This window comes from Sporolactobacillus sp. KGMB 08714 (genome assembly GCF_036598985.1).
In the GTDB taxonomy this organism is placed as follows: domain Bacteria; phylum Bacillota; class Bacilli; order Bacillales; family Sporolactobacillaceae; genus Sporolactobacillus.
This window is the reverse complement of record NZ_JAUUBW010000006.1, coordinates 1-57,671: the sequence shown is the minus strand read 5'-3', so window position 1 is coordinate 57,671 and position 57,671 is coordinate 1. Positions and strand designations below refer to the sequence as shown.

Annotated in this window: 42 protein-coding genes (1 of these 42 running past the window's edge); 11 read left to right on the top strand and 31 right to left on the bottom strand. The window is 49.1% G+C overall.

The window, feature by feature from the left end; genetic code table 11:
• The 3 genes from Q6A92_RS03760 to Q6A92_RS03750 form a co-directional block, all read left to right on the top strand.
• A protein-coding gene (locus Q6A92_RS03760; protein ID WP_332237089.1) for a CDP-glycerol glycerophosphotransferase family protein crosses the window boundary here: on the top strand, positions 1 to 773 show its 3' portion. The gene continues 3,994 nt to the left of window position 1, outside the view; the window shows 773 of its 4,767 coding nt (coding positions 3,995-4,767); its start codon lies beyond the left edge, outside the window; its stop codon occupies positions 771 to 773.
• A gap of 358 nt (positions 774 to 1,131) precedes the next feature.
• Positions 1,132 to 2,118, top strand: a complete 987-nt coding sequence (locus Q6A92_RS03755) for a glycoside hydrolase domain-containing protein (protein ID WP_332237088.1) — start codon at positions 1,132 to 1,134, stop codon at positions 2,116 to 2,118.
• 387 nt (positions 2,119 to 2,505) lie between these two features.
• Positions 2,506 to 3,513 (top strand): LCP family protein, encoded by a 1,008-nt coding sequence (locus tag Q6A92_RS03750; protein ID WP_274399949.1) that lies wholly within the window; start codon positions 2,506 to 2,508, stop codon positions 3,511 to 3,513.
• A 742-nt stretch (positions 3,514 to 4,255) separates the two neighbouring features.
• On the opposite strand, the gene Q6A92_RS03745 is transcribed toward Q6A92_RS03750, so the two are convergent.
• From Q6A92_RS03745 to Q6A92_RS03730, 4 genes are all read right to left on the bottom strand, one after another.
• The gene (locus Q6A92_RS03745; protein ID WP_274399948.1) at positions 4,256 to 5,683 is read right to left on the bottom strand and encodes an APC family permease; all 1,428 of its coding nucleotides are present in this window, start codon (positions 5,681 to 5,683) and stop codon (positions 4,256 to 4,258) included.
• Between the two features lie 247 nt (positions 5,684 to 5,930).
• The gene (locus Q6A92_RS03740) at positions 5,931 to 7,403 is read right to left on the bottom strand and encodes an aldehyde dehydrogenase family protein (protein WP_332237117.1); all 1,473 of its coding nucleotides are present in this window, start codon (positions 7,401 to 7,403) and stop codon (positions 5,931 to 5,933) included.
• Positions 7,404 to 7,555: 152 nt separating this feature from the next.
• Positions 7,556 to 8,920: a putrescine aminotransferase gene (locus tag Q6A92_RS03735; protein ID WP_332237087.1), complete on the bottom strand. Its 1,365-nt coding sequence runs from the start codon at positions 8,918 to 8,920 to the stop codon at positions 7,556 to 7,558.
• A gap of 431 nt (positions 8,921 to 9,351) precedes the next feature.
• The gene (locus Q6A92_RS03730; RefSeq protein ID WP_332237086.1) at positions 9,352 to 11,436 is read right to left on the bottom strand and encodes a sigma 54-interacting transcriptional regulator; all 2,085 of its coding nucleotides are present in this window, start codon (positions 11,434 to 11,436) and stop codon (positions 9,352 to 9,354) included.
• 409 nt (positions 11,437 to 11,845) lie between these two features.
• Between Q6A92_RS03730 and Q6A92_RS03725 the strand changes: the two genes are divergently transcribed.
• From Q6A92_RS03725 to Q6A92_RS03700, 6 genes are all read left to right on the top strand, one after another.
• The gene (locus tag Q6A92_RS03725; protein ID WP_274399944.1) at positions 11,846 to 12,592 is read left to right on the top strand and encodes a sensor histidine kinase; all 747 of its coding nucleotides are present in this window, start codon (positions 11,846 to 11,848) and stop codon (positions 12,590 to 12,592) included.
• Positions 12,589 to 13,302: a response regulator transcription factor gene (locus Q6A92_RS03720; protein ID WP_274399943.1), complete on the top strand. Its 714-nt coding sequence runs from the start codon at positions 12,589 to 12,591 to the stop codon at positions 13,300 to 13,302. Before Q6A92_RS03725 ends, Q6A92_RS03720 begins: the two co-directional genes overlap by 4 nt.
• A complete protein-coding gene (locus Q6A92_RS03715) occupies positions 13,295 to 14,674 on the top strand; it encodes a hypothetical protein (protein WP_332237085.1) in 1,380 nt (459 codons plus the stop codon). The genes Q6A92_RS03720 and Q6A92_RS03715 overlap by 8 nt, the downstream gene beginning before the upstream one ends.
• A gap of 88 nt (positions 14,675 to 14,762) precedes the next feature.
• Positions 14,763 to 15,665: an acetamidase/formamidase family protein gene (locus Q6A92_RS03710; protein WP_274399940.1), complete on the top strand. Its 903-nt coding sequence runs from the start codon at positions 14,763 to 14,765 to the stop codon at positions 15,663 to 15,665.
• Positions 15,666 to 15,683: 18 nt separating this feature from the next.
• Entirely contained in the window at positions 15,684 to 17,048 is a 1,365-nt protein-coding gene (locus Q6A92_RS03705) for an APC family permease (RefSeq protein ID WP_332237084.1), read from the top strand.
• A gap of 432 nt (positions 17,049 to 17,480) precedes the next feature.
• Positions 17,481 to 19,049: an amidase gene (locus Q6A92_RS03700; protein ID WP_332237083.1), complete on the top strand. Its 1,569-nt coding sequence runs from the start codon at positions 17,481 to 17,483 to the stop codon at positions 19,047 to 19,049.
• Between the two features lie 309 nt (positions 19,050 to 19,358).
• Here Q6A92_RS03700 and Q6A92_RS03695 read toward each other — a convergent pair whose 3' ends face one another.
• The 11 genes from Q6A92_RS03695 to Q6A92_RS03645 form a co-directional block, all read right to left on the bottom strand.
• The gene (locus tag Q6A92_RS03695; protein WP_443029678.1) at positions 19,359 to 19,976 is read right to left on the bottom strand and encodes a DMT family transporter; all 618 of its coding nucleotides are present in this window, start codon (positions 19,974 to 19,976) and stop codon (positions 19,359 to 19,361) included.
• Positions 19,977 to 20,362: 386 nt separating this feature from the next.
• Entirely contained in the window at positions 20,363 to 22,129 is a 1,767-nt protein-coding gene (locus Q6A92_RS03690; RefSeq protein WP_332237081.1) for a hydantoinase B/oxoprolinase family protein, read from the bottom strand.
• Positions 22,129 to 24,216: a hydantoinase/oxoprolinase family protein gene (locus Q6A92_RS03685; protein WP_274399931.1), complete on the bottom strand. Its 2,088-nt coding sequence runs from the start codon at positions 24,214 to 24,216 to the stop codon at positions 22,129 to 22,131. The genes Q6A92_RS03690 and Q6A92_RS03685 overlap by 1 nt, the downstream gene beginning before the upstream one ends.
• 99 nt (positions 24,217 to 24,315) lie before the next feature.
• On the bottom strand, positions 24,316 to 24,543 hold the full coding sequence (locus Q6A92_RS03680) for a hypothetical protein (RefSeq protein ID WP_332237080.1): 228 nt from the start codon (positions 24,541 to 24,543) through the stop codon (positions 24,316 to 24,318).
• 71 nt (positions 24,544 to 24,614) lie between these two features.
• Positions 24,615 to 25,871, bottom strand: coding sequence for an NAD-dependent dihydropyrimidine dehydrogenase subunit PreA (gene preA, locus Q6A92_RS03675; protein ID WP_332237079.1), 1,257 nt, complete (start codon positions 25,869 to 25,871; stop codon positions 24,615 to 24,617).
• Between the two features lie 16 nt (positions 25,872 to 25,887).
• A complete protein-coding gene (locus Q6A92_RS03670) occupies positions 25,888 to 27,216 on the bottom strand; it encodes an NAD(P)-dependent oxidoreductase (RefSeq protein WP_332237078.1) in 1,329 nt (442 codons plus the stop codon).
• A 52-nt stretch (positions 27,217 to 27,268) separates the two neighbouring features.
• Positions 27,269 to 28,810, bottom strand: a complete 1,542-nt coding sequence (locus Q6A92_RS03665) for an NCS1 family nucleobase:cation symporter-1 (protein WP_332237116.1) — start codon at positions 28,808 to 28,810, stop codon at positions 27,269 to 27,271.
• Positions 28,811 to 28,966: 156 nt separating this feature from the next.
• Positions 28,967 to 30,196, bottom strand: coding sequence for a Zn-dependent hydrolase (locus tag Q6A92_RS03660; protein WP_332237077.1), 1,230 nt, complete (start codon positions 30,194 to 30,196; stop codon positions 28,967 to 28,969).
• Positions 30,197 to 30,237: 41 nt separating this feature from the next.
• Complete coding sequence (locus Q6A92_RS03655) at positions 30,238 to 31,389, bottom strand: iron-containing alcohol dehydrogenase family protein (RefSeq protein ID WP_332237076.1); 1,152 nt, start codon at positions 31,387 to 31,389, stop codon at positions 30,238 to 30,240.
• Positions 31,390 to 31,408: 19 nt separating this feature from the next.
• On the bottom strand, positions 31,409 to 32,776 hold the full coding sequence (locus tag Q6A92_RS03650) for an aminotransferase class III-fold pyridoxal phosphate-dependent enzyme (protein ID WP_274399919.1): 1,368 nt from the start codon (positions 32,774 to 32,776) through the stop codon (positions 31,409 to 31,411).
• Positions 32,777 to 32,898: 122 nt separating this feature from the next.
• Positions 32,899 to 34,059, bottom strand: a complete 1,161-nt coding sequence (locus Q6A92_RS03645) for a PucR family transcriptional regulator (RefSeq protein ID WP_332237075.1) — start codon at positions 34,057 to 34,059, stop codon at positions 32,899 to 32,901.
• Between the two features lie 297 nt (positions 34,060 to 34,356).
• Between Q6A92_RS03645 and Q6A92_RS03640 the strand changes: the two genes are divergently transcribed.
• On the top strand, positions 34,357 to 35,166 hold the full coding sequence (locus Q6A92_RS03640; protein ID WP_332237074.1) for a uroporphyrinogen-III synthase: 810 nt from the start codon (positions 34,357 to 34,359) through the stop codon (positions 35,164 to 35,166).
• Between the two features lie 1,965 nt (positions 35,167 to 37,131).
• On the opposite strand, the gene Q6A92_RS03635 is transcribed toward Q6A92_RS03640, so the two are convergent.
• The 16 genes from Q6A92_RS03635 to Q6A92_RS03560 all read right to left on the bottom strand — a co-directional run bounded on the left by Q6A92_RS03635 (position 37,132) and on the right by Q6A92_RS03560 (position 54,962).
• Positions 37,132 to 38,172, bottom strand: coding sequence for a dipeptidase (locus Q6A92_RS03635; RefSeq protein ID WP_274399912.1), 1,041 nt, complete (start codon positions 38,170 to 38,172; stop codon positions 37,132 to 37,134).
• A gap of 98 nt (positions 38,173 to 38,270) precedes the next feature.
• Complete coding sequence (locus tag Q6A92_RS03630) at positions 38,271 to 39,248, bottom strand: phosphoglycerate dehydrogenase (RefSeq protein WP_274399911.1); 978 nt, start codon at positions 39,246 to 39,248, stop codon at positions 38,271 to 38,273.
• Positions 39,249 to 39,762: 514 nt separating this feature from the next.
• The gene (locus Q6A92_RS03625; RefSeq protein ID WP_332237115.1) at positions 39,763 to 40,836 is read right to left on the bottom strand and encodes a BtaManbiosPhlase; all 1,074 of its coding nucleotides are present in this window, start codon (positions 40,834 to 40,836) and stop codon (positions 39,763 to 39,765) included.
• 22 nt (positions 40,837 to 40,858) lie between these two features.
• On the bottom strand, positions 40,859 to 41,785 hold the full coding sequence (locus tag Q6A92_RS03620) for a DUF1861 family protein (protein WP_274399909.1): 927 nt from the start codon (positions 41,783 to 41,785) through the stop codon (positions 40,859 to 40,861).
• A gap of 234 nt (positions 41,786 to 42,019) precedes the next feature.
• Positions 42,020 to 42,943 (bottom strand): DUF1861 family protein, encoded by a 924-nt coding sequence (locus tag Q6A92_RS03615; RefSeq protein ID WP_274399907.1) that lies wholly within the window; start codon positions 42,941 to 42,943, stop codon positions 42,020 to 42,022.
• A gap of 215 nt (positions 42,944 to 43,158) precedes the next feature.
• Positions 43,159 to 44,259, bottom strand: a complete 1,101-nt coding sequence (locus Q6A92_RS03610) for a glycosyl hydrolase family 28-related protein (RefSeq protein WP_332237073.1) — start codon at positions 44,257 to 44,259, stop codon at positions 43,159 to 43,161.
• A gap of 58 nt (positions 44,260 to 44,317) precedes the next feature.
• Complete coding sequence (locus Q6A92_RS03605) at positions 44,318 to 45,766, bottom strand: flippase (protein WP_332237072.1); 1,449 nt, start codon at positions 45,764 to 45,766, stop codon at positions 44,318 to 44,320.
• 46 nt (positions 45,767 to 45,812) lie between these two features.
• Positions 45,813 to 46,877, bottom strand: a complete 1,065-nt coding sequence (locus tag Q6A92_RS03600; protein ID WP_274399903.1) for a glycosyltransferase family 2 protein — start codon at positions 46,875 to 46,877, stop codon at positions 45,813 to 45,815.
• 5 nt (positions 46,878 to 46,882) lie between these two features.
• Entirely contained in the window at positions 46,883 to 48,298 is a 1,416-nt protein-coding gene (locus Q6A92_RS03595; protein ID WP_332237071.1) for an O-antigen ligase family protein, read from the bottom strand.
• A 46-nt stretch (positions 48,299 to 48,344) separates the two neighbouring features.
• The gene (locus Q6A92_RS03590; RefSeq protein ID WP_274399900.1) at positions 48,345 to 49,583 is read right to left on the bottom strand and encodes a glycosyltransferase family 4 protein; all 1,239 of its coding nucleotides are present in this window, start codon (positions 49,581 to 49,583) and stop codon (positions 48,345 to 48,347) included.
• Entirely contained in the window at positions 49,540 to 50,700 is a 1,161-nt protein-coding gene (locus Q6A92_RS03585) for a glycosyltransferase family 4 protein (RefSeq protein WP_332237070.1), read from the bottom strand. The genes Q6A92_RS03590 and Q6A92_RS03585 overlap by 44 nt, the downstream gene beginning before the upstream one ends.
• Entirely contained in the window at positions 50,697 to 51,695 is a 999-nt protein-coding gene (gene gmd, locus Q6A92_RS03580) for a GDP-mannose 4,6-dehydratase (RefSeq protein ID WP_274399897.1), read from the bottom strand. The genes Q6A92_RS03585 and gmd overlap by 4 nt, the downstream gene beginning before the upstream one ends.
• A 58-nt stretch (positions 51,696 to 51,753) precedes the next feature.
• Positions 51,754 to 52,695: a GDP-L-fucose synthase family protein gene (locus tag Q6A92_RS03575; protein WP_332237069.1), complete on the bottom strand. Its 942-nt coding sequence runs from the start codon at positions 52,693 to 52,695 to the stop codon at positions 51,754 to 51,756.
• A gap of 19 nt (positions 52,696 to 52,714) precedes the next feature.
• The gene (locus tag Q6A92_RS03570) at positions 52,715 to 53,416 is read right to left on the bottom strand and encodes a sugar transferase (protein ID WP_332237068.1); all 702 of its coding nucleotides are present in this window, start codon (positions 53,414 to 53,416) and stop codon (positions 52,715 to 52,717) included.
• 102 nt (positions 53,417 to 53,518) lie between these two features.
• On the bottom strand, positions 53,519 to 54,214 hold the full coding sequence (locus tag Q6A92_RS03565) for a CpsD/CapB family tyrosine-protein kinase (RefSeq protein ID WP_332237067.1): 696 nt from the start codon (positions 54,212 to 54,214) through the stop codon (positions 53,519 to 53,521).
• On the bottom strand, positions 54,201 to 54,962 hold the full coding sequence (locus tag Q6A92_RS03560; protein ID WP_332237066.1) for a YveK family protein: 762 nt from the start codon (positions 54,960 to 54,962) through the stop codon (positions 54,201 to 54,203). The genes Q6A92_RS03565 and Q6A92_RS03560 overlap by 14 nt, the downstream gene beginning before the upstream one ends.
• 324 nt (positions 54,963 to 55,286) lie before the next feature.
• Between Q6A92_RS03560 and Q6A92_RS03555 the strand changes: the two genes are divergently transcribed.
• A complete protein-coding gene (locus tag Q6A92_RS03555) occupies positions 55,287 to 56,756 on the top strand; it encodes a right-handed parallel beta-helix repeat-containing protein (protein ID WP_332237065.1) in 1,470 nt (489 codons plus the stop codon).
• Positions 56,757 to 57,671 lie beyond the last annotated feature (915 nt).

The following is a 57,671-nucleotide window of genomic DNA, read 5'->3' as shown; positions in this document are numbered from 1 at the left end:
CCGAAGAAACAAGGAGATGGGACTACTGCATTGCCCCGAACGCCTATTCATCGAAGATTTTCAAAAGAGCCTTTGAGCTGCAGGGCGAGATGATCCAGTCAGGTTATCCGCGAAACGATTGGCTCTATCGGAAGAACGATGCATCGGAAATGATGAGAATCAAGGAAAAGCTGGGCATCCCGCGGAATCAAAAAGTCATTCTGTACGCTCCGACCTGGCGCGACAACGAATACAGCAAAATCGATCATTATACATTCGATCTGAAGCTGGACCTGCAGCGGATGAAGGAGAAATTCGGCGGAAGCGCCGTTCTGCTCATGCGCATGCATTATCTGATTGCCGAGAAAATGAACCTGAGCGGCTATGAAGACTTTGCGAAAGATGTTTCCTTCTATGAAGATATCAGAGAATTATTGCTGATCGCCGACTGCCTGATCACCGACTATTCATCGGTCTTCTTTGATTACGCAAACTTGAAACGGCCGATTGTCTTTTTCGCCTATGACCTGGATGACTATGCCAATAAAATCCGCGGTTTCTATTTCGATCTTGCGAAAGAGGCGCCCGGACCGATCGTTCGGGATATGGACCATCTGCCCCCCGCCGTTAGCCGCGCGCTGAGCCATCCGCCGCTTAATCCTTATCCGGAATTCTATCATAAGTTCTGCGGATGGGAGGACGGATACGCATCGGAAAGAGCCGTCCGGGCATTCCTGAAAGATAAAAAAACAGGAGCAGACGGACGATTCGGGCCGGCGCTGCAAAAGCGCTGAGGAAGAAACACGCGGGACCGTTCTAACACGTACAATCTTTGCCCGGACAACTCAGCCGCTTTCATTTTGCTATATTAAAAAGAATTCCCGAAGTTTCTCAGACTTTGAGAATTCTTTTAGTATGAGCCGATTGGTTTTCTGAAACCGGCATTTCTCTGGTAAAAGTCCGGCTCTCGGATTCTAAAGGACTCGCCGCGCTCACCGGTTGATCGCGGTTCTTTCTATTTATACAGTGAACGCTGCAGCCGTTTTCTTTTCTTTCAGTTCTTTCAATTTTCTTCTCTAAAAGAGCCTGATTCTCATAAAAAATTTTTCTCCGTTTTCACAGCAACAAACATTTCAAGGGAGTGTCTGTCGAATGAAAGTGATTGATTGTGCCGCAAAGCTTAATGAACGCATGATTGAGAATTTAAAACAGGCCGGAATCGGGGCGGTGGGCCGCTATCTCGGCGACGCCGGGTCGTGGAAATCCATGGGTCCGTCCGAAGCGGAGAGCATCCTTAAAGCCGGACTGTCCATTTTCAGCATTTGGGAAACCGCCCCGACAGAACGCGCCTATTTTTCCGCCCGGCAGGGAATGCGCGATGCCGAAGCGGCGTGCCGTTATGCACGTTCAATCGGACAGCCGCAGGGAACGCCCATTTATTTTACCGTCGACTACAATGCCGGCACAGGTGACCTGGAAGCAATTATGGCCTACTTCCGCGCCGTAAAAGATGCAGAGAAAGGCTATTCCGCCGGCGTCTACGGATCCTTCCGGGTCGTCGAAGCGCTCGGGCGGACAGGTCTGGCTGACTTTTTCTTTCAGACATATGCATGGTCCGACGGCAACCTATCGGCCTACGCCCATCTTTATCAATTTCAGAATGACCGGCCGGTCGCCGGCATCCGTGTCGATTTCGACAAGATAATCAAATCCGGCGGAACATGGAAAAGAGCGGCACAGCCGGCAGGCGCCAAAGCTGTTTCGCCGCGCCTTCCAAAATCTGCCGGCTATACCGTCAAATCCGGGGACACATTGAGCGCAATCGGCGTCCGCTCCGGCCTTGATTACCGGCTGATCAAAAAGTGGAACGGACTGACGTCGGACACCATTTACCCGGGACAGAAACTGAAGCTGTATCGGCCGGCCGGATCCTCGATGAATACGTTTCCCTATCCGGGCCGGCCGCTCCGCCGGGGCAGTACGGGCCAAGATGTCGTACTCGTTCAGAAAGCCGTCGGAGCCCGGAGCGACGGAATCTTCGGCCCGCGGACGGAAGCAGCAGTGAAGGCGTTTCAACTCGGCCGCGCTCTGGTGCTCGATGGCATTGTCGGACCCAGGACTTGGAACCTCCTGTTCTAACTGAAGGTGAGATGAATCATGCGGATTGTGAAGCCGGGATAATTATCCGGCTTTTTTTCGTGATTCGCCCTATCTTTAAGGCAAAAGGTATTGCCCGTACAACTTTAGACGGATATAATTACCATGAGTTATAAAACATTTTTGTGAGGCTACCTCTCATCCAGCGGCAGACACGGCGAATATTTACTGTCGGATAGGTCTATATTCCCGGTTTATCAAAAACCGTTTCTGAAAATGGAAGTTCGCCGCGGCATCCTTAATTGAGGGATCGGCCTGAATTTTCCATGACGGAAAATTGATCTAGCATATGTGCTTTCTCCGAATCAATTAGAATTTTATAAACTCATAAAAATACTTCCCTCGGAAAATGAGACAAAGGAGCAGAACATGGCACACAGAATCCCGGATCAAGAATCCCGAACGACATATAGAAAGACAAGGAAACGCCACCGCGGCCTGCGCATTGCGTTACTGGTGCTGATCCTCCTGCTTGTCGCAGCGGCCGCTTTCGGTGCTTATGAATATAACAAACTGAATCCGCAGAATCATTTCAGCAATCTGAAATCAATCGGCGGATCGGACAGCAATCTGAAAGCCGGAGTATTCAATATGCTGCTGATCGGCACCGATGCCCGGAAAGGAGACCCGGCCGGCCATACGGATTCGATGGTGCTTATTCACGCCGATCTGAACAATCATACTTACGACATGCTGAGCATTCCGCGTGACACGCGTGTTTACATGCAGGGCTACGGTTATACCAAACTGACAAGCGTTCAATATGTTTCCCAGGTCAAAAACGGGGCGCAGCAAGGCATTACCGACGCTGTAAAAACCGTATCCAACCTGACGGGCGTCCCGATTAACTATTACGCGGAAACAAACTATTGGGGCCTTCAGTACATGGTCGATGCAATCGGCGGAATCAATATGACTCTTCCGTTTAACGTCACCCTGACTCACCCTTGGTATTCGGAAGATCAGGGATTAAGTTTCACGGCGGGGACGCACGCGCTGAGCGGAAAAATGGTGACGGAAATCGTTCATGAACGTTATTCTCTCCCGGGGACCGATTACGGCCGCCAGCAGCTTCAGGAAGCCGCGCTGATCGGCATCGCCCAGAAAGTGATGCAGCCGGCAAATATCACCAAGCTGCCTGCTTTGGCCGGTTCGCTTTCTAAATTTTTCGTCGCAACCAATTTGAGCCAGGAGGATATGATCAGTGTCGGCCTCAGCGCTAAAAGCGATTTCCATCCGCAGCAGCAGATTCATTATCGCCAGGTCAAAGGCACAAACGCAGTGATGTATGACGACGTCCTTCAGGCCAACAACGACCAGGTGATCCTTGATCCGACCGAACTGAAAGATGTCATTAAAACTTATTTCGCCAATTAAAACGTGAATAACTGAACAAACAAAGAAGTAAAAGGCGCACCCGTTATTTTAGCGGCTGCGCCTTTTTTAATCCGTCTATTTCCCGGACAGTATACTTACTTGCAACAAAATCAGAGGCCGGTTTCCATAATCGCTTCAACCGCAAACCCGATCTGCCGGATGTCCGCCTTTTACATATGATCCCGGCCCCCCCTTCTCAGACCGGTCAAAGGCATCCTTAATTTTTGAAACAAATCAACGTCTGAAGAACATCGTTCCGTTCCGCCGAAATCGGTCGTCATGCCTGCAAAACATTGCGAATATGGTTCTGATTATTCCCACTTATTGATTTAGTCATTGTTGATTCTCAGCCATTTACCGATGATTGGTAACCGGTTACCGATAGTGCTCTGCATTTTACTGCCGATTGTCCGGCTTGCTGTATGCCTGCGGGCACCCGGAAGTGAGCTTTCTCAATCCTTTTTTCACCATCCGCTGAAAAAAGAGCTTGTGCCGCCGGGATACCGTGCGAACCGGGTCCGACAGCCGCCCCATTTTCTCCGGTTACGAATGAGAAGTCGGACACGGACCGACCCGCCAATCAGCAGGCCGCCTTTTCCATCACGATGAATGGAATGCGGCTTATTGACTGTCCCGGACGGTCTCGGGCCTCAATGGATCGGCCGTTTTGCTGAGAGATCGCTTATCCTGGCACCGTTCAGAAATCTGATAATCTCAAAGTCCTGCAGGTCCGGCTTCCTTATCAGAATTTTGTAGGCGCCGCTGCTTCGACGGCCGTCTCCAGGTCAGCGGCCTTCTCACGTCCCGAGAGGTAGAAAAGGCTTTTGAGTTTAAACCGGTAGTAAACGAGCGGGATGACACCGATGAACAGCGTCCCCAGGCCGATCAGATCCGTCCGCCAGCCCAGCTGCGGGATATCATAGATGGCGATGGCCCAAAGGAACAGCGATGAACAGACGGGCCAGAGGCCGCGCATGAAAAATGTCCTGAAATCATGGGTGAGTCCGTGCCGGTAATACCACGCACAGGCAAATCCGGTCAGCCCGTAGTAGAAGGCGATCTGCAGGCCGATCGCCGTAATCGCGTCGGTCATGATCGCATTGATCCCCGAGCTGAAACTGGAAACGACAAAGAGCAGCAGAGAAACAATGCCCATGACCATTCCGGCAAGCCACGGCGTCTGAAAACGGGGATGAAGCCGTCCGAATCCGGCGCCGAGCACGTTGTCGCGTCCCATTGAAAATAAAGTACGGCTTGCCTGCAGCAGCGAGGTTTCCAGTGTCGCGACGGTACTGATCATCACGGCCAGTATGGCAATATTCCCCCACGGCCGCGGAAAGATCATATTGCCGACGGCCGGCAGCAGATTAGTTCCGGCATTGGCAATCTGTTTCGAAGTCAGTCCCATCTGAAACACGATCTGCAGTAATTCAAACAGGACGAAGATGCCGATCATGCCGAAAACGCCGCCGTATCCGGGTGCTTTATTCCTGTCTTTCGTTTCCTCGGTAAGATTCGCCGTGACGTCCCAGCCCCAATAATAGAATATCGCGACAAGAGAACCGGACATGAACATATTGAGATTGAATCCGCCCGGTGAAAACCAGGACCATGAAAAAGGATGAACGGGATGTACGCCGAATTTGGCAAAAGCTCCGATGGCAATCACAATCAAGATCAGCACTTCGATAATCGTCATAAACTTCTGGAATTTGGCCGTTATCTGAATGCCTATCATAATCAGGATGTTCATTGAGAGGAACCATAACGCTCCGGCAACGGTAACGGCAACCACATTGCCGCTCAGCGAAGGAGCGATCAGATCGAGCGTTGCCGTCCCGACCGGAAGCGATCCGGCAACCATGAACAGACACGTGGCAACGATCAACGCCCAGCCGCTCATGAACCCGAGTGCCGGATGAATCGCCCGGCCCACCCAGGCATAACTGGCCCCGGCATCTGAACGCCAGCGATTCAGGTACATGAAGGCAAAGGCGATGCCGAACATAACAATTGCCGCATACAGAATCGAACCGGGCCCCATGATTCCGACCGTGGCAACCAGAGTCGCCGAACTGGCCGAAATCGTGTATGCCGGGGCGGTGCCGGCAATGCCCATGATGATGGAATCAAACTTTGTCAATTCGTTTTTCTTGAGTTCATCGGACATGTCACATATCCCCTCGCCATTTATTATTTTGATTATTTTGATAAAAATTGATAAAGATGGGCCGGTAAACCTGCCGACCGGCACTAATCCCGATCCAAAACGGAATGACCCACAATTTCTTTATTTCACCGCGTTAAAAACATCAGAATTCTTTTCTGAAGTGAACCGCCTTCCCTCTCAGGTCCGGAACGGCGCCTTATAAAATCCACTATTTATGCAATTCTGAAAATGCAGGCCGGAAATAATCTTAACCGGAAAACCAGCCGCTCGGTCCCCCATCAAGGTTAAAATTAATCTGCTTCGTCTCTAAAAATTCGTCCAGGCCGTATGTACCCAGACTTGAACCGATCCCGCTCTGTTTATAGCCGTGCCATGGCGCTTCGTTGTACGTGCCATGATACGTATTGACCCATGTGATACCGGCGCGCACTTTTTTAATGACGCGCATCGCCCTGGCTGCATCCTTGGTAAAGACGGCGCCGGCCAATCCGTATTTTGTCTCATTAGCCAGTCTGACAGCTTCCGTTTCATCTCTGAACGTCTGAAAGACGGCAACCGGTCCGAAGATTTCTTCCTGAACAATACGCATACCGGGCTCTGTATCAATAAAAGCGGTGGGAGCGACAAAGAATCCATTGTCATAATCACGGCCCGTCAGGCGAAAGCCGCCGCAGGCAATTTCAGCTCCCTCCGCTTTGCCGATCTCGATATATCGGAGTACTTTGTCCAGTTGTTCCTGACTGACAAGCGGCCCCATTTCCGTTTCCGGATCGCCGCCCGCCCCCACTCTGATTTTATTAGCCCGTTCCGTAAAGCGGGCAACGAACGCATCTTTGATGCTTTCCTCAACCAGAATTCGCGATCCCGCCGAACAAATCTGACCCGCACCGGCATAAATCCCGAATAAGGCATAATCCACGGCGCTTTCAAAATCGGCGTCGGCAAAGATGATGTTGGGCGATTTGCCGCCCAGTTCCAGCGATATTTTTTTCATATTGCCGCTCGCAGCCTTCATGATCCGACGGCCGGTATCCGTTCCGCCGGTGAAGGAAATCATATCGACGCCATGGCTGACGGCAATCTCGTTTCCGACCGTTTCTCCGGCACCCATCACCATATTGGCCACCCCTTTCGGCAGACCGGTTTCTTCTAATATTTCGAACAGCTTCGTCGCAGTGACCGGCGTCAGTTCTGACGGTTTATAAACGATGGCATTGCCGGCGGCAAGTGCCGGGGCGATCTTCCAGACACTCATCAGCAGCGGATAATTCCAGGGAACAATCAGTCCGCAGACGCCGATCGGTTCGCGGATCACCATGGCCTGCATATTATCCGGAACCGTATAGGTTTCGCCGTGAGGCGCCGGAATTAATCCGGCGTAATAGCGGAAACAGGCCGCAGCATCGCTCACATCATAGCCGGCTTCTCTGAGCGGTTTGCCATTATCGAGGGTCTCCAGCGCCGCCAGCTCGTCATGCCGTTCATCGATCTTAGCGGCAGCCTTAAGCAGATAACCGGCGCGCTCTTCAGCGCTCAGTCCCGGCCACGGCCCGCGATCAAAAGCCTCCCTTGCCGCCTGCACGGCAGCCCGGACATCGGACACATTGCCTTCCGCCGCCTGCGCAATCACTTCACCATTGGCGGGATTGATAATTTCCCGCTTTCCGTTTCCCGAACCCTGCCGCCATTCGCCGTCAATATACATGCTCAGTTCCAGGATTTTCCGGCTGGTTTTCGTTGCCATCCCTGATTTCCCCCCTATAAAAAAATTGTCGGACGGACGCCGCCTCTCGATCGGCGCCGACTTGGCAGACGGGTTGCCTGCGGCCGCCCGTTTCAGCCGATACTCATGTTCATTCCGGACTCCCGCCTTTATTTCAATGCGTCGGCCACCGTCTGCACAACCCGGTCGATGTCTTCCTTTTTGATCGTCAGCGGCGGTTCAATGCGGATCGTTTTGGCATTTACCAAGGTCCCGGCCACAAGCACGCCCTTATCAAACAATTTTTGGGAAAACTCGTACCCGATCTTATCTTTCTGAAATTCGATACCGATCATCAGACCTTTGCCGCGGATTTCCATGACTTTATCTTCATGGCCCCTCGCCGCTTCCTTCAGGCCCCGAAGCATATAAGCGCCCATCTTCGCCGCCCGTTCCGGAAGATTTTCCTCAATCAGCACGTTTATCGTTGCAATCGCCGCCGCACAGGCAAGCGGATTTCCACCGAAAGTCGTTGTGTGAATGAACGGATTCGGGAAAAAGTTTTTAAAAACCTTCTCATTGGCAACGACGGCGCCCGCAGGGACAATCCCGCCGCCGAAAGCCTTAGCCAGGCAGAGAATATCCGGAACCACGCCGTAATGTTCGCAGCAGAACATCCTGCCGGTACGGCCCATCCCGGTCTGCACTTCGTCGAGGATGAGCAGGGCTCCGTATTTATCGCAAAGCGCTCTGACCTTCGGCAAATAATCGTCCGGCGGCACAATGACGCCGCCTTCGCCCTGGATCGGTTCAAGCAGAACGGCAGCGGCGTCTTCACCGACCAGCGCGCAGGCTTCCATTGTTTTCTCCATCATTTCGATATCTCCGTATTGAACATGACGGAATCCGGAAACGAGCGGGAAAAACGGCCGGCGAAAAGCGCCTTTGGCCGTCGCAGTCAGCGAGCCGAGGCTCTTGCCGTGAAAAGCGCGCGTAGCGGCTATAATTGTTGACCGATCGCTGTAAAGCTTTGCCAGTTTCAGGGCCCCTTCAACGCTTTCCGTTCCGCTGTTTGTAAAGAAGGAATATTGCAGGTCGCCGGGCGTGATTTGGGCGACCAGCTTGGCCAGAAAAGCACGCAGCGGATCAAGCAGATCCTGACTGTGGAGCGCCTGGCGGTTCATCTGACTTTCCACGGCGCGAACGACCCTGGGATTTCGGTGGCCGACATTGTAGATGCCGAATCCGCCCAGACAGTCGATATATTTTTTCCCGTTCACATCTTTGAAACTTTCTCCTTCATCGGACCATTCAACGGCGGCAAATTGTTTATCTTTCGTGACCGTTTTCCGATAGTCCAAAAATCCCGGATTCACATAATCGCGGAAATTATCTACCGTTTCCTCAGTAATCCATGAAGCATCTTCTTCCGTGATCGCGTCATTTTCTTTATTGATCAGGTTCAGCACTTTTTTAGCATAATTGTTTGCTTCCGTATATTTTTCATTGGACTGCTCTTTTATATCGATACTCAACATTAAACACTCCCAATAAATTTTTTTCTTTTCTTCCGGCGAACAGCGGCTTCAATTCGTTTTCATCTTAAAAATGATCACCTCTTTACGGTTCAAATCGTCAGGCGCAGTTGAGAAATGCGAGGGCTTCATTTATTCACTGTTCAGCAAGCAATTTATGTGCCATTTTCATCGGCATGTGATTCGCATGTAAGAAATTGTTACAAAAATTTGATAATAAATTGAACAGAGGCAAGAGATAAATAAAAATCCGGTTCATCTTTTGACCGGATCCTGCTTGATCACTATTGTGTAAAATCGACTGTTTATTTATGCAAGAATGGATAGCCTATGATTTTTTTCATAGAGCAAGTCTGCGGGCCCCGGAATAAAAGAGCAAAAGACGGGAATCCGCGCCTATCCGCCGTGATATCCCGCCTTTTTCGAACAGATTAATGCCCTTCGCCGAGAATCTTATTATATTTCCTGCTGACCGAAGATTGACTGATACCAAGCGCCTCTGCTGCACGCGTTGTGGTTTTGAATTTTTTCATCGCCATCACGACCAGTTCTCTCTCCAGTTTTTCTTTGGCCTGCTTCATCGGAATGATCCGGTTGGTAAAAGAATGCGAATCCGGAACCCGCTGATCGAATCTGATCAAATTGCCGACGAGATCGGCATGAATCGTCTCACTATCGGAAACGACAATCAGCCGTTCCACGACATTCTGCAGCTCGCGGATGTTCCCCGGCCAGTGATAAAGTTCAAGCAGATTTAGAGCATCCGGCATGAAGACATAATGCTTCTTATACTTTTGGTTAAGCTGCTTAAGAAAATGAACCGCAAGAACGGCGATATCCTCAGGACGCTCGCGCAGGGGCGGCACATGGATCGGAATGACATTCAGGCGATAATACAGATCTTCTCGGAAGGCGCCGGCCTTAACCATTTCTTTCAAATTTCGGTTGGTCGCCGCTACGATCTGAACATTAACCGGAATCGGCCGCGTGCTGCCGAGCGGAATGACTTCGCCTTCCTGAAGGACTCTCAGCAGCTTTACCTGCAGCTGAAGCGGAAGCTCGCCGATTTCATCCATGAACAGCACCCCGCCGTCGGCCTGCTCGAAATAACCTTTTTTACCGGCTGTGCTCGCGCCGGTAAATGCACCTTTCACGTACCCGAACAATTCGCTTTCCAGGAGATTTCCGGGAATGGCCCCGCAATTCAGTTTTAAAAAAGGCCGGCTGCTTCGAGTGCCCATTTGATGAATCGCCTGAGCAACGACTTCTTTTCCGACACCCGACTCGCCGTCGATCAGTACCGTTGAGGAAAACTCGGCGACCTTTTTTACCCGGATCATCAGTTCCTCCATTTTTACGCTTCTGAAAACCATCTGCTGCATGAAAAGGTCTTTCTTTCTAAAGCCGTCCAACTCCTTTTTATATTCATTAAGCCGTGTTTTAAGCTCTGCGGTTTCCGTGATATCGCGCAGGGCAATAATGATTCTCTGAATCTCCCCGTTATCGCCGAAAACCGGGGTGCCGAGCGCCAGCACTTTCTTTCCGTCCGATGTTTCCTGTACAACCGAATATTTTTTTCTGTTCTCAATCACGTACCGAATGACCGGCAGGTGAAACATCCCCTTCGCTTCAAGATGAAGCAGATTTTTTCCGATCAATTTTTTAAAATTAATATGCCAATAATCGGCAGAGAGAGTTTCACTGCAGCGAATCAGACCGCCTTCCTCGTCCAGGACCAGAATTTCGTCGTACATGCTTGATAAAACGGCATTCAGGTCCGCATTCAGGTTTTTTACATATTCCAGTTCCATCGCCATTTTTTCAACCATCGGCAAATCCTGAACAACAATGACGACGCCGTTTATCGTGCGGCCGGGACCGAAAATGGGGCTGTAATCGGCGAGAAGCCCCACCTGGCCGCCGACGACAATCTGATTCAGGATCGTCTCTCCGGTCGTGAAAACACGATCGATCTCTTTGCGGCCGAAAATATTCTCCGCCGGTTCATGGGCGACTTCGGAGGCACGGCGCTTCGTCATTCTCAGACCCGCTTCATTAAAATTAACCATCCTTCTTTGACGATCGGCGATAAAAATACCCATCGGGATTGATGTCAGAATAGTCTTCAACAAATCCGTGTTCTGGCTTTCATCCTGAAACAGAGCCACAAGCAGATCTTCTCTTTTTATGTAGCCGATCAGGCAGCCATCCCTGTCTTTAACAAGAGTCACCGCTTCGCCGATCACCCGGTAAAGATCCGGAATCGAAAACTCCTGCCCGAGAAAACAGGCTGTTTCCAGCGGATGGGTCTGCTTTTTAATCTCGTCAGCAGTCATGCGGCGCCTGTTTTTCGATTTCATCTCTCTGACGGAAATATAGCCGATCAGCCGATTTCTATCCTCGATGAACAGGTAGTCGTTTATCGAATCATCCGTATGCTGTTCCAGATGTTTATCGATTTGCTCTAAAGGTACCGTCACGACAGGCCGGATTTTATCGTTCGGAATCGGAAGCATCGGTCACCCTCCTTTTAGGAACAATTTTAACATACAAAGTTATGAATTATGACATATAAGCCCGAGTTTCTTGTCGCGCTCCGTTCATTCTCAGCATCATTTTTGTTATGAAAAGGAAATTGTATCTATTTTCAATCATCAGGCTCATAATCCGATCGTTTCCATTATTCATTTATGCATAGAAAAAATGTACGAATATTTTCCGATAAGAACCGTTAAACGGAGCTGTCTGAATTTTTTTTCAAAAAATTGCAGCAAAACATCCTCGCGCGGTCTGTCCTGCTTGCCCGGATCACTTGCCGTCCCGGACTGGCTACATTTCCGACTGCGACCGATTCTATTTCCTCAAAGCAGCCGTTTATAATATAATAGAGTTTAAATTCTGAAAGAAAGGGGGAGGCGGGCAGATATGCTGTTCTATTTATTTGAAGGCCTTGTGTTCTGCAGCGTCGTGTTCAGTATTCTCTCCTTCTTTCTGCTCATTTCGCTGCCGATTGTTGAAAAGGAGATTAATGTTTTGGAGCTGGAAAACACAAAGGTCCGTTTGCAGAACCGGGTTCAGGAAAGTGAGCTGCTCCAGCTCAGCAGACAAATTCAGCCGCATTTTATGTTTAATACCTTAAATGTCATATTATCTCTGGCCCGGCTGAAACGGCAAGAAAAATTGATTGAAGGCCTCGAGCGTTTTTCAATGTATCTTCGTTATAAATATACGGATAAAAAAGACATGATTCCTTTTTCTGTCGAACTGAATCAGATTAAAAATTACATATATATTCAAAAACTCCGATTCGGAAGAAAGCTGAGCATAGACATTCAGGTGAATGATCAAGAGCTTTCAGCGGGAATTCCGCCGTATACGCTGCAAATTCTAGTGGAAAATGCTTTTAAGCACGCCTTCGGCAAGAACACGGGCAATAAGAGACTGTCAATCTCTCTCGAGCGGAAGGGAAACTGGGTGGAGCTGCGTGTCACAGACAACGGATCGGAACCCCTCAATCTGCAAAGCGAGCATGGTATCGGTCTGGAAAATATACGGAAAAGGCTGCGACTGCTTTTCGATTTGTACACGGAAGTCCGTATAGAGAAGAACGCAGACCGCGAAACTGTGGCAAAAGTCGTCTGGCCTTACACCATTGTGGAGGATGAGTCATGAACGTATTAATTGTTGACGATGAATATCTGGAACTTGAACAGCTGCTTCAGCTGATCTACACTCGCTATCCTCATTGGAATCTGTTCACAGCCGAAGACAGCCTTGAAGCCCTGGAGATTGCAAACAATCATGATATTCGGCTGGCCATGCTCGACATCCACCTTTCAGGCGAATCCGGGCTGGACCTGGCAGAAAAATTACAGGCCCACTCAAAAAAGCCGGGTATTGTGATCATTACTGCCTATCAGAATTTTGACTATGCTAAAAGAGCCATTAAATTAAAAGCTATTGATTACATCGTTAAGCCGGTCATTCGAACAGAGCTTTATGATGTACTCGACAAATTTGAAATCCGGGACGGCACCTTCCCTCTGACACCTATGATGCAAAGGGCGCTCCGATTTGTTCGTGAACATTACAAGGACAATATCCATCTTCAGGATGTCGCCGATTTCGTCCACGTTTCACCGAATTATCTGAGCAAAAAGTTCAACGACGAAGTGCGGCTTTCCTACAAAGATTACCTTGTTCAGGTCAGAATCAATCAGGCAAAACTGCTGATGACGCAGTACCCTGAGTATACGATACAATATATTGCAGATGCCGTCGGTTTCTCAAGCCAGAATTATTTCACTAATTCTTTTAAAAAGCATGAAAACAGAACACCGACTCAATTCAGGCATGGAAAGATCGGGCCGCAGGATGAATGAGGATGCCCTGATCATTCCTTATTTGCTGCTGCTCATTTCCGCCCTTCCCTATCTAAGCCGCGAAACGTCGATTCCCGCATACATACAGGGCAGTAAAAGACTCGGACTTCACGAAGGCACGCCGTTGCTGCTTTCGCATCTGCTAAAAGGATTCATGATCTTTATGTTTTTTCAGTTCATCTCAAACAAAAGTCTGATAAGAGGGATCCTCTTCACTCTTTTTATGCTCCCGATGATGGTTCTTTATGAAAAATGGATCCGCGCGGCCGGCAGGAGACATCTGAATAATCCCAATCACACACCGCTCACTTTTTTCAGGGAACGCGCGGCCGATCAGTATACTTTTCATTTGATCTTACTGATCATGACGCTTATTTCTTTTTTTGCCTTTCTCTCAGAAATTACATGGATGACGCTGCTCGCGGTCAATCTGTTCCAGGTCTCTGAAAGATGGGTATTTCTTTCTCTTTTATTCCTTGTCTATGTTTATGCAGTTGCCGGCGGTTTTGCAGCGATCAAAAAAGTAAGCAGGCTGCTTAATGTCCTCATTTTTTTCACCATGGTCTGCCTGCTTCTTTACGCCTATCTCACAAATGGTATTTTTTCAATCTACCGGAACTGGACAATCGAGCAGGGCCGGTTGGGTCCGGATTTTCTTTCCGGTTTCGGGACCCAGTGCTTATGGTTATTTGTCATGATCAGTATTTATTTCGGTTACCTCCTGACTGATTTATCGTTATGGCATATCAGTTTTTCCATGAAGGAAAACAGAATGCGGACCATTTACAGATGCGCCGTGTTCTGCTTTGCCAGCCTGATTGTCACACTGATGATGATTGCCGTATTTGTCCGGACGACCGACCATCGACAAGCTTCGACTCTGATCAGTGTCCTGGATGCTTTATCTCACTCCGCTCCTTTTTTTGCCTATTTTTTGGCTGTTTCATTGTTTTCCATCGGTCTGATCGGTGCGATTGTCTGTCTGAAATCGATCATGGATGCTTTCCTGCTAATCCATCAGGATACTCAAAACAAGGATCGGCGTTTTTTTAAAAAGGTTTATGCCGGCGCGCTCTTATTTCTTATTGTTCTTTTTGCTGCGCTCCATCCTTCCATGACTCTCCTTTTTACGAGTATTAAAATCTTTTCATTACTCTGTATCGCTTCAATCCCTTCTTTTTCCCTGCTGATGATCTCCAAAAAAAAAGTAAATGGGTTCAAGCTGCTGCCTGTCTGCTCAGGTTTTCTTGCGGGTCTGTACTTATTTTCGACCCCCCGGTCCATTCTTCTTGATCTATGCTGGAGCCTGCTTATCAGCGCAGCCCATCAATTTATTACACATATAAGTTATGTTTTCTTACAAAGAAAGTAGATTTTTATAAAAAACGGATATTTTATTATAACATTCTGATTTCTTATAACTTTATACTAATAATATTAGAAAAAGAGGAGGTCATTTCATGGCAACGACGATTCAGCGCGGAAAACCAATCTATGCTTTCAGTAAAGAAAACGCACCTGTCGCCTTCGTCAAACCCGGAGACGAGGTCATCATTGAAACATACGACTGCTTTGAAGACCAGATTGCTTCCGAAGAAACAGATTATGACGCGATCGATTGGAACAGAATTAATCCGGCAACGGGTCCTATCTATGTTCAAGGGGCCGAACCCGGGAAAACGCTGGCTGTGCATATTGAAAAAATCAGTGTCAAAAACAGCGGCGTTCTGTCTACAGGGAAAAATCTGGGGACGATGGGGCATAGGCTCGAGGATCTGCAATTTAAAATTACCCCCATTGAACAGGAGCGTATTCTTTTCAACGAGAAGATCAAAATCCCGTTTAATAAAATGATCGGCGTCATCGGTGTGGCTCCGGAAGAAGGTGCCGTAAACTGCGGAACCCCCGGCGAACATGGCGGAAATCTTGATACGACTTTAATTACCGAGGGAGCCACCCTCTACATTCCGATTTTTCACAAAGGGGCACTGTTCGGCCTTGGCGATATGCATGCCGCGATGGGCGACGGCGAGATCGGTGTATCCGGAGTAGAAGTCGGCGGATCGGCGACCGTCCGCTTCGAAGTGAGGGACGACTTGAACATTCATTATCCGCTGTTGTCAAATAAACAGGGTATCGCCATGATCGTATCGAAAAACACATTGGATGAGGCAGCAAAAACAAGTGTCGAAGAAATGATCGATTTTCTCTCGCCCTATACCGACCTAGGCTTAGGCAAACTGACTATGCTGATGAGCGCCATCGGCAATGCGCAGATTTCTCAGATTGTCGATCCAAAGCTGACGGCCCGTTTTTTCGTACCCAGATGGTTTCTCAATGCATACGGCATTTATACTCTATAATACTTGAGGTGAAAATAAATGACAGAATCCAAACCCGCAGCAAATCGCTCCTTCGGCTATAAGCAGGAACTGAGCCGCGCCCTTTCATTCACAGATCTGCTGATTTACGGCCTGATCTTCATGGTGCCGATCGCGCCGTTCGGTATTTACGGCCAGATTGCAATCGGATCCCACGGAATGGTTGCTCTGGCATACGCCATCGGCATGATCGGTATGCTGTTCACTGCTTTCAGCTATTCGAAAATGTCTTCAGCAATTCCGATCGCCGGATCCGTTTATTCCTATGCTCAAAGAGGCATTAACGATAACGTCGGATTCATCGCCGGTTGGCTGATACTGCTTGACTATATTTTCATCCCGGCGTTGCTCTATCTGGTCAGCGCCGTTGCCCTGGCCGACATCGTTCCCCAGATTCCCGTTTTAGTCTGGCTCATTATCTTTATCGGATTCAATACGGTCATTAATATCCGCGGCATCGTCTTTACGGCAAAGACAAATAAAGTCATCCTGTTTCTTGAATTTGTTGTCCTCGCCGTCTTCATTATTGTCGGCATCACGGCGATTGCCCGGCACGTAAACGGAGCGGTATTTACCTTTAAACCGCTGTATGATCCCGCACAATTCTCACTGTCTACCGTTATGGGCGCCGTATCGATCGCCGTCCTGAGCTTTCTTGGTTTTGATGCTATTTCAACCCTGTCCGAAGAATCAAACGGCGGAAAAAAAGCGGTCGGGCGGGCAACCATATTTTCACTGATTATTGTCGGTGTCCTGTTCATCATTCAGACATGGGTCGCCGCCCTGGTTTTTCCTGACTTTAATGCCTTTAAGAGCCCGGATACCGCATTTTATCAAGTCGCGGGGATCGCAGGCGGTGACTGGCTGCGGATTGTGACGATCGTGGCAACCGCAGTATCGTGGGGCATCGCAAATGCGCTTGTGGCACAGACAGCGATCTCGCGCATTCTTTACAGTATGGCTCGCGACAGGAAACTACCGCATTTTTTGTCCAAGATCCATCCAAAATACAAGACACCTTACATCAGCACCCTGCTGGTTGCATTTGTCTCATTAATTGTGACAACTATTTTTGCTTCTCAGATCGGCAAACTGGCTTCAGTAGTTAACTTTGGCGCACTCTCATCTTTTATTCTTCTGCACCTTGCCGTTATGAACTACTATCTGCGTAAACAGAAAAGCAAAAATTATTTTCAGTATTTCATCATGCCGCTGATCGGCCTGCTGATCATTGGCTTTGTTTGGTGGAACCTCGATCCTCTCGCAAAGACGCTGGGTTTCTCATGGCTTGCGATTGGCATTGTCTATTTGATTTTCCTGAAAATTTTCGGCAAAGACACGAAAATTTCCGTGGATCTGTCCTAAATCTTCCACATATCATCAAACCGGGCGATTTTGCCCGGTTTTTGTATAAATTATGTCGGATTTTCCAACCGGGCGATCCGGATTCTTTAACAGGCTGACAGATAAAATGAATGTCGCATGATTACTCCGTTAACTCATGATCCATCATCGTCTGTGTTTCAGCCGCCGGCAAGCATGCTTTTGAAAAGTTCCGCACTGCCTTAAATCAGGGACTCGTCTCAGATTACAGAAGAAACAGCTCAGGGATTAGCGGCAAAGGGTCCTACAAACCGCTGAACTCCCATGATGTGAAATAATCACCCTAAACTTAGAAATGATCGATTCTGGATACAGAAAAATTGTTTTTCAGAAATAAAACATTCTACAGATTATCCTATCCGCACCCGTTAAGAGATACTCACGTTCATGATTACAAAGCAGGAGGTTATGTTCATGAAGAAACCGGATCTTGAATCGCTTCGGAAAATTATTGCTATGTATCATATGACCATGGATGATACCGAACTCAAAGCCTACCAAAAAATAATGAATGAAAGTCTTTTCGACTCGTATGAACACGTCGACCGGATGACTGAGCCGGAGCTGCCCGTTAAATATAAACGAGTGCCGGGATACCGGCCTCCCAAGGAAGAAAACCCTTTAAATGCCTGGTATTGGAAAACCGAAGTGGAGCATGCCGAGTCAGGAAAACTATCGGGGAAAAAGATTGTTCTGAAAGATAATGTCAGTCTGGCAGGTGTTCCGATGATGAACGGGACAAAAATTCTTGAGGGATTTGTTCCGCAGATTGACGCGACGGTGGTCACCCGCATTCTGGACGAAGGCGGAGAAATACTGGGAAAAGCAGTCTGCGAGAGTCTATGCTGCAGCTGCAGCAGCTTTACCTCCGACACCGGACCGGTTTTAAATCCCCATAATACGCTTTATTCCGCCGGTGGATCTTCCAGCGGAAGCGCCGCTCTCGTCTCCTCCGGCGAAGCGGATATGGCCATCGGCTGCGACCAGACCGGTTCGATCCGAATGCCGAGCGCATGGTGCGGCATCGTCGGCCTGAAACCGTCATGGGGGCTCGTCCCCTATACGGGCATATTTCCGATCGACGTGACGCTCGATCATGTTGGCCCGATGGCACGAACCGTAGAAAATGTCGCTCTGCTTTTGGAAGCCATCGCCGGACCGGACGGGCTGGATCCGCGCCAATACGGTCTGCAGCCGAAAACCTATTCAAAATACTTAACCGGCGACGCAGCAGGCCTGAGAATGGGCATTGTCGAGGAAGGATTCGGCTGGAAGAACCTTTCCGAACAGGATGTCGACCGGACGGTAAGAGCAGCCGCCGAATCGTTTACCGACTGCGGGGCATCCGTTGAAACGGTATCGATCCCGATGCACCGTGACGGGATCCATATTGCCAATATCATTAATACTGAAGGAACAACCGTACAAATGTTCAGAGGCAACGGCCTGGGAACGAGCTGGAAGGGCTATCACCAGACCCAGCTGCTCGATGCATTTGCCGACGGGATGGCCGCGCGTGCAAACGATCTTTCCGCAGCCGCCAAGATCACAATCATGACCGGACAGTATATGCAGCATGCCTATCGCGGGCGGTATTACGCAAAAGCGCAGAACCTGGCACGTCTGCTGAGAGCAGCGTATGACCATGCATTCCGCAGTTTTGATGTTCTGATCATGCCCACCGTTCCCTACAAGGCTACGAAGCTTCCGGACGATGAGGCCGATCTCAGGAAAATAATCGCGCTCTCTTTTGGCGTCGATACCAACACCGGCGTCTTCGATGTCACCGGACATCCGGCGATGAATGTGCCGTGCGGATCAGCAAACGGACTGCCGATCGGCATGATGCTGATCGGCAGATACGGGGAAGAAGAGATCTTATTACGCGCCGCCCATGCTTTCGAAACCATGACACATGGGATGTTTGCAAGACCGGCAGAACTTAAAAAACAAACTCTTGGATCCTATCCGACCAACGATTAAATAATTATCCAACGATGATCCTCCAAGCAGCTTTGAAAGACAGGCTTTCTGCCTAATCCAAAGCTGTCTTTTTGAGCTTGGCCGTCTTTCTTTTGCGAACGGCGCACAAAGTATTGACGCCAAGAACACCAAGAACCACGAGCAAGGCCCCGACACAGTGGTAGTAGTCCAGGGATTCATTCAGAAAACCGCTCCGGAAAACATTGAAATGATGGTTGTCAGGTTGGCGAAGGCGCCGAATTTTGACGCCTCAATTTCAGAGAGTGCAAAGTTCGAAAGAAAAAAAGTGATAAATGACGCAAACACTCCTTAGTACAAAATGGATAAGAAAAATAATGGATGGAAAAAGGGCTCCATAGATCGTGAGAATGTGCCTTGAATCAGGTGATTGATAAGAGCCATAAGATTAAAACTGACAAATCCGATGAAAATCATGATGCAGGTCATATCGATCATTCTATATTTCTGCGCCATCGCTCTTGTCAGAACGTTATAACCGGCATAGGAAAGCGTGCTTAAAATAAATAGCAGAATACCCAACCACCGGGCTTCCCCTACATGCCTGCCTGTCATCAAAAAGATGAACAGCACTCCGAACACAGACAGAATGATTGAAAACTTTTGAATCCGGTTTGTTTTTTCTTTCAGGAAACAGGAAGCCAGCAGCAAAGTAAAAATAGGCAGCATCGCCTGAATAATGCCTGCTTCAGCCGCGGGAAGGGACGTCAGTCCAAGCGCTTGTGTTAAAAAATAGAAACACGGATTCAGCAGGAAAATCGGCAGAAAACGCAGGACATCCCGCAAGTGTATGGATAATCTGATTCCTGTCGGCGGAAGGATCATAATCGAAAATAAGAATGCCACCGTCAAACGATCGGCAAGGACATCCAGAGGATTGCCGTACCGAAGCGCTAGTTTGATGAACATAAAAGAAAAACCAATGATTATTGAAAAGAGGACGGCTGATAAATAGGAAAAAAAACGTCTGGAAAAAATCACACCATCATCTCCAGCTCAATGCGGCGAATCGTAATTTTGAATCTGTGCCTAACTTTCTTTCCCATACAATAGTTGTTTTATGGAACAACGGCAGAAACGCTCGGCCTGCTAAAATGCTTTGCAATTAAACGAAACAACGATCCATCCAACTGCCTATAATTAAAAAAACAGAAAAAAGGAATCCTGCATGGCATGACCGGTGTGCAGTCTGAACCAATGGACTCCTCAATAATAAATGTCTCGAACCCATCGTTAAATTTCAGATAGGAAAGGCCATGAACGTACGCCATGGATCCGCCCGCTCATCTCTTCATTTAATGGGCGATACGCAAATTCTTTGTCGCTTCCCGGTTAATCCCGCTGCCAATGATCACGACGCCGTATTCGGACTTCGCCCTTCCCGGAGATACATAGCCGTCCTGAACATCCGTAAGAACTTTCTCCGGATCGCGCTCATAGGGATCTCCATATCCGCCCCCGCACGGTCCGACAATCCGCAAGGTTTCGCCTCTATGCGTTTTTTTATAAGGAACTTTTGAAGGCAGCGCAGTTTCCCGGCCCTCTTGATCCGTGAATATCAGTTTGCTCGGTGTACCGTCTTTACCGCCGTCAAAGCCCCACGGCGCGTATTTCTGGCCTTCGCCTTCGACGGAGAAGCCCCCTTCATCGGTAAACTCAATATCCCGGATCGGACCGACACCGCCCCTGTACTTTCCTGCCGCCGCGGCGTTATCCGGAAACTCGTATCGGGTCACACTGAGAGGGTGATGGGATTCAATATCTTCTATCGGATTGTTTCGTGTATTGGCGTATAATACATCAATGGCATCCATCCCGTCTTTTCCGTAACGCCCTCCGGAACTTCCCGCCATAATGTCCATATATACCCAGTATTTTTTATCAATCATCCCGCTGTAAGCAACCATATACAGATTCCCGATCCCCGCACAGATCTGGTTCGGAACGGCCTGGCCCAGTGCGCGCATAATCGTATCGGCCAGAGCATTGCCCGGGCAGAATCTGGAAATTGTCGGTGCCGGATAGACTGGATTAGCCAAAGTCCCTTCCGGAGCAATAATTTTTATGGGACGGATCATCCCTGCATTCTGGGGTATATAGCCGAATTTTTTAGAGTCCAGCAAGATTGTCCGGATTGTTAAATAAACGGCCATGTCCGTTGTTCCCGCAAGAGGCATGTTAATCGGCCGATCGTCAACCTGATCGGATGTACCCGTTAAATCCACAGTTATCTCATCATCTTTCACGGTCAAATTAACGACAAACTTCAGATCTTTTCGCTTCGGATCCGGGCTGTCCAAATAACCGTCTATATAACCGACCGAATGATACGTCCCGTTTGGGATCTTTGAAATTTCATGGCGGAGGATCCGTTCCGAGTAATCCATCAAATAATCACGGGCTGCCCGCACAGTCTCCAATCCAAATTTCTCAACTATCTCCAGATAGCGTTCTGCTCCGATTCGACAGGTTGCAATCTGCGCTTCCATATCGCCGACCACCATATCAGTGGCCCGCACATTGTCCCGGATCAGGCGCCACACCATATCCACTTTTTTTCCTTCTTCATAAACCTTGATTGCTTTGAATTGCATGCCCTCTGCAAAGCAGTCAACCGCGTCGATAATGCCGATTGAGCCGGGCGACAAAGCGCCTAAATCCAACTGGTGAGCCGTAGAGCAGGAATAACCGATCAACTCTCCTTTGTAATAGACAGGGACGAAAAACCCGCAATCCGGCTGATGTGTCGCGCCATAAAAGGCAGAATTATGAAGAATAACATCGCCTGGTTTAAAATCATAACCCCTCTCTGCCATGATTTCTTTAATTCCGTGAAGATATCCCGGTATAGGGCCGGATTGCAGCGGAGTGCTGTTGACCGACTCGCATAGTTGCCGGCCGTTTTCATCAAGCAGGGCACAGCCAAAGTCATTTGACTCGCGGATGATGCTGGAATAAGACATACGCGCAAGTTTATGGCCCATTTCGATCGCAATATTCTTAAGTGCTCCGCCTACAACCTGGGCAGTAATCGGATCTATCGCCGTTTTCGTATCAACCATTATACTTCCACCCCTATTTCTACTAAGATGCTCCCGTTTGCTAGCATCGTGGCCGTACAATCAGGAGGAATAACCGACGTCGTATCCTTTTGCAGGATGATGCAGGGGCCTGGTATCGGTTCATTGATAGGCAATGTTTCTTTTTGGTAATGCGGAGTATCGAATGTCTTTAAAGAACCGTCCGAACGGAACCAAGCCGGGGCCGTCTTAACCTTCGCCTTGATCAGGGAATGAACGCCTTCCGAAAAATCCGGATCTGCGATTTTCGGCATATTGCCGATACCGGTCACACGCATATTCACAATTTCAATCGAAGCATCCGGGAAAGCGTGCCCGTACTCGCGTTTATGAACCGTATGGAAAGTTTCCCATATCGCGTGAATATTTGCTGCATCGATCGAACCGGAGGCAACAGGGATACGCAATTCGTAGCCTTGCCCGACGTAACGGCAGTCAAAGAAATGCAGCAGAGTGATTTTGTCCGGTGCAAATCCGGCCTCTCCCAGCTGCCCGGCAATATCTTCCTCCAGACTTTTGTATTTTTGATTCAGATAGTCCGTATCGAGCCTATCGCTGGACATAAAGATTGTCTGGACCGCGTCATATTTTAGATCCGTTGTCAAAAGGCCGGTTGCCGACGTAATACCGGGATACGGCGGTATAATAACCTCCGGGATGTCAAGGATTTTCGCGACCTCAACCGAACACATCGGTCCGCCGCCGCCCAGTGCCGCCAGACTGAAGCCGCGGGGATCAAAGCCCTTCTGAATGGTTCTTGAGCGAATCGCGTTGGCCATGTTGTTATTGACGATGGTTAAAATTCCTTCAGCCGTCTCATATAAACCCAATCCGAGTGTCGATGCTAAGTCTTGTACGGCTTGAACTGCCTTTTCCGGGTAGATTTTCATTTCTCCATCGAGAAAATGATCCGGGTCCAATCTGCCGAGCACCAGCGTCGCATCGGTTACCGTCGGCAGTTCCCCGCCGCGTCCGTAACAGGCCGGCCCCGGATACGAACCGGCGCTTCTCGGGCCGACTTTGAACGCGCCCCCGGCGTCAACATAGGCGATACTGCCTCCGCCCGCTCCGATCGTATGAATATCGATCATCGGCACCTGCACCGGATAGCCGGCAATCTGGGTATCGCCGGCTATCGCCTCTGAAAAGCCCCGTTCTGTCACAATCCCAATATCCGCACTTGTTCCGCCGACATCAAAAGTGATCAATCTTTGATGATCGGACAATTTCCCGGCCCATTGTCCGCCAAGCACTCCGGCCGCCGGCCCCGATAAGAGCGTCATGACCGGTTTTTCCGATACCGTCCGGGAATTAGCGACACCGCCGTTGGATGTCATAATCAAGAGGTCGCAGTCTACTTCTGCCTCACGGAGACGCGATTCCAGGCTCTCAATGTACCCCTTCATGACCGGACCGACAAAGCCATTCATACTTGCTGTTGCGAAGCGTTCAAACTCGCGGAACTGCGGAGAAATATTTGCCGAAGCGGTGACATAAAAGTCAGGAAACTTTTCACTGATTATTTTTTTTACCCGCTCTTCATGTTCCGGTTCTAAATAAGAGAACAGGAACCCGACGACAACGGATTCGATCCCTTCATTTTTAAACTCGTTCAATATTTTAATGACTTCATCTTCATCTAATGGAATCTTTTCATAAGCTTTTCCATTCGATAAACCGATCCGTTCTGAAACAGTCCTGCGGTAACGGCGTTCAACCATGCTGTTATCCTGCCACGGGATTTCCTGGGCAATGGAATAATTCTCCGGTCTCTGATGCCGGCCGATCTGCAGAATATCCCTGTAGCCCTTTGTGGTAATCAGTCCGGTTTTTGCTCCGTTATGTTCAAGCACAGCGTTCGTCGCAATCGTTGTCCCGTGAAAAATATGATCGATACGGTTTCTTTCTATGCCGTACCGGCTGCAAATCTCTGTGATGCCTTTGACCATACCGACCGAAGGATCTTTTGTTGTGGTAGGTGTTTTATGAATATGTGATATGCCCGTGTCCGTATCTGTATAAATAACATCCGTGAACGTGCCGCCTATGTCAACACCAATCAGTTTCATATCATCCTGCCTCCATCCGATTCACATGATTGAATCAGCAAAATCATTTAATATTTCTGATAATAGAAACTTCAGAATGACTGAATGCGTCATATCCAGTCAGCTCTTCACTTTTCTTTTTAAACGCAGCCGATTCGTAAAATATTTTCTTGCATCCGGAGTGAGTATACGCAGAGTTTTCACTTGATCGGGAGATTTCCGATCTGCCGGTCTGAACTGAATAAGAGCTCCGTTAAGATTTTCTTTGACACTGACAATTTGATAATCTTGTTCCATTAATTCGTCAATTTGTTTTTTTTCTTTTAAAAATATTTTGTACTCATACATTTTCCGAACCTCATCAGGTTAATAAAATTTTATCCGAAGCTAAAATAATCGCCGGCCATTCAAGCATCTTCTTATAAAGTGTTAAGCAGTGCCTGACGTTCATTCCACGTCATCGGCCTTTCCCCCGATTGTTCGATCATGTCGATCGCCCCGTCAACCGGACAGACAATTGAGCAGAGATTGCAGCCGACACAGTCTTCTTCGCGGACTTTCAGTGCAGGCTTGCCATGCTCATCAGTGATCCTCTCAATGCATTGATGCGCCCCGTCTTCACAAGCGATGTGGCATTTATTGCAATGGATACACTGATCCTGATTAATACGGGCAACTACCCGGTAATTCAGATCAAGATCGCCCCAATCCATATAATTGGGTACGGATCGGCCGACCAGATCCATAACTGAGGCGAGTCCCTTTTCATCCAGGTAGTTATTCAACCCGTCAATCATGTCTTCCACAATACGGAATCCATGATGCATCGCTGCCGTACACACCTGCAGCCCCGTCGCACCCATCAGCATGAATTCTGCGGCGTCCCGCCAGGTTCCGATCCCGCCGATGCCTGAAATCGGAATGTTGACATCCGTCTGCCGGGCACATTCTCCGACCATGCTCAATGCAATCGGTTTGACCGCCGGGCCGCAGTAACCTCCATGGGTTCCTTCCCCGGCCACGCTCGGGATTGTATGCCAAGTGTCGAGATCAATGCCCATCAGACTGTTGATCGTGTTGATCAGACTGATGGCGTCCGCTCCGCCCCGGCTTGCCGCATAGGCAGTAGCTGTGATATCCGTTATATTAGGCGTCAATTTTACGATAACCGGTGTTCCAGCAGCTTCTTTCGCCCAGCCGGTCTGCTTCTCAACCAGCTCCGGCACCTGACCAGAGGCCGAACCCATTCCGCGTTCCGCCATGCCGTGGGGGCATCCAAAGTTTAATTCCAGACCGTCGACGCCGGCAGCTTCAACCTTTTTCACGATTTCATGCCATTTCTCCCGTACCGGTTCAACCATGAGTGAAGCAATGATGACATGGTTGGGAAACTTCTTTTTTGTTTCAGCAATCTCCCGCAGGTTGACGTCAAGCGGACGGTCTGTAATCAGCTCGATATTATTAAAACCCGCAACCCGCTGGCCGTTATAATGAAGCGCAGAAAACCGGGAAGTCACGTTGACAATCGGATCGCCCAGAGTTTTCCAGACTGCTCCGCCCCATCCGGCTTCAAAGGCTCTTTGCACTTGATAGCCGGAATTGGTTGGCGGCCCGGAGGCAAGCCAGAACGGATTCATAGATTTTATTCCGGCGAAATTAATGCGTAAATCTGCCAATAGGATCCCCCCAGTCTTAAATTCTGCTCAGCATTTGTTCCCGGATCGCACGCGCCGTCTTTTTTCCCTGTTCAGCGGCAGCGACAACCATCGCTTCGCCGCCTCCATTTCCGAAAATGACATCCCCCGCGGCGTAAACTTTAGGATTCGATGTCTGATAAGTTTCTGGATTCACCTTAACAATACCGTGATCATTCTCAATACCGAATACTTTTACTAACGACGTATAGCGCGATTGGCCGGTCGCCCTGACCACAACATCAATGTCCATCCGGAATTCAGAATTTTCACGCTCCACTGGCCGCCGTCTTTCGGTAGCATCAATATCTGCAAGTTTCATCCGCACACATTCCATCCCGGTAACATGTCCCAACCCATTATCAATGAATCTTTTCGGTTGGGTGAGCCATTTGAACTCAATGCCCTCTTGCTTGGCAAAAGCGTACTCGGACGGATAAGCGGTCATCTCCGCTTCGGAGCGGCGATAAACAATACTAACATTTGCCGCCCCCAGACGTTTCAGACATGCGGCAGCGTCGATCGCGGTATTTCCTGCCCCGATCACCGCCGCACGTTTGTTGATGAATCGGTCGGTTAAATGGCCGTCCTTCACTTTTTCAATGAACTGGATCGCATCAAGGACACCATCCAGATCCTCGCCGGGAATACCCAGAAGCGGGACATCCGACAGGCCGATCGCCAGAACAATCACATCAAAATCGCTGATCAATGTTTCCGGCTGCATGTCTTTTCCTACCTCGGTATTCGTATGAATCGCCACTCCAAGGTTTTCAACCTGTTCCACTTCCCAGAGCGGGATTGTCCGCGGCAGACGGAAAGGGACAATCCCGTAAGTATCCAGCCCGCCCGCTTTATCTTTCTTTTCATAGACTGTGACCTTGAATCCGTACCGGGCCAGTTCGCGTGCCGCTGAAAGCCCGGCCGGTCCGCTTCCGACAATGGCTGCCGTCTTGCCATGCGGTTTTCCCGGCTGAAACAATGGCTCACGATTCTTCATTGCCCAATTTGTTGCATGCCTCTGCAGATCGCCGATCATGATCGGAAGCGATACATCATTCAGAACACAGGCGCCTTCGCACAGCTCTTCCGTCGGACAAATCCTCGCGCATGTCGCCCCCATCGGATTGGCTTCCATAATGACCTTGGCTGCGCCCTTTAAATTTCCCGATGCAATTTTTTTGATAAAAGACGGTACCTTAATATTTGCCGGACAGGCCTTCGCGCAAGGCGCATCATAGCAAAACAGGCATCGGTTGGCTTCTTCCATAACTTCTTTCGGCTTTAGATCAGCTCTGATTTCCGCAAAATTTTTCTTTATATCCATCCGGACCGTCACCTCCATTGAATGGATCTGCCGTTTGCAGCAGGATCATTCGTTATCCGATATTTTCCGGGCTCTGGTTCGCCATATTAACGGCAGCATGCTTGCCCGAACCTGCATCATTCACGATGACCGTCATCTCCTCATATTCGCCGTCCTTCAAGAGACTGGCGTCACTGCGCATCAGGTAACTGTATACCCCGACAGCGATCAGCAGGCCGATTGTCCATGCGTTATCCCACAGAAACTTAAGGGCCGGTATAAATAGTCCGAGAAGAGGAACGACGATCCCCACTATCAATGCATACACGCTGTTTTTGTTAAACCCGGAAGAATAACTGTAGCGGCCGTTTCCTGTATAAAGCTCCGTCAGCGCTAGATGGCGGCGGCGGACAATCCAGTAATCGGCGATGGCGATTCCGTCAATCGGGCCAAGAAGGGCGCCATATCCGCCGAGAAAACCGAAAATGTAATTTTGAAAGTTGGCCATGAGATACCAAGGCTGCATGACCAGAGCGAATAAGCCGGTAATGACTGCGCCAATGGCAAAGGTGATATGCCGCGGCCAGAGATTCTCCGCCGCACGTGCCGGAGCGACGAGATTCGCGCCCACATTAATAGTCAGTGAGGAAATGACAATAACAACGGCTCCCAGAAAAACGATAAAGGTCGGAAAATGTGAGAGCAGATCAACGGGCTGCCATAAAGCCTGACCATACAGGACGACCGTTGCCGACGTAACGAAGATACCGATAAAAGAAAATATCGTCATAGTCAAAGGAAGTGTAACGGCCTGAGCAACCATCATCGATTTATGATTCTTTGCCTGCCGGGCGAAGTCAGGAATGTTGAGCGCAAGTGTGGCCCAAAAAGCAATGACACCGGTTAACGCAGGAAAGAAGGTTGCGAGAAACTGGCCGGTTGACCGAAGCTTGCTGGGCGCCGTCATAATCGGACCGAGGCCGTTAATGTGAGCGACCGCCCAAATAAACAATGCGGCCGAAGCAATGCCGACAATAGGAGTCGCAATCATGGCAAGCCACTTAATGCCCTCGGGGCCTCTCATGCCGACGACGACATTAAGCGCCCAAAAAAGAATGAATACGATAGCTGTATGAAGGCCGAAATTTTGCCAGGCCGGGAAAATTTTCATAAGGAGCGCATCGATACTCGTTGTTCCGATCCATGTGTTGATACCGAACCAGCCAGCCGCCACGATGGCCCGTGCTACTGTCGGAATGTGTGCGCCTCTTGACCCAAACCACAATCTTGCAAATACAGGATACGGAATCCCAAATTTTGTACCGGCATGTGAATTGAGTAATATCGGGATCAATACGATACAGTTGCCGAGAAAAATAGTGAGCAGTGCCTGCCACCAGTTCATGCCCAATGCAATCAGGCCGCTGGCCATCGTATACGAGGGGATAACAAGACACATGCCAATCCATAAGGTGACAAAGTTGATCCCGCCCCATGAATGTTCTGCTTGTGTTGTCGGCCGCAAGTCATCGTTCCACAAATGACTGTCTTTCAGGCTGTCTGCAGCTTCACTCGTCAGAGTGACAATTCCATCCCGTTCAACTTGTGTTTTCATCATGTGATTTCCCCTTTAATTGGAATTGAGTTGCAGAACAGCCATCAAGTAACTCGTAATATTTTAAAATTATATATTTATTTTCTTATATGGCAGAATTTTCTGCTATATTATCTAATATAAAATGTAAGAACAGGCAATCTTTCATTTCCAACCTTATTGATCGGAAAGGATGGCCAGAATGGTATCCAGCGCTACATTCACCCCCTTTACGCAGTCTTCATACGACGTCAGTTCCTCCTCGCAATGACTTTTCCCCCTGACGCTCGGCACAAAGATCATAGCCGTCGGGACCCGACTTGCCATGTACTGAGCGTCATGTCCCGCACCGCTGTACATTCTTTTATATGAATATCCCAGAGATTGTGCAGATTTTTCTAATTGACGACAGATTTCCGGATCAAAAGCGGCCGTCTCGCGGTCCCACAGCTTTTTCGCCGCGATTGTGCATCCCCCCATGGATTCGGGAAGCTCCTGAATGATCTTGACCACCTGGCCGACCACCTCGGGATCCCTGTGTCTGGCCTCAAGAGTAAAGCGCACTTTATCCGGAATAACTGTGTGGATATTCGGAAAAACGTTCATTCTGCCCATTGTATACACCAGCCCGCCGTCTAAACGGTTCAATGACCGGCGCAGTGCCGCAATCAGATCGGCTGCCGCAAAAAGTGCGTCCTTTCGCATGCTCATTGGTGTCGTTCCGGCATGATCCGCTTCGCCGTTAATTTCAATTTCGTAATTGACCATGCCGACAACACCCTCGACAATGCCGATCTGCAGAGATTCGCTTTCAAGAATCGGTCCCTGCTCGATATGCATTTCCAGATAGGCTGAGGCCTCCGTTAACCTGTTGCTCCGGTTGCCCTCATATCCGCTTGCTTTGAGTGCTTCGCCAAATGTTATCCCCCTGCTATCCTTGCTTTTCAGAATCCCGGCTTTATCGAACATCCCGGTTATGACCCCTGAACACATCATCGCCGGATCAAACCGGGCACCTTCCTCATTGGTAAAATCAACGATTGTAAAAGGAATCTTTGGTTTCATTCGTTGGTCAAAAAGCGTACGGCCGACTTCCAGGGCTGCGAGAACGCCGAGGACACCGTCAAAGCGCCCGCCTTTTTCCACGGAATCCAAATGCGAACCCATCACAATCGGCGGTTTGTTCTCCTCTCCGGCCATCGCCGCATAAATATTGGCCATATCATCAACACTTACCGTCATGCCTATTTTCTCGCAGCAGGAAACAAAATAATTTCGGGCGGCAATGTCTTCCCTTGAAAGGGATAATCGGGTGACTCCATGATTCCTTGTACGGCCGAATTCCGCAAATTTCTCCAGAGATTGTTTGAGCCTTTTTCCATTAATCGTTATTTTCTGTTGCTGCACGTTTCCGCCTCCTCCAAATAACCGATCACCAAAGGAACCCTTTAATTGCGCTGCGCCAGACTTGAATGCAGTTGACGATACATTTCCTTCAAACCGTTTTCTGTCATCTCCACCGGATTATTCTTCATGTTCGGCGCGAAACTATGAGAAACAAGTTCATCCAGATCAGCTTCCGAGAGAATGCCCACCTCCTCTAAAGTTGTGCGGAGCCTCATCTCCTTTTTCATTTCGTCAATACGATCGGCCAGACGATCGGAATCCTCAAATCCTAAACGCCTGCTGAAAGCATTCAGCCGATCGGATTCAGGACCGAACCGGCTATTCAGCTTCCAGAAAGAAGGAAGAGTAAAAGCGCAGGCTTCCCCGTGAGGAATGCCATAATCCTGAGTCAGCGGGTAGGAACAGGCATGCGCGGCAGCAGTTTGCGTGAGACTGAATGCCAGACCGGCGGTCACTGAAGCCTCACTCATTTTCTCCCTGGCTTCCATATTTCCGGGCTCGTGGTATGCCTTTAACAAATAGTGAAAAACAAGAGACGCCGCGTGCTCTGCCGCCATGTCTGTCAAAGGTTGATGTTTCTTTCCATAGTAAGCTTCCAGCGAATGAGCCAGCACGTCGAGTCCGCTCGCTGCCGTAACCTGAGGCGGGCAGGACACCGTCAGCTCGGGATCAATCAACGCATAGACCGGATAGAAATAGTCACTTGCGAGCAGCGCCTTCACTCCTCTTTCCGTGTCGGTCAGGACCGATGCAGCCGTCACTTCGCTGGCTGTCCCGGACGTCGTCGGCATTGCGAGCAGCGGAATGCCGCGTTGCGTGATCGGGCGTGCCTTTGACAGAAAATCCGCCGTGCTGTACGGTGTTCCGGCAACGAAACAGGCAGCTTTCGCGCAGTCCATGATACTTCCGCCGCCAAGAGCGACGGCAAATCCACAATGATGTTCGCGAATGGCCGCCGCACAAGCATCTGTGTTGGTGACAGTCGGGTTGGGCCGGATCTCCGAAAAGACCGCGACTATTCTGCCCTCGGATTGATCTGCGATTTTCTGCGCAATCCCGGTCCGCACCATGGACGGCGCGCTGATCAGAATGCCGCGTTGTACATTCATCCGACTTAAAATATCCGGCAGTTTTTTCCGCTTTCCCGTGCCAAAGTCGATTGGAACAGGCTGTTTGTAGAAAAAATTCTCCATCGGATTCATCCCCAATTATTTATTTAGAAATCACGGTCTGACCCGTGAACAGATCATTTTTCTCAAACTGAGCCAGGGCTTTCTCAAAGATATCCATTGCTTCATTGATCTGCCGCTCCGTTATGATGAGCGGGGGTGCGATCATGACACTGGATTCATGCGAATATGTGTAGAAGCCATTTTCACTCAGCAGGCCGACGAACCGGTGCATCAACCCGGCCGTATCCTTTCCATAGTCCATTCCGTAAGCGATGAGAGGCTCTTTTGTCGCTTTATCCTTAACAAGTTCCACGGCCGCGAACAGCCCGATATGGCGGACGTCGCCAACCGAAGCAAAGCGGCGCAGTTTTTCCAGACGTTCGGCGAGGACATCCCCCATTGCCGCAGCATGATCGATCAAGTATTCCTCCTTATAGATATCAAGAGTCGCACAGCCGATTTGTGTTGAAACGGTATGTCCGCTGTAGGTCAGCCCGGTCATCAGGACATGATCGTCAAAATATCGGGCGACTTTCTCACTGACAATGACACCGCCGAGCGGGCAGTATCCGCTCGTCACACCCTTTGCAAACGTCATGATATCCGGGACAAAATCAAAGTGATCGACCGCGAACATTTGGCCGGTGCGGCCGAATCCCGACATGACTTCATCACAGATCATCAGAATGCCATATTTGTCGCATAGTTTGCGTATCCCTTCAAGGTAGCCTTTCGGAGGAATAAGCACACCGTTGCTGCCCGGGACAGGCTCCACGAAAATTGCTGCAATTAAATCCGGCCCTTCATACAAGATCTGATTGTTCAGCTGTTCCAAATAAAAAGCCGAAACCGCTTCTTCGCTTTTAAAATCGATCGACTCGCGGTACAGATAGGGGGTATTGAATTTAATAAATCCGGGAATGCCCGGTTCCACAACAAATCGGCGGCTCTCCCCGGACAGATTTCCCGCTCCGAATGTTGCTCCGTGGTAAGAACGGTAACGTGAGAATATTTTATAACGGCCGGTCGCCATGCGCGCGATTTTTACCGCATGATCATTCGAATCCGCACCTCCATTTGTAAAGAATACCTTAGCCATATTTTTAGGAGCTGCTTCAATGATTTTGCGTGCCAATTCCGACTTGGATGCGGTGGCAAAGCCCGGCGCCGCCAGCGGAATTTCACCAATGTGCCTGAATTCTTCCATCAGCTTTGGATGATTATGCCCGACATTCAAGTAAACAAGTTGCGAGCACATGTCATAATATTTTTTGCCCGACTCATCCCAGAAAAAAATACCCTCGCCTTTTTTGATCAATTTCGAATGAATATTTTTTTGCTTTGTCCAGGCATGCAGCACATAATGCTGGTCGTCTTTTTTAATTTGACCATCGCCAATTTGATTCATGAACTGACAACTCCTATAATATTTTCAGAATTAATATAATTTAATGATATACCTTTATTAATTGAAAACAATGACAATTGGAATGAAATAAATTGTGCATCTGCATAAGCATAATGCACAATTTATCTCATGACATTCTCAATCATAAACGCCAGCGAAAGATTCATTTTCACAAAAGGATGATATAAATCCACACCCAGTATCGATTCAATTTTTTTTGTTTTGTAGAGCACCGTGTTGCGGTGAACAAATTCTTTTCGGGCAATGTTTGCAGTGTGCCCGTCCTCTTCAAGAAACACGCGGAGAAAATGGACAAAATCCGTCTCATGCAGCTTATCATAGCCATAAAGCAGGCCAAGCGTCTCCTGATGAAAAGTTTCGACCACATTCCGGTCCCGCACATTCATGATGATTTTATAAGCCCCGACATCCTTATATTCACAGATCAGGAGATCCGGATAATGCCGGGCCAGATGGATGACCGCCATGGCTTCATCATAACTTTCCGACAGATTTTTTACCGAATAATCGCTCCCGGCGCCAATGAACAAATCCGTTTTTTCCGATTTTCCTCCGTATTTACCGCGAATGCTCTGAATTAGTTTCGAAAGAGGAGGAGCCGAGATTTGTATTTCTGTTCGATCGGCCATATAAATGATCTGATCTCTGTGAACCATTGACAGAAGAATTTTATACCCTTTCGAAAGCTCATTTTCAATCATATGGAGCAGCCGTGAAGAAACGTCCGATACAGAACCGGCCGTACCCACAATAATGCTGAAATGAGCATCCGCTTCAATGCCGAGCTGAGAAAGTTCCTTGCCGAGAAGTCTACGATCAGTCTCGGGATCGAAGAGAATTTCAGAAAGAAGGCATTCCGTTTTCGTCTGTCCTTGTCCCGCCGCTGTCAGATATTGAACAGTAATTTTGACAAAATCGGCAATCCGGTATGCCCACGGCATTTCAAAAACCGGAAATCGGTGTTCGTCGGCAAACTGAAACACCGGTTCGGGAATGGACGGAATGTAGGGACCGACATTCAGAATGATGCCTGCAGCTTTCCGATTGAATGCCATATTGACTAATGCATTTAATTTCCGTTCATCCCCGCCCATATTGATGCCGGTTGTAACAAGCAGCTCATTCTCTTTAAAAAATTCAACGAGACGATCGCTTTCCATTACATTTACACCATTAATAAGCCTGTTGATTCCATTTTTTCCTGCAACTAATCGAATCGGTTCCAACTCGGGTAAAGAGAATAATTTTTTAAGCGTAATCATGTTCTCTTCATCTCCATTTACGAAAATCAGCCGTTTGCGGCCGACTATTTTCTTTTTTTCTGAATAGCGGATTATTTTTTTATAAAAAGATAATAAATTAGCCATTATCGCATTACGAATTATTAATATTTTATGAATAATTACATTATTACTATATCTTTCTTTCCACAATGTGTCCAGCATCTTAATGAACGGCACGGCCATTTTTCTATCCCGTTCAAGAACTGAAGGGTAAAATCTTGACAGTTTCCGCAAAACTGTTAATGATAGAAGAAAAAAACAAAGGATTGATGCCTTTTGAAGGGTCTTCTGAACAAAAGAATCGGCATCGCTTCCGATCGTCAATCCGGAACGATTGCCTCTCTGGTCTTAAAACACGGCGGAACACCCGAAATTTTTTCAATACAGGGCACAAGGCAGCGCAACGAAACTGCCTGCATCGAAAGCATCACAACATTGATTCGCAAACCGTTCGACTGGGTGATCCTGACGACAGGGATCGGTGCAAAAGCGCTGGAAAAAACAGCAGCAGAGATCAACCAGACGGAAAACTTTCTCCGTTCACTGAGAGAAAGAAAACTGGCTATCAGAGGAAGTAAAACATTGAACTGGCTGAGGGACCATGACCTCGTCCCCGAACGTGTATCATCTGATGGAACAATGGCACAGTTATTTTCCATTTTTAAAGCGGACGCCGCCCTTCCCGCTGAAAATCGTGTTTATTTGCAGGTCTACGATGAAGATGAAGCCGAGCTGAAACAAACGCTCGAGACACTCGGCTGCACAGTTTATCTGTCAAAACCGTATCATTATGAAAGTCCGAAAAAGCAGGTTTTAAAAGCACTGACCGGCCGTATCATCAGCCGAACACTCGACGCGGTTGTGTTCACAAGCAAAACACAGGTCAGGAATTTGTTTAACCAGGGGGACCGGAAAGAAGAGCTGGTGCAGGCATTCAATGATCATGTCCTGGCTGTCGCTGTCGGCAAAGTCACTGCCAGCGAGATTTCCGACCAGGGAGTAAGCCAGCTGATCCATCCGGATCCTCCAAAGATGGGAGCCATGATTGTCCGGCTGGATCAATATTATGAAGCGCTCCCGCAATAACTTGATAAGACGGAGCAATACCTGACACAGAAAGCGGTCTCTAATTAAGAGCTTCTCTTTCGTTCATTCCGGATTCACTTTCAGAATGATCAATTTGTTTAAAAAGCGGGCAGGATCAAGGTCGGACTCTCCAAGTTTAGGGCGGATTTTCCGCCTTGAAGCGATAACCGCTCGTTTCGAGGCAATTCCGTGTCTTAAGGCATGTCTTCAGTTCGGGCAATCCTCTCTGTTTCTGTCATAAGACAGCATCTTTGGTTTGAACGATTCTCTTTGTTTCTGCCATAAGACAGCATTTTTGGTTTGAGCGATTCTCTTTGTTTCTGCCATAAGACAGCATCTTTGGTTTGAGCGATTTTCCCATGGTTTCGTGTCATGGGGCGAATATCCTCGAGTTGGGAAGTTTCCGGGAGCCGATGTTCTTCACCGAACAATGATGAGTGTTTCCCCTGTGCCTTGAGGCGGCCGTTTCCGAGTTTAAAACGATTCTTCCACATTCCCGAACGATGATCCAATAGCTGAGGGCTCATCATGACTGATAGACTGTCGCCCGGATTTGATCAGCAGCAGCGGCTGCTGATCGCCATGAATTATACAGCGGTTGCAATCGAGACAAGAATATGTGTTGACGCATGCACTTAAAATCACTCACAAAAAATTACACCGGACAAAAAATTTCTTTACTGAGAACAGGTGATGTTGTGCAGGAGCGCCGTGCCGTGCATAAGATCGATAAGGATGAAGCAAAGAGCTGACAAACTGTAAATTTAAATTTCGATTTTTATTTTGGTGCGACTTATTCCCAGTTCGGTGCGACTTCCCCACGTTTCGGTGCGACTCCGGCCTGATTCGGTGTGCCATTCTGGCGTTTCGGTGCGTCCGCTCAGATTTGGTGCGACTTATGCCCGGTTCGGTGCGACTTCCCCACGTTTCGGTGCGACTCCGGCCTGATTCGGTGCGTCATTCTGGCATTTCGGTGCGTCCGCTCAGCTCGGTGCGACTTATGCCCAGTTCGGTGCGACTTATGCCCAGTTCGGTGCGACTTCCCCATGTTTCGGTGCGACTCCGGCCTGATTTGGTGCGCCACTCTGGCGTTTCGGTGCGTCCGCTCAGATTTGGTGCGACTTATGCCCAGTTCGGTGCGTCCGCTCAGTTCGGTGCGGCTCCGGCCTGATTCGGTGCGCCATTCTGGCGTTTCGGTGCGTCCGCTCAGATTCGGTGCGACTTATGCCCGGTTCGGTGCGACTTCCCCACGTTTCGGTGCGGCTCCGGCCTGATTTGGTGCGCCATTCTGGCGTTTCGGTCGTCCGCTCAGATTTGGTGCGACTTATGCCCGGTTCGGTGCGACTTCCCCACGTTTCGGTGCGACTCCGGCCTGATTCGGTGCGCCATTCTGGCGTTTCGGTACGACTCGGGCCTGATTCGGTGCGCCATTCTGGCATTTCGGTGCGTCCGCTCAGATTTGGTGCGACTTATGCCCAGTTCGGTGCGACTTCCCCATGTTTCGGTGCGACTCAGGCCTGATTCGGTGCGCCATTCTGGCGTTTCGGTGCGTCCGTTCAGATTCGGTGCGACTTATGCCCAGTTCGGTGCGACTTCCCCATGTTTCGGTGCGGCTCCGGCCTGATTCGGTGCACCATTCTGGCATTTCGGTGCGTCTGCTCAGCTCGGTGCGACTTATGCCCAGTTCGGTGCGACTTCCCCATGTTTCGGTGCGACTCCGGCCTGATTTGGTGCGCCACTCTGGCATTTCGGTGCATCCGCTCAGTTCGGTGCGACTTATGCCCGGTTCGGTGCGACTTCCCCACGTTTCGGTGCGCCATTCTGGCATTTCGGTGCGTCCGCTCAGATTTGGTGCGACTTCCCCATGTTTCGGTTCAACCGTTTAAAAAAAAACAGCACAGCGCTGTTCGCACTTAATGCGAACGGTGCTGTGCTTGTTGTAAACAATTTTTTCTTCTATCACGTTTACTTCAGAACTCGGCGATAAAGATTCAAAAAGTTTCCGCCTAAAATCAGGCCGATCTGCTCATCCGTATAGCCGCGGCCGATCAGGCCTTCGGTGAATTTCAGCATGTCCTTGTGGCTGGTAACGACGTCAAAATCGTCGGGGCCCGTTTGTCCGGCCGGCCTGAGATTAATCTCCGTCAGAAAGTGGCAGATGTCGAGGCCGACTCCGACATGCTCCGCACCGACGAGACGGACTATGTAGTCGACATGATCGAGCAGATGCGCGATATCGCCATGCTCATAATTGTCGGAAACAAACTTATTGCATCCGTTCATCCCGATCACACCGCCGGTTGCCGAAAGTGAACGGATCTGATCATCGGTCAAGTTCCTCATCGAAGAAGCAATGCTGCGGACATTGGAATGCGAAGCGATGACCGGGCCGCGCGCTCTTGCCAGAACATCCTCAAACCCTTCATCGTTCAGATGACTGACATCAATAATCATATTCATTTTCTCTGCGAGCTGAATCAGGCGGACGCCAAAATCAGTCAGGCCGCCCCTGCGCCCTTCATCTCTTGGAGAAAAGTGGCTGCCGTCTGCGGCAAAGTTGCGCCTGCTCCACGTCAGGCCGACGAAACGGACACCCAGTTTATAAAAAATAGGAAGCAGACCGAGATCGTTTGTCAGCGGATCGACGCCTTCAAGCGATAAGAGAATAGCGAGCCGATGACTGCGGTGTGCGGCCAAAATATCATCGTAAGTTGTACATAACTGAATCTTATCCGGCGACTCCTCGATCTCCGCATAAAGCGCGCTGATCTGATCAAGTGCTTTTTTCAGTCCCATTTCCGGCAAATAATCGTCTTCGATAAAAAGCGAGCAAACGAGGACGCCGATCCCGCCCGCCGCAAATGCAGGCATAAAATTTGTTTCGATAACTTTTTTATAGCCCAGTTTTCGTCGCAAATCGACCTCCATCAAGAGATCGAAGTGGGCATCGACGACCAAATACTGTTGATGAAGACGTCTGGCATGTTCCTGTACGGTTTCTGGCAATGATCATTCCTCCAATTTAATAAACAATTCCGGTTTCCGTTTTTGTACAAAAATGCTCTGCTAAACTGCGGCTTCCGAAAAATCAGACGGCAGCAGGGTCATATTTTGTGCATTTCTTTCAATTCTTTCAGATTAACCACATAGCGCAGCGATTCCTGATCAATGAATCGGCGGATGTTTTCAACCGTTATTTCCGCGACACGATCGACGCTTTCCTCAGTCATGCCGCCGATGTGCGGGGTCGCAATCAGATTGTCAAGATCGGGAAGCTTTTCTTCCGGCGGTTCATTTTCAAAAACATCGAGTGCGGCACCGCCGATCTTTTTCTGCCGCAAGGTCTCAAAAAGTGCCTGTTCGTCAATTATTGCTCCCCGGGAAATATTAATCAGGAACGCCGACGGTTTCATTTTGGCGATTGCCCGTTCGTCGATTAAATGATAGTTCGACTTTGTCAGCGCCGTGCTAATCACAATATAATCCGCTTCTTTCAGCAGCTGATCCAGTTCGACAAATGAAGCGCCGAGTCTGCCCGCTGCTTCGTGATCTTTGTAATTTCCGAAAACGATCACTTTCATATCAAACGCTCCGGCAAACCCGGCAATCTTCATGCCGATTGAGCCGAACCCGATAATCCCGAGCGTTTTCCCGCGGCATTCATACCCCCTGCTGGGCAGCCATACTCCGTCCTTTGTCTTTCTGTCCAGCTGCGGGATCATTCTGGATAGACCGATCATCAGACCGATTGCAAGCTCGGCAACCGACGTCGCGTTCTCCCCGTGAGCATTGCTGACCAGAATTCCCCTTTCGGTAGCGCAGCCGACATCCACATTATCCAGACCCGTCCCCGTCTTCAGAATGTACTTCAGCCGCGGAGCCGCGTCAATAACCTCCCGATCCGCCGGTGCCACCGCTGTTATGTAGATCTCCGCATCTGAAATGTTTTTTTTAATCGTTTCCTTATTCTGTGCCTGATTATACAGCAGGCATGTCACATCCGCTCCGGCCTTTTCCATACGGTCGACCATTGTCCGGTAAATCGGGAAATAAGATTTACCCACGCAGAAAAGAACGTTCACACGGCATCCCCTCCTTTAAACATCAGATTCTTGACCCCCCTTTTCTCTTCCCGGACAGCAAAATAAGGGTTTCAGGGCTCCCTAAGCCGTCTCCCCAATGAAACAGCCGGAGAGTCCGAAGCCTCCATTCAATCATGTATCATCCATAAAAACTGAATACGTATGCACCCGGCCGCATTCCTATGTGTTGGAGGCTTAATCTTTCCTGTTCATATAGAACAGATTTTTGTCACTTTTTGAAGCCCATAGCTTTATTTTAGCAGTTTTCCCGACCGCTCCAAAATTTAAGGACATTTTTGCGGACGGAACACGCCGTGCCGCATTTGGAAGACCGGATGAACAGATAAAATGTCTCAAAACAAAGAATCCATTTACGCCGAGCGTGACGATGCTTTTTTCCAAGTACGATAAAAAAACAGTTAAAAAGATCCCCGCTTTTTGGAGATCTTCTCAGTTTCGTTCGTTAGCTGATAACAGGCCGGCGCATGGTGACGGACAGCCATCTGAGTCCGGTTCAGCGCATAGTCTCCCCATGCTTCAGTTCCTGCAGTATGTCGTCCACGTCCAGCTCCGCGCAAGCCATGGACCTGTCGGAAACCCCGTAATAAAGCCTGAGGGTCTTCCCGTCGGCAGCAGCCCCGCAACTGAAAACAACGTCGCCGAAAAAGCCATCCTTTTCATAATCCCTCTCCGGTTCAAGAATCGGTGCTTTCGACCGTGCCAGAACGTCTGAGGGATCATCGAGAGCCAGCAAAGCCGCTCCGAGACAATAACGGCTGCCCGCGGACATGCCGTGATAAATCACCAGCCATCCTTCCTCCGTCTTGATCGGCACCGCTCCTGCGCCAATTCGTTCGCTGTCCCATTCACCCTTTCGGATACTCATAAGATGGCGGTGATTGCCCCAATCATTCAGATTATCGGACTCCGCAAGCCATATGTCCGGACTTCCGACGCTTTTCAGCGCCGGACGATGCAGCGCATAGTACAAGCCGTGTATCTTCTCCGGAAAAATGACGGCATCTTTATTTTCCGGTGCGAAAATCAGCCCGTGATCTTCATAAGTCTTAAAATCTCTGGTTGTTACCATATTCACGCCGATTCCCATTGGCGATACGGCACTGAAATAAATATAATAGACCGTGCCGATCCGGGTGATGCGGGGATCTTCGATGCCAAAGATCTGATAGTCGTTAAACGGATAGATAAACGGCTGATCGTCGATTGTGAAATGATGGCCGTCCTTGCTTCTGGCCAGCCGAAGATAGGACAGAGAGGTCAGGCCGCAAAAACATTGCGGCTGATCGGCCGGCCGGATCACTCGGCTGTCGTCAAAATTAAAACGGGCATCCCGCCGGCTGAACGTCCTGATTTCCATTCTTTTTTCTTTGGGATGATAGACGGGCGAGAGAACAACTGAAGGATCGCTTGTTTTCGGCCGTTCCGCAACCCGCAGCAGCAGCAGCGTTTCATTCTTATATTCGGCCACTCCGGCGTTGAATGCGCCGATCACTTCAAAGCCCCGATGATAAGGTTTCACATCGTCCGGTGTGATTAAAGGATTTTCCGCATAACGATAAACCGGGATCAACGAAAACGCCTCTTTCCAGCTATAATTGTTCATATTTTTCAAAGGGATCGTTCAGCACAATTTTCTGAGCCTCTGCGTCGCTGGTGCCCGCGTACAGGATCAGCTTCGAATTTCTGCGGATCGCCCCGCCGCTGAAAACAACGTCCTTCAAATCTTCCCTCTTCGTCGGCCCGTCAATAAAATCATTGCGCGTAGCAATGATTTCAACAGGTGTATGATCGCCGTTATGAGGATTCAGTGTAAAAATCATCGAGTAATAATGGCGGTTTCCTTGTTCATCAAAATGGGCCACATGGCCAAGCACACCGGCATTTCCGTTCTTCAGCGGATGAATCTCATTGGCGCCGCCCCATTCTCCGTCGGCAAAATGGTCTTCAAGAAGCGGTGCATCCTCAATCTTTCGGACATCCAGTTCATCGAGAGAAGCCATCAGGAAAAATCCGATTTTTCCTCTTCCCCCTTTTCTGCCCTGCGGCCGTGTCAATACGAGAATGGCGCCGCTGTGCAGCTGGGTCAGGCGCAGATCTTTCATACCCTCCGGCCCTCTGAAAAAGGGGACCAGTGATTTGACCGTCCTTCCTTTATACAGAACGGTCCTCCACGTCGTCTTCCCGCTGCCGTCGCGGAAGACTTCAACGCCTCCGAAAATGAGCATTCCGTCTATGCGGGTTACAAACGGATCCTGAAGAGGAAAAACCGGCATGTCTTTTATCAGCTGCCAGCTGCCGTTTTGTTTTTCAAAGAAAGCGACAACCGACTCTTCACTGTCTCTAGGTTCGACGCGGCCGGCCAGGATTTCTTTTTCTCCATCACCAAAAGCGGCCGTCACATTGTAAACATCTCTTTCGCCGACCCCGGTAAATTTCAACTTTTCTACTTCATGGACAGGCTGGTCATCATTTCTGTACTTTTCCAGAAGAGCGCAGCAATCCGTTTGACGGCTCATCAATGACTATAATCCTCCTGATTTATTTATAAATTTTTTTCTTACAAGAAGAGAATTATAGTACGTTGTTTCATTAAGTCAAGCAGTCTGCCTGCCCCATTTTTATATGATCGCCGCCAATTAAAAAGATGCGGAAAAGTCGGCACGCATTGGGGAAAATCGGGCTTACCTTCCCTTTTTTTATTCTTCATAAACCCGTATCCCGTTTCGAAAATCCGCCGCCCGAACGGCCGATTAAGATTCATATTTCAGGAACGGATCGTCCATGACCAGCCTCTGCGCCTCGGTATCACTCGTGCCGGCATACAGAATCAGTCCGGAATGGGTCCGGATTGCGCCGCCGCTGAAAACAACATCCTTCAGATCGCTTCGCTTAGCAGGCCCATTAAGAAAATCCTTGCGCGTCGCAATAATTTCCAGCGGAGTATGACGGCCCGTCTTCAGATCCAAAGTAAACAGCATCGAATAATAATGACGGCAGCCCTTCCCGTCGAATTCGGCAATATGACCGATCACGCCGATCAGCCCGTTCTTCAGAATATGAATGTCATTGGCGCCGCCCCACTCTCCTTTTGTAAACTGATCCATAAAAATAGGGGCTTCGATCAGCTTCCGGTTGCTCAGCTGATCCATCGTGTCCAGAACACAGTATCCGATCTTTCCTCTTCCCCCCTTTCCCAGCTGCGGACGCGTCAGGACAAGAATTCTGCCGTCGCTCAGCTGCTTAAGACGAACATCTTTCATTCCCTTCGGCCCTTCGAAAAACAGATTCAGCGACCTGAGCGTTTTGCCGGAATAAAAGGCCATACGCCAGATTCTTTGCATAGTCCCGATTTTATGAATTTTGACGCCGCCAAGAATCAGATGGCCGCCGATCCGCGTCACAAAAGGATCCTGCAGAGGCAGGACGGGCAAATGATGAATCCGCTGCCATTGTCTATCTCTCTTTTCGAAAAAGACCACGATCGAATCTTCGCTTTTTCTCGTTTCCACACGTCCGGCAATGACCAAACGGTTTTCGTCACAAAAAGGCGCGGTAATATTGTAGACATCGCGCCTTCCCACGCCGGTAAAATGCAGCTTTTCCACCGAATGGTATCGCGGGTGAGCTTTCTCGTACCTTTCAAGCAATTCGATACAATCTTTCGGATGACCCATTTCATCGCCCCTTCACTATTTGGCTCTTTTGAAAACCCGTCCGGACAACTTCCGGCCCGCCATTAATAAAGAAAACGGTTACTATCTTGTTCGTTCAAATGACGCCTTTCTTTTACATTATAGCCTCCGCCTGTGAACTTTCACAAAGGGGAAAAGGCAAATTTTCAGATGCTCCGATTGGCCTGTTCTCTCACGGGAATTCCCATGGGTCCGTCTCACTTCAAAAAGCGATTATCCATTGATTTGACTTGCGCATCGATCTTTTTACCATAGAACGCCGATGATTGGGCCGTCACCGTTCCGCCTACGGGTATATCCGTATTATAGATTGCCAGACTGCTGTATTCCTTTGTGGATTTCAGAAACACACAATTGAAAACCGAGACGTCAGCGTTCGATAAAACAGCAATATCTGCCTCCGGACTGCCCGGATAATGAACATAGCCATTATTCTGAAAGGTACAGTCGGAAACCGTCACCTGCGCATGATCTTCCGCATGAATACCCTGACCCGCAATCCCGGAAAAAGTCGAGCCCTTGATCGTAATATTTCGGGCGGACAGGGCAATACCCACCCCAAAACCTGCATTGCTTGTATGACTGGTAATCCCGCTGAATACACAATTTTCAATCGTCCAGCCGTCACTCGGCGCATTAATCTCAATATCATCTGCTTTGTTGTTGAGGAACCGGCAATTGATAATTTTTACATGATAACTTGGCTGTTTGTTAGAAAGGATGGAATATCCGCAACCTTCAAACAGCGTATCGGTTACTGTGAGATTGCGCACCGTCACGGCATTCTGGATGCCTTGAACACTGCTCTTAAACCTGCATTCATTAATATTGATGTTATCACCCAAGGGTATAATACCGATCTGGGAGTCGAACCCAACATCCTGTACAGTTTGGTTCCCGCCAAGAGAAAACACAGGGTCGGTATTCTTATTGACAGATCTAAAGGTTGTCTGTTCTTTACCTGCTCCAATGATCGATACATTTTCGGGGATGTCGATCGGGTGCGAAACGACATAAGTGCCCTTCCCGAAGTAAACGGTCCCGTTCACGGCGGCGGCCGCCCTGACAGCTCTTTGCACGTTATCCGTATCATCCGTTTTCCCGTTGCCGGCAGCGTGGAAGCCTTTTGCCTGAATAAAGGCGGGATTTGCATGAATGTCGAGCGATGGAACAGCGGCCGTCCCGGCAGCGGATGCAGACGGCCGATTTCGATGAACGGCGGCATACCCTATGATCCATGCAGAAATCACGATGAGCACAATCAGCAGACAGTTTTTTTTATATGAACGATCGCGCATGCGGGCCACCCGGCTTTCCCTGTTTTTTCAATTTAAAAAATTCGCCCTGAAAAGGTATTTAACCGTTGCTTTTGTAACTTGGCCTCTTTCTTCTGATTTCCTCGAGAATAATTCCGCCGTGCCCCGCATATTCGGCCGCCAGAATCATCGCCGTATATGAAAGTACGCCGGCCGTAATCTGGACAAAGGTTGTGATAATCGAAACGCCCATGGAACGGCCGATCAGGCTCACAACCGTATACATAACAGCGCCGGCGCCTACATAAAGCACCGTCTTCGGCAATATCTGTTTCCACTGAATATCGTTCCTGACGAAATATATCTGGACGAGCGTCACGGATAGTTCGGCGGCTAACGTGCCGATCGACGCGCCAATTGATCCGTAAGGCTTTATAAAAACAAGATTGAGCAGAAAATTGACAACGGCTCCGACATACAGGGAAATCGTGTACGCTCTCATTTTTCCGAGCGGCAGCAAATACTGGCTGCCGAACACGCCGCTCCATGCCATAAAAAAAACGGTCGGGCTGATCAGAATCAGGACCGTCGCACATTCGACAAAGCCATTGCCCATATACCACGGAATGAATTCCCGGGCAATACCGGCCAGGCCGAACATGATCGGTACGGCCAGCAGGGTGGAAAAATCGAGAGATTTCATGATATATTTTTTAGCCTGATCTTTCTGTCCGGTTATAAAAGTATGGGCCATTCGGGGCAGCATCACCGTTCCAAGCGAGGTGACGGCGGCAATCGCCACCTTTTGTATTTTGTCCGCATAATCATAAATACCGACCTCGCTCTTGCTTGACAACCATCCGATCATCGTTTTATCCAGCACAAAATAGACCTGCATCGCAACCTGCGGAAGAAAATACATGAGGACAGGAACCACGTGTTTTCTAACGGAGCGGCCGGTGATCTTAACCCGGACAATCCTGTTTCTGATGTAAAACCACATAAGAAACTGCCCCAGAAAAGCAGACAGACACATAATGAACGTGTATAAGTCCAGATCGCCGGGACCCTTTACAAAGGAAAAGACGGCAACTAATGAGAGACATTTAATCAGCAGATTTCTGGTAACGATTTTTTTAAACATTTCCAGCCCGCTGAAAAACCAGGTGCAGTCGATGACCGTTCCCAGCAGCGTAATCGTCTGAATCAGGGCAATTTCCCGGTCGCTGCGGACAGCCAGCAGCACAAGCAGCAGATATCCAAGCACGGAACCGAGAGAAACGATCAGCTGCAGAAAATAAATGCTGAAAAAATTCTCGCTCATTTCTTTCTTATTGTCGCGCGTCATCGCGATCATTTTATTGCCGTAGATGCCGATGCCGAGCATGCCCAGCAGGGTAAAGTACTGTGCGATTGAGGATGTATAGGCAAAAATGCCGACGCCTTTCGCTGACAGAACCCTTGAAACATACGGAACAGTCAGCAGGGGCACGATCATGACCATAATCTGATAGATAAGATTGTACAGATAATTTTTTTTCACACTCATGGCGTTCCCCTTATCCATTTGATATCAGAGTTTTTTATACGGGTAACTAGCTGCGAAGCATTTTACGCGGGAGCGCGATCATCCGCCTGGCCATCCATCGGCATCTTAAAATAATATAGAAGAGCCAGACCGACCTCTTTAAGAGAAAAAATACAAACTTGATTTTTTTTCGCTGGGTCAGCAATTCGCTATAATCATTCATAAATAGTTTATGAACGGTTCCAATAAATTTTTTATTATTTTCAAGATATTGACGATACGTCATCAACTCTTTAATCATTTGGTCAATCAGCTGTTGCGAATTAGCCAATTTTTTTCTATTGACTAATAAATCCTGCAGGTGCCACAAATTATTTTTATAATATTTTATACAGGATATTGGAAGCGCCTCAGGATATTCCGATTCAATGAACCGCATCATCTGATTCAGAGCTTCACAATGGTCCAGGGTTTTTATTGAAAAAGTATGTGCAATGCTTTTTTCTCTTTGGAAATAGTAATACATTTTTTTATTCAGCACGGCGACCTTCGCGGATCGATTAAAAATCTTGTAAGTTGTAAATTCATCTTCAAATAATTTACCTTTCGGGAATCTTACTTTATTCCATAATTCTTTTTTATAAAGCTTATTCCATACATACGTCTGACATTGATGATTGACGATCGCACCGATGACAGCCTGCTGTTTCGTGTACAGAATAACTCGGCTATAATCGTCCGGATCCTTAATATCGTCATCATGGAAAAAAGTCTGATATCCGACCTCGGCAATGTCACAGCCATTCAATCTGATTGTATCGTATAAGGACAGGTACATATCTTCATGTATATAATCATCACTGTCAACAAATCCTATATAGTTTCCTCTTGCAAGATCGATCCCGACATTTCTCGCATCGGAAAGTCCTCCGTTTTTTTTGTGAATGACTTTAATCCGTTTATCTATCTTTCCGTATTGATCACAGATCCGGCCTGAGCCATCAGACGATCCGTCATCGACCAATAGGATCTCAAGATCTTTATAAGATTGACGGATGATACTTTCAATACACCTTGGTAAATATTTTTCCACATTGAAAACCGGCACTACGACACTGATTAATGGTTTCATTCTTTTCAAGTCTCCTTCACAACCGATAAACGATGATCGCGATTCATCCCCGCTTGTTCTTCCGGTTGGGACAGGCTTGAAAAATGGTTCATTTTATAGTATCCCGCCGTTCTGAGTAAACGGTTGTCTAAAGAATAGCCGATGTTCAGTTCGGAGATGAACGGGCTCTGCAGAAGCGCCATCCAGAAATATAATGGGATGAGGGCGAACGAATCAAACTGCAGCTGGGAATAGACGACCAGAAAAATCATCCATTTCGAAAAGTTTCCGCCCCTGAGACTGAGAAGGAAATAGAGCACCAGCAGTACCGCCGCAATGCCCAGCGATCCCAGCTCCGAAGCAAGCCGGGCAAACATATCATAGGTATGCAGATTGTAGTCGTCGACTGCGAGGCTCAATTCCCCGGCTTTCTGAAGATCGGCCGGATTAATGGAATGAAAATGAGCGACGTAGGCATCGTGATAGTTTCCCAGGCCGTACCCGATCAGCGGATGATCCATAAAGGACTCAAAACCGATCCTTGAATACGTGGCCCGGATCATCGTCGAGGTGTCGCTTCCCGCCGAACCCGGATTTTCGATCATGTCCGCTATTCTATAGAAATGATAGGAATTTAATCCGAACAGGTTCTGAACAAAAACAAGATTCATCAGGACAGCAGCGGCGGCACAGGAGACAAGCAGGATACCCAGCCGTTTGAAAAAGATCTTGAAGTTGGATGTCAGGAACAGGTAGGCGGCAATGAAGACCAGGATATCCAGATAAAATCGTATCGAAAGCGAAAAGAGAGACAGCGCGAAAAAGAGAATAACAATGATTTTATGATAGCGGGTCAGGAGTCCTTTATTTTTTAAAATAACAAGTGCCGGAAGCAAAAACAGATTCGTGTGCAGGCTGATAAAAGACGGTTCCGAAAAGCTGAAATGGATGCGCCCGTCCGTCATGTAGCCGGTCCGTTCAACGAATACGTGGATGATCGAACTCAAAAATCCGCTCGGCGCTCCATAGACATAGAGAAACTCAAGGACACCGACGGCAACAGCGATGCCATAACCGCGGATCAGCCAGAGAAACAGTCTTGTGAATTTGACATCGTCGCCGCCGCATTCAGTAACAAACAATTTGAAAGCCAGATAGCAGACAAATCCGCTGCCCAGCGTTTCAGCCGCATTGATCAGGCCGACAAAACGGTCATGGTTCACGATTACCTGAGCGAAAGAAATCAGCAGACAGACGGCCATGAAGGCAAAAATATAAATTTCGATTCGTCTGTATTTGAGCCGGAAAAGTTTGGGCAGCTGTAAAAGAAGATAAAGACAAATAAAAACAACCGAGATCGGCCTGTATCCATTGCCGAACATAAACGGCGAATCATCGATGCAGAACAGGAAGGCCGCGGCATACATCAAAAATTCCATCATTATCACCCTTCATCTTTGCGGCTGAATGAACGGTCCGATCCCGCAATCAGAGCCCCATCAGCAGTTGTTTATATTTCCCGATTGACACTTCTTTTCGCAGATGCTGCTCAAGATAATGCCTTCCCTTCAGGCCCATCTGTTCCCGCTGCCCGCGCTCCATCAGGTAGAAGCCACGAATCAGCGCGGCCGCCCCCTTATAATCATGGGGTTCGACGACCCGGCCGCAGCTGCTGCCCGTGATCAGCCGTTCGGCTTCGCTTCCTCTTTCCAGCACGCCGATGACCGGCTTGCCCGCCGCCATGACGCCGTAGATTTTGCTCGGAACCGAAACACCCTTGATTCCTTTCTGATTGACGACCAGATGCACATCGGCCGCATTCAATGAAAATTTGATAAAATCCTTCGGTTGGTAGGGGAGAAAGAAAACATTTTTGATCGCTTCGTCGGCCACGAAACGCTGCATCTGTTTTTTAACGGCCCCTTCGCCGATAAAAACAAACGCCAGATCGTCGATTTCCACGAATTCTTTCGTCAGTTTAATCAGGTTTTCAAGATCATAGTAGAGTCCGAGATTTCCCGAGTACATGATGATAAACTTTTCTTTCAAACCGTTTTCTTCCAGGAAGCGATGAACATGCCGTTCGGTTTTCGGCAGGGGGACGATCTCATTCTCGTCGGTCCAGTTATGAATCACCTGATAGCTCGGAACTTTATGATCCAAGAAACGGTTTTTCAAAGTCTCGGCCATGTCCCGGCCGACCACGACGATGTTGTCCGCATGCCTGCAGCTGAACTTATCCACCAGCCGGGCCAGCTTAAAAATCAGGCGGCTCTTTGTAAAACGGACGGCGGCCGCCTGTTCCGGATTAAAATCCTGAATATTGTAGACATGCTTGGTCCGTTTCAGAAATTTGCCGATCGTGCCGATCAGCCCGCCTAAAACGGGCGGCGTCGATATCGTATAAATGATGTCGACGGATTTTTCCCTCAGCAGCGCGATATGGGCCAGAACAAAATAAGTCAGAACATATCTGATCCGGCTGATTTTGGATACTTTGTCAACCGCCGGAAGTCTCAAACGGACCACGCGGATGCCCTCGAACATGCCGGCTTCAATCAGCCGTCCGGGCCTGCCTTCCCCTCCGGCGTATCCGCCCGGCTGAGCGGCAATGACCGTCACCCGAAAACTGTCGCGCACCGCAAGGCAAAGCTCGGTGATCAGCTGGCCAGTGGAAGCCGGATCAGGATAAAAATAATTGACGATGAATAAGATCTTTTTCTTCATCCGCCCCGCCCCCTTCAAACACCGAGATAAGTCCGTCAATATAACGATCCATCGTATACTTTTCTAAAAATGTCTTTCTGCCGTTTAAGGCATACTTTTTATACAGTGCTTTGTCCTTAATCAGGCTCCTGATCGCAGCGGCGATGCTTGAGCGGTCAACGGTGTCCAGCACGATCCCGCTGCCTTCGATCAGTTCGGGGATCGCCCCCTGAGCGGACGAGATGATCGGCAGGCCGGCCGCCATGCCTTCAATAATCGAGATCGGCTGACCTTCGATGCGATAGCGGGTCGGCAGAACCATCGCGTCCGACCTCAGAAGCAGCTGCTTCTTCTTGACGCCGGTCACTGTCCCTAAATAACGGATCCTCGAATCGAACTGTTCCCCGGCGACCTGAGCCATCAATTGATCGAACCGTTTCCGATCGTAGATCTGGCCGGCGAGCAGCAGCCGCACATTCAGCTGCTGCCTGAGCAGATCGACAACCGCCAATATTAAATGGCCGAATCCTTTCGCTTCGATCAGATTGCTGAGATAGAGAAGGGTAAAGCAATGCCCCTCCCCGCTTTTTACTTTGGAGAAGGATGCAATCTCCTGCGTCCGGATGAAGTCTTTCTCAATACCGTTGGCAATCACTTCGATCCGCCTGGGCAGATTCATAAAATTGGCGGAAAGTCCCCGGCTCAGGACAATGCCCGTGTCAATTTTTCTCATCATATGAAAAATAAAGCCTGCCGGAATCCGATGAAACGATTCCAGAACATTTTTCAAGTGGTTTCCATGCAGATGAGCAACTATTTGATCGGTCTTTCCGGCAATCAGGAAAATAATCAGCGCATCGCGGAGCAGGCCGAGTTTGGTCTGCGAGATTGATAAATAAACAATGTCTGCCTGCCCCTTCCCAGCGATTCGCCGGATGCGGATCATAATAGCGATATCTTGAAAAATTTTAATAAATGAAAATTTTCCGCCGCCGTTGACTCTTTTTCTGTTCGTATTGACGACCGTAACTTGAAACTTTTCTCTGGTCATTTCCGATCCGGCAAGATGGCGGATCGCCAGGCTTTCTCCGTGAATCGGCGGAGGAACGGGACCGATGACGAGCAGCCGGCGCTTCATAGGCCGGCCCGCAGCGCCATTCGGCGGGCCGGCCCGTTCATTTGCCGGCGCTCAAGATCGTGGTCAACCATCATGCGGACCAGGGAGCGGAAATCGATATTCTTCTTCCAGCCGAGCTTCTTTTCGGCCTTGGAGCAGTCCCCGAGCAGCAGATCCACTTCCGCCGGCCGCATGAACCGTTCATCCTGAACCACATAGTCTTTCCAATTGAGGCCGACATACGAAAAAGCGGTTTCCACGAACTCTCTGACGGAATGAGTTTCCCCTGTGGAGATGACGTAATCATCGGCCTGATCCTGCTGAAGCATCAGCCACATTGCCTTTACATAATCCCCGGCAAACCCCCAGTCCCTTTTCGACTCCAAATTGCCGAGCCGCAATTCATTCTGAAGGCCGAGCTTGATCCTGGCCACACCGTCCGTGATTTTTCGGGTTACGAACTCCAGACCGCGCCGCGGTGATTCGTGATTGAAAAGAATGCCGGAGCAGGCAAACAGACCGAAACTCTCGCGGTAATTGATCGTCATCCAGTGCCCGTACAGCTTTGCGGCGCTATAGGGGCTCCTCGGATAGAACGGCGTCGTTTCTCGCTGCGGCACTTCGGCCGCTTTTCCGAACATCTCGCTTGTCGACGCCTGGTAGAAGCGCGCGTTCGGTTTGATCAGGCGAACGGCTTCCAGCATGTTCGTTACGCCAAGTCCGGTCATCTCTCCGGTCGCAAACGGCTGGCTCCATGATGTACCGACAAATGACTGAGCCGCCAGATTGTAAACCTCGTCCGGATCGGCGGTCTGCACGGCCCGGATCAGCGAAGCCAGGTCGGTCAGATCGCCGTCGATCCATTCCAGCCGATCTTTTATAGGTTCAACATTGACGTAAATCGGCGTGCTCGTTCTTCTTCTCAGTGCGAAAACTTGATAGCCTTTTTTCAGCAGAAATTCCGATAAATAGGAACCGTCCTGTCCTGTCACGCCAGTGACCAATGCTCTTTTCATCTGTTTTCCTCCGTTTTTTTATAAATTTTTCCGCCGGCGGCAGCGGAACCGCCGCTCGTCAATTGCCGATTCGGCTGAATGAATCCAAAAAATCCCGGTATGTCCTTTTCAGCCCCTGGTCCAGCGAAATATTCGCCCTCCAGCCCAAAGCGGAAAGTTTTGTGACGTCGACGATCTTTCTCGGCGTTCCGTCCGGCTTTGACGAATCGAAACGGATATCTCCTGTATAGCCGATGACTTCCTTGATCTTCTCCGCCAGTTCTCTGATCGTCAGCTCTTTTCCAACCCCGATATTGACGATCTCATCGCCGTCATAATGATCCATTAAATAGACGCAGGCATCCGCCAGATCGTCCGAATGGAGAAATTCCCGCTTCGGACGGCCCGTTCCCCAGACAACGACATACGGATCATGGTTTATCTTGGCCTCATAAAATTTCCTGACAAGCGCCGGAAGCACATGAGACGTCATATAATCATAGTTGTCATTCGGTCCGTACAGATTAGTCGGCATGACCGTGATATAGCGGGTCCCGTACTGTTTGTTGTAAGACCGGCACATCGTAATCCCGCTGATCTTGGCAATCGCGTAGGCTTCATTGGTCGGCTCCAGCTTTCCGTTCAGCAGTTCCGACTCCTTGATCGGCTGTTCAGCAAATTTCGGATAAATGCAGGTACTTCCGAGGAACAGGAGCTTCTTCACGCTTGTCTTGTACGACCAGTCGATCACGTTAGTCTCGATCATCAGATTTTCTTTGATGAATTCCGCCGGGCAGCTGCTGTTCGCCATGATGCCGCCGACCTTGGCGGCAGCCAGAAAAACATAATCAATAGACTCGTTTTGAAAAAGGGCGCCGACTGCCCGGTAATCGGTTAAATCAAGTTCGGCATGTGTGCGCAGCACCAGATTGCGGCAGCCGCGGGCTTCCAGATTCCTGACAATGGCCGAGCCGACCAGTCCCCGGTGGCCGGCGACGTAAATCTTTGCATCTTTTTCCATAGCCGGTACTCCCTTCTTATCAGTAAGCATTTTTTGAACCAAGCAGCTGGATCAGCGTTTTCAGAATTAATTTGAAATCATTCGCCATGCTTCGCTGCCGGATGTATTGCAAATCCAGTTTCACCATCTGATCAAAACCGAGATTGCTCCTTCCGCTGACCTGCCACAGTCCCGTACATCCGGGTTTGACAAGCAGCCGCTGCAGTTCGTAGCCCGAATACTGCTCAACTTCCCGCGGAAGAGGCGGGCGCGGACCGACCAGACTCATCTCCCCTTTCAGCACATTGACCAGCTGGGGAAGTTCATCGATACTTGTTGTGCGAAGCACACGACCCACCCGGGTGACGCGCGGATCCTTCTTCATCTTAAACATGGCCCCCGTTGCCTCATTCTGATCGGCTAGGCTGTTCAGCATTTGTTCGGCATTCACCACCATCGAACGAAATTTATAAATATAGAATTCTCTGCCGTCTTTCCCGACACGGATTTGCCTGAAGAAAACCCTCCCATGCGGATCGTCCCATTTAATCAGTAGCGAAACGATCAGGAAAGCGGGCAATAAAAAAATGAGTCCGATAAAAGCCAGGCACAGATCAAAAATTCTTTTGGCCAGCTCATAGATTTTTTGTTTTTTTAACTTTTCATTCAGCACTTCCGAATTGCGGCCGATTTCAGCAATATATGGAGCCTTTATTTCTATTTGTATCTTTGATAAGGCCATCTTGATCCCTCCGTCGGAAATAAACGCCAATAACAAGCAATCTGTTCATTTTTCCCTGCGGGCACCGCTGCTCTCTGCGCGCGATGCTTTCTTCCATTTCTATTACCCTGCCCTGTATCTGCGGCCCCTTCTCCCCTTTCTGGCTCCTTTCAGATCGTTAAGAACGACCCCGAGCAGGCCGGCACGGGCATCCGATAAGGATCCCGCAGCCTTTCTGGCATTCTCGACCTCCGTTGCCCCGCTTCTTACTACGAGCAGAGTTCCATCGCACAGACTGGCCAGCACCCGGGCATCCGCCACATCCAGAAGCGGCGGAGCATCCATAATGATCGCATCAAACAGGCTCCGGAATCGATGGACTAATCCGGCCATCTCCGCCGAACTGAGCAGATCGGCCGGATTCGGCGGTATCGGTCCGCTCGTCAGGAGCGAGAGATTGGCGATACCCGACGCCTGCACGATGTCTTCCAATCGGCTTTTCTTTGTTAAAAATGTTGTCAGACCGTTTTTATTCGCTAAACGGAACGTATCATGCTGGGTCGGCCGATGCATATCCGCATCGATCAGCAGGATTTTTTTCCCCTGCCGGGCCATGACCACAGCCAGATTAGCGGCCGTGGTCGACTTTCCTTCGTTCGGGCCCGGCGAGGTTACTAGGATCGCTTTCAAACCGCCGCCCGCTTTTGAAAACTCGATATTTGTCCGGATTTTCCGATATTGTTCGGCGAACGATGACTGCTCTTTAAAATAAGCAATCAGGCTTCGCGGCCTTTTGCCCGGAACTTTACTTTGCCTCAATATGCTCACCTCCGATCATACGTTCAGAACTGACCGCAGCGGCGAACGCTGCCGGATTGATTTCCCGGTATCTGCCGATATGGGACACGGCTCCGATGACCGGAAGGCCGAGTTTTCTTTCTACGTCTTCTTCAGTTTTGATCGTGTTATCCAGATAGTCCAAAAGGAAAGCAAGTCCGACCGATGCGATCAGACCGACGGCCAGTGAAACGGCGATATTCAGCAGCGGCCTCGGTTTGACCGGAACCAGGCTCGCGGACAGCTCCGCCGGCGAGAGCACATTAACGTTATCCACCTTCATCACCTTCCGAACCTGTGTCTTAAAAACATCGGCGACGCCATTGACAAGCCGGGTGGAAAGTGCCGGACTGCCGGTTTCCGCAGTCAGTGAAAAAATCTGCGAATTTTGAACCGTATCCACTGTCAGCAGTCCCTGCAGTTCTTCAGCCGTCATGTTCAGATGGAGATTCCGGATTACCTGATTGAGCACGGCAGGATCATCAATGATCACACTGTACGTATTGACAAGCTGTACATTCGTCTGGAGCGCATTCGTGTTATAAAGGGTCGAGGGATTGGCATTCGACTGATTAACAAGAATCCGAGCGGTCGCATCGTATTTCGGTTTCATCAGATAGTGGGTGGCCAGGGCCCCGGCCGCACCCGCCAGAAGCGTGACGGCAAGAATCATCAACAATCGTTTCTTTAAGATGCAGAACATGTCTTTTAAACCCATAGCTTCTTTCATCGTTTGCCTCCAAATTTAAGAATGAGTGCTTTCCGATCAGCAAGATTCGCGTTCATCGAAGTTTCCGAGAGACACTTCCGTTTGTTCGTCTTTCCCTTACCATTCACGTGCCGCCTGCTCTCGCTGCATCCGGAATATCTGTGCGCCGGACCGCTGAAAACTGCCTGTCTTCTTCTTTTTACTTACGGATATCTTACAGAATGAGCCGTAACAGCTTCATTACATGACAGACGAACAATTCTCCGATGTTGATGCAAGGGTACAAGCCGGAGATGATGCGCAGCATACACTGACTATACGGAAACAAGTAAAGAGGTGTTGAAGGTGGAAAAACTGGCAGATATTATGAAGGATTTTGCGGGCAAAGTATCCAGCTATTATTCCAATATTGAATCAACGGTGAATCAGATATCGGAATATCCCGTCACTCCATCCCAGTTCGGCGCTGTCGGCGACGGTGCGGCGGATGACGCCCCCGCATTTAATCGTTTATTAACGGCTTACGGTTCGAATCCTGTAACCGTCTTCTTAAACAAAGTGTATAGAATCAAATCAAACATCGACCTTCCCGCAAACTATCATTTGATCGGCATAAACGGAGCCCGGGTGGTACCCGATGCCAATGTGCAATTTAACGCAGCAAATATGGAAAGAATCGAAATCGATACACCATTCCACGGCTACTATACAGACGGCTCCCGCTCCGATTTAAAAATTAAAGATACAAAAATTACGGCGGACGGATACGGCATTCTTCTTAACAACAACGCCCAAGGCAGCAATTTTGAAATCATCAACAACCGGATTGACGCCGGTGCAGACGCCATCGAGATCAATACCACCGCCGGCAATTTCAGCGGTATCAAAATTATCGGCAATTCAATCGCTGCTCTCGGCGACAGCACCGATGCCGCTGCCGGATTCGCTGTCGGTATTGCAAAAGGGAAGGATATCGTCGTCAGTGCCAATATTATCGAACAGGCAAGAAATGAGGCCGTGCACATTGAAGACGCTCAGGAAAGGGTCATTGTCTCGGACAACGTCATCAAGGATTGTTCGCGGGACGGGGTCCGCCTCCTGAATCGGGCAGACGCCAAACCGATTATTTTAACGAACAACCATATCAAAAAACGGGCGGGCGACCGCTCAGGGACCGGCATCTATGCCGTCTATGATCCAAACGGGACGCTGACGGGCAGCAACCTGACCGGCAACGTCATTGAGGGTTTTAATATCGGCCTCGATCTCGGAGCCGATGCCGTGCACCATATCGGCGGCAGTACGATTCTTGACTGCAATACCGCCGTATCCTTATGGACGGGCAGAACATCGGGAACGATTTTTTCCGGAAATTGTCCGGTCCTCGCCCAGGGCGGGCCCGGATCGCGGTTCGGAAAAATCATTTCACTGACTGAACCGGCAGCGATTCTTCAGTATACAGGGACTCAGGGCTATCAGGGAACGACGCTGGAAGGATTTTCATTTAAAAAGGCAGCGGTCACAACATCCGATAACGGATACACAGATTACACCCTGTTCCCGCTGCCAACCGCCTTTGACGGAAAACTGCTCCTCAAATATGCGGATAATTTCGACCGGATCTACTATACGGCCGATGTCACGTACAGCAACGGCTCGCTGACGATCAACCGCCAGTGGAGCGCGAACAACGGCGTGACGGCCGCCCCCAATCTTAAAACGATCAATAACAATCTGGCCGTCAATTTTTATTCGGCCGCAAGCAGACAGGTCGGCTTTGACATCGATTTTGAAGGTGTATTTTATCAAGAATAAGCATCGCCGATCGTTTCGCAAATTCAATAATATAGGTATTCCCTCAACTTATTCATTTAGTCGGGCCGCGGCATGCAAGATCATCGATTCTCCCGAAAAGCGATTGGTTCGCACAGGCAGCAGTCTATGGCTCTGAATGTTCATGCGAACGGCGATTTTTCCCTCTGAAAAGGGTATATCGTGCACGGACAGGCGTCATCTGGCAGAAACGCCCGATCTTTTTTCCCGTCGTATATCTTTGTGAATCGAGGCCAAAATCGTTGGAAAACACCGTATATATCAAACAGAAAATCGCTGCTTATCATCAGTAAAAAGGCAAAATGTCAGTAACTGGCAGAAAATCGGCAGTAGTGGTCAAAGAATCAGCAGTAAACGGACTGGAATCAATAAGTGCGAATAATCGGAACAGATAGTTGTACCCTTGATGGTGCGATACTCCCCCGAAATAGGGCGATTCGAGGCCATTTTAAGGCGATAGCTCGCTGTTTCAGGGCGATTAGCAAATTTTTCAGGGCGATAAACTCCTAGCAGGGCGATACTCCGCCGAAATAAGGCGATTCGAGGCCATTTTCGGGCGATAGCTCGCTGTTTCAGGGCGATTAGCAAATTTTTCAGGGCGATAAACTCCTAGCAAGGCGATACTCCGCCGGAATAGGGCGATTCGAAGCCATTTTAGGGCGATTGTTTGCTGTTTCAGGGCGATTAGCAAATTTTTCAGGGCGATAAACTCCTAGCGGGGCGATACTCCCCCGGAATAGGGCGATTCGAAGCCATTTTCGGGCGATAACTCGCCGTTTCAGGGCGATTAGCAAATTTTTCGGGGGATAAACTCCTAGCAGGGCGATACTCCCCCGGAATAGGGCGATTCGAAGCCATTTTCGGGCGATAACTCGCCGTTTCAGGGCGATTAGCAAA

Coding starts and splice junctions, on each gene's coding strand:
- Q6A92_RS03745 (WP_274399948.1), bottom strand. CDS start 5,683: ATGTCCGATGAACTCAAGAAAAACGAATTGACAAAGTTTGATTCCATC.
- Q6A92_RS03575 (WP_332237069.1), bottom strand. CDS start 52,695: ATGGAAAAAGATGCAAAGATTTACGTCGCCGGCCACCGGGGACTGGTC.
- Q6A92_RS03665 (WP_332237116.1), bottom strand. CDS start 28,810: ATGAAAACACAAGTTGAACGGGATGGAATTGTCACTCTGACGAGTGAA.
- Q6A92_RS03605 (WP_332237072.1), bottom strand. CDS start 45,766: ATGAGTGTGAAAAAAAATTATCTGTACAATCTTATCTATCAGATTATG.
- Q6A92_RS03595 (WP_332237071.1), bottom strand. CDS start 48,298: ATGATGGAATTTTTGATGTATGCCGCGGCCTTCCTGTTCTGCATCGAT.
- Q6A92_RS03620 (WP_274399909.1), bottom strand. CDS start 41,785: ATGAGCCGTCAAACGGATTGCTGCGCTCTTCTGGAAAAGTACAGAAAT.
- Q6A92_RS03710 (WP_274399940.1), top strand. CDS start 14,763: ATGGCAACGACGATTCAGCGCGGAAAACCAATCTATGCTTTCAGTAAA.
- Q6A92_RS03750 (WP_274399949.1), top strand. CDS start 2,506: ATGGCACACAGAATCCCGGATCAAGAATCCCGAACGACATATAGAAAG.
- Q6A92_RS03560 (WP_332237066.1), bottom strand. CDS start 54,962: ATGAAAGAAGCTATGGGTTTAAAAGACATGTTCTGCATCTTAAAGAAA.
- Q6A92_RS03695 (WP_443029678.1), bottom strand. CDS start 19,976: ATGTTCATCAAACTAGCGCTTCGGTACGGCAATCCTCTGGATGTCCTT.
- Q6A92_RS03700 (WP_332237083.1), top strand. CDS start 17,481: ATGAAGAAACCGGATCTTGAATCGCTTCGGAAAATTATTGCTATGTAT.
- gmd (WP_274399897.1), bottom strand. CDS start 51,695: ATGAAAAGAGCATTGGTCACTGGCGTGACAGGACAGGACGGTTCCTAT.
- Q6A92_RS03680 (WP_332237080.1), bottom strand. CDS start 24,543: ATGTATGAGTACAAAATATTTTTAAAAGAAAAAAAACAAATTGACGAA.
- Q6A92_RS03725 (WP_274399944.1), top strand. CDS start 11,846: ATGCTGTTCTATTTATTTGAAGGCCTTGTGTTCTGCAGCGTCGTGTTC.
- Q6A92_RS03615 (WP_274399907.1), bottom strand. CDS start 42,943: ATGGGTCATCCGAAAGATTGTATCGAATTGCTTGAAAGGTACGAGAAA.
- Q6A92_RS03600 (WP_274399903.1), bottom strand. CDS start 46,877: ATGAAACCATTAATCAGTGTCGTAGTGCCGGTTTTCAATGTGGAAAAA.
- Q6A92_RS03655 (WP_332237076.1), bottom strand. CDS start 31,389: ATGGAGAATTTTTTCTACAAACAGCCTGTTCCAATCGACTTTGGCACG.
- Q6A92_RS03685 (WP_274399931.1), bottom strand. CDS start 24,216: ATGAAACTGATTGGTGTTGACATAGGCGGCACGTTCACGGATGTTATT.
- Q6A92_RS03570 (WP_332237068.1), bottom strand. CDS start 53,416: ATGGCCTTATCAAAGATACAAATAGAAATAAAGGCTCCATATATTGCT.
- Q6A92_RS03690 (WP_332237081.1), bottom strand. CDS start 22,129: ATGGTTGATACGAAAACGGCGATAGATCCGATTACTGCCCAGGTTGTA.
- Q6A92_RS03705 (WP_332237084.1), top strand. CDS start 15,684: ATGACAGAATCCAAACCCGCAGCAAATCGCTCCTTCGGCTATAAGCAG.
- Q6A92_RS03730 (WP_332237086.1), bottom strand. CDS start 11,436: ATGCTTCCGATTCCGAACGATAAAATCCGGCCTGTCGTGACGGTACCT.
- Q6A92_RS03755 (WP_332237088.1), top strand. CDS start 1,132: ATGAAAGTGATTGATTGTGCCGCAAAGCTTAATGAACGCATGATTGAG.
- Q6A92_RS03585 (WP_332237070.1), bottom strand. CDS start 50,700: ATGAAGCGCCGGCTGCTCGTCATCGGTCCCGTTCCTCCGCCGATTCAC.
- Q6A92_RS03590 (WP_274399900.1), bottom strand. CDS start 49,583: ATGAAGAAAAAGATCTTATTCATCGTCAATTATTTTTATCCTGATCCG.
- Q6A92_RS03715 (WP_332237085.1), top strand. CDS start 13,295: ATGAATGAGGATGCCCTGATCATTCCTTATTTGCTGCTGCTCATTTCC.
- Q6A92_RS03650 (WP_274399919.1), bottom strand. CDS start 32,776: ATGAATCAAATTGGCGATGGTCAAATTAAAAAAGACGACCAGCATTAT.
- Q6A92_RS03645 (WP_332237075.1), bottom strand. CDS start 34,059: ATGATTACGCTTAAAAAATTATTCTCTTTACCCGAGTTGGAACCGATT.
- Q6A92_RS03610 (WP_332237073.1), bottom strand. CDS start 44,259: ATGCGCGATCGTTCATATAAAAAAAACTGTCTGCTGATTGTGCTCATC.
- Q6A92_RS03670 (WP_332237078.1), bottom strand. CDS start 27,216: ATGGATATAAAGAAAAATTTTGCGGAAATCAGAGCTGATCTAAAGCCG.
- Q6A92_RS03720 (WP_274399943.1), top strand. CDS start 12,589: ATGAACGTATTAATTGTTGACGATGAATATCTGGAACTTGAACAGCTG.